At 40.3% G+C, this 57,671-nt stretch carries 63 protein-coding genes, 2 tRNA genes and 1 riboswitch (1 of these 66 only partly in view); of the genes, 57 read left to right on the top strand and 8 right to left on the bottom strand.

Annotated elements, in window-relative coordinates; all coding sequences use genetic code 11:
- Positions 1-177 precede the first annotated feature (177 nt).
- From A33I_RS10780 to A33I_RS10750, 7 genes are all read left to right on the top strand, one after another.
- Positions 178-1,116, top strand: a complete 939-nt coding sequence (locus tag A33I_RS10780; RefSeq protein WP_022628427.1) for a YybS family protein — start codon at positions 178-180, stop codon at positions 1,114-1,116.
- Positions 1,117-1,127: 11 nt separating this feature from the next.
- Positions 1,128-3,092: a DHH family phosphoesterase gene (locus A33I_RS10775; protein WP_022628426.1), complete on the top strand. Its 1,965-nt coding sequence runs from the start codon at positions 1,128-1,130 to the stop codon at positions 3,090-3,092.
- Position 3,093: 1 nt separating this feature from the next.
- Positions 3,094-3,540, top strand: coding sequence for a 50S ribosomal protein L9 (gene rplI, locus A33I_RS10770; RefSeq protein ID WP_022628425.1), 447 nt, complete (start codon positions 3,094-3,096; stop codon positions 3,538-3,540).
- Positions 3,541-3,686: 146 nt separating this feature from the next.
- Positions 3,687-5,051, top strand: a complete 1,365-nt coding sequence (dnaB, locus tag A33I_RS10765; protein WP_012960897.1) for a replicative DNA helicase — start codon at positions 3,687-3,689, stop codon at positions 5,049-5,051.
- 764 nt (positions 5,052-5,815) lie between these two features.
- Entirely contained in the window at positions 5,816-7,102 is a 1,287-nt protein-coding gene (locus tag A33I_RS10760) for an adenylosuccinate synthase (RefSeq protein WP_022628424.1), read from the top strand.
- A gap of 271 nt (positions 7,103-7,373) precedes the next feature.
- A tRNA-Lys gene (locus tag A33I_RS10755) sits at positions 7,374-7,449 on the top strand.
- A gap of 9 nt (positions 7,450-7,458) precedes the next feature.
- A tRNA-Leu gene (locus A33I_RS10750) sits at positions 7,459-7,540 on the top strand.
- Between the two features lie 180 nt (positions 7,541-7,720).
- Here A33I_RS10750 and yidD read toward each other — a convergent pair.
- The gene (gene yidD, locus A33I_RS10745; protein ID WP_022628423.1) at positions 7,721-7,963 is read right to left on the bottom strand and encodes a membrane protein insertion efficiency factor YidD; all 243 of its coding nucleotides are present in this window, start codon (positions 7,961-7,963) and stop codon (positions 7,721-7,723) included.
- Between the two features lie 173 nt (positions 7,964-8,136).
- On the opposite strand from yidD, the gene comGC reads away from it, so the two are divergent.
- From comGC to A33I_RS10705, 8 genes are all read left to right on the top strand, one after another.
- On the top strand, positions 8,137-8,442 hold the full coding sequence (gene comGC, locus A33I_RS10740) for a competence type IV pilus major pilin ComGC (RefSeq protein WP_022628422.1): 306 nt from the start codon (positions 8,137-8,139) through the stop codon (positions 8,440-8,442).
- Complete coding sequence (comGD, locus tag A33I_RS10735; RefSeq protein ID WP_022628421.1) at positions 8,429-8,881, top strand: competence type IV pilus minor pilin ComGD; 453 nt, start codon at positions 8,429-8,431, stop codon at positions 8,879-8,881. The genes comGC and comGD overlap by 14 nt, the downstream gene beginning before the upstream one ends.
- Positions 8,865-9,182 (top strand): type II secretion system protein, encoded by a 318-nt coding sequence (locus A33I_RS10730; protein ID WP_420796757.1) that lies wholly within the window; start codon positions 8,865-8,867, stop codon positions 9,180-9,182. The genes comGD and A33I_RS10730 overlap by 17 nt, the downstream gene beginning before the upstream one ends.
- Positions 9,121-9,600, top strand: coding sequence for a competence type IV pilus minor pilin ComGF (gene comGF, locus A33I_RS10725; RefSeq protein WP_161808681.1), 480 nt, complete (start codon positions 9,121-9,123; stop codon positions 9,598-9,600). The genes A33I_RS10730 and comGF overlap by 62 nt, the downstream gene beginning before the upstream one ends.
- An 11-nt stretch (positions 9,601-9,611) precedes the next feature.
- The gene (gene comGG, locus A33I_RS10720) at positions 9,612-10,001 is read left to right on the top strand and encodes a competence type IV pilus minor pilin ComGG (protein ID WP_022628418.1); all 390 of its coding nucleotides are present in this window, start codon (positions 9,612-9,614) and stop codon (positions 9,999-10,001) included.
- Positions 9,994-10,494 (top strand): shikimate kinase, encoded by a 501-nt coding sequence (locus tag A33I_RS10715; RefSeq protein ID WP_022628417.1) that lies wholly within the window; start codon positions 9,994-9,996, stop codon positions 10,492-10,494. The genes comGG and A33I_RS10715 overlap by 8 nt, the downstream gene beginning before the upstream one ends.
- Before the next feature lie 47 nt (positions 10,495-10,541).
- The gene (locus A33I_RS10710; RefSeq protein ID WP_012959687.1) at positions 10,542-10,733 is read left to right on the top strand and encodes a YqzE family protein; all 192 of its coding nucleotides are present in this window, start codon (positions 10,542-10,544) and stop codon (positions 10,731-10,733) included.
- Positions 10,734-10,940: 207 nt separating this feature from the next.
- On the top strand, positions 10,941-11,186 hold the full coding sequence (locus A33I_RS10705; RefSeq protein ID WP_012959686.1) for a DUF2626 domain-containing protein: 246 nt from the start codon (positions 10,941-10,943) through the stop codon (positions 11,184-11,186).
- A gap of 91 nt (positions 11,187-11,277) precedes the next feature.
- Here the strand turns inward: A33I_RS10705 and A33I_RS10700 are convergent, their stop codons facing one another.
- On the bottom strand, positions 11,278-11,913 hold the full coding sequence (locus tag A33I_RS10700; RefSeq protein ID WP_022628416.1) for an MBL fold metallo-hydrolase: 636 nt from the start codon (positions 11,911-11,913) through the stop codon (positions 11,278-11,280).
- Between the two features lie 369 nt (positions 11,914-12,282).
- On the opposite strand from A33I_RS10700, the gene A33I_RS10695 reads away from it, so the two are divergent.
- A complete protein-coding gene (locus A33I_RS10695; RefSeq protein ID WP_012959684.1) occupies positions 12,283-12,462 on the top strand; it encodes a DUF2759 domain-containing protein in 180 nt (59 codons plus the stop codon).
- Between the two features lie 57 nt (positions 12,463-12,519).
- Here A33I_RS10695 and A33I_RS10690 read toward each other — a convergent pair whose 3' ends face one another.
- Together A33I_RS10690 and A33I_RS10685 are read right to left on the bottom strand one after the other, a co-directional pair.
- Entirely contained in the window at positions 12,520-13,317 is a 798-nt protein-coding gene (locus A33I_RS10690) for a YqhG family protein (protein WP_022628415.1), read from the bottom strand.
- Positions 13,295-14,977: a DEAD/DEAH box helicase gene (locus A33I_RS10685; protein ID WP_022628414.1), complete on the bottom strand. Its 1,683-nt coding sequence runs from the start codon at positions 14,975-14,977 to the stop codon at positions 13,295-13,297. Before A33I_RS10685 ends, A33I_RS10690 begins: the two co-directional genes overlap by 23 nt.
- 218 nt (positions 14,978-15,195) lie before the next feature.
- Positions 15,196-15,291, top strand: a riboswitch (glycine riboswitch).
- Positions 15,292-15,477: 186 nt separating this feature from the next.
- Here A33I_RS10685 and gcvT point away from each other — a divergent pair.
- The 3 genes from gcvT to gcvPB are packed head-to-tail and all read left to right on the top strand — an operon-like array spanning position 15,478 to position 19,433.
- Positions 15,478-16,575 (top strand): glycine cleavage system aminomethyltransferase GcvT, encoded by a 1,098-nt coding sequence (gcvT, locus tag A33I_RS10675; protein WP_022628412.1) that lies wholly within the window; start codon positions 15,478-15,480, stop codon positions 16,573-16,575.
- A gap of 57 nt (positions 16,576-16,632) precedes the next feature.
- Positions 16,633-17,976, top strand: a complete 1,344-nt coding sequence (gene gcvPA, locus A33I_RS10670) for an aminomethyl-transferring glycine dehydrogenase subunit GcvPA (protein WP_022628411.1) — start codon at positions 16,633-16,635, stop codon at positions 17,974-17,976.
- Positions 17,973-19,433 (top strand): aminomethyl-transferring glycine dehydrogenase subunit GcvPB, encoded by a 1,461-nt coding sequence (gene gcvPB / locus A33I_RS10665; RefSeq protein WP_022628410.1) that lies wholly within the window; start codon positions 17,973-17,975, stop codon positions 19,431-19,433. Before gcvPA ends, gcvPB begins: the two co-directional genes overlap by 4 nt.
- Before the next feature lie 37 nt (positions 19,434-19,470).
- On the opposite strand, the gene A33I_RS10660 is transcribed toward gcvPB, so the two are convergent.
- The gene (locus A33I_RS10660; protein ID WP_022628409.1) at positions 19,471-19,848 is read right to left on the bottom strand and encodes a rhodanese-like domain-containing protein; all 378 of its coding nucleotides are present in this window, start codon (positions 19,846-19,848) and stop codon (positions 19,471-19,473) included.
- Between the two features lie 198 nt (positions 19,849-20,046).
- On the opposite strand from A33I_RS10660, the gene A33I_RS10655 reads away from it, so the two are divergent.
- Positions 20,047-20,880, top strand: a complete 834-nt coding sequence (locus A33I_RS10655; protein WP_022628408.1) for a lipoate--protein ligase family protein — start codon at positions 20,047-20,049, stop codon at positions 20,878-20,880.
- A gap of 44 nt (positions 20,881-20,924) precedes the next feature.
- Here A33I_RS10655 and dat read toward each other — a convergent pair whose 3' ends face one another.
- A complete protein-coding gene (dat, locus tag A33I_RS10650) occupies positions 20,925-21,758 on the bottom strand; it encodes a D-amino-acid transaminase (RefSeq protein ID WP_022628407.1) in 834 nt (277 codons plus the stop codon).
- Positions 21,759-22,224: 466 nt separating this feature from the next.
- On the opposite strand from dat, the gene A33I_RS10645 reads away from it, so the two are divergent.
- From A33I_RS10645 to A33I_RS10630, 4 genes are all read left to right on the top strand, one after another.
- Positions 22,225-24,798 (top strand): vitamin B12-dependent ribonucleotide reductase, encoded by a 2,574-nt coding sequence (locus A33I_RS10645; protein WP_022628406.1) that lies wholly within the window; start codon positions 22,225-22,227, stop codon positions 24,796-24,798.
- A 107-nt stretch (positions 24,799-24,905) separates the two neighbouring features.
- On the top strand, positions 24,906-25,931 hold the full coding sequence (gene splB, locus A33I_RS10640) for a spore photoproduct lyase (RefSeq protein WP_022628404.1): 1,026 nt from the start codon (positions 24,906-24,908) through the stop codon (positions 25,929-25,931).
- 140 nt (positions 25,932-26,071) lie between these two features.
- Positions 26,072-26,494, top strand: a complete 423-nt coding sequence (mntR, locus tag A33I_RS10635) for a transcriptional regulator MntR (RefSeq protein ID WP_022628403.1) — start codon at positions 26,072-26,074, stop codon at positions 26,492-26,494.
- Positions 26,495-26,625: 131 nt separating this feature from the next.
- Positions 26,626-27,522: a patatin-like phospholipase family protein gene (locus A33I_RS10630; RefSeq protein ID WP_012959671.1), complete on the top strand. Its 897-nt coding sequence runs from the start codon at positions 26,626-26,628 to the stop codon at positions 27,520-27,522.
- A gap of 14 nt (positions 27,523-27,536) precedes the next feature.
- Here A33I_RS10630 and A33I_RS10625 read toward each other — a convergent pair whose 3' ends face one another.
- Complete coding sequence (locus tag A33I_RS10625; RefSeq protein ID WP_012959670.1) at positions 27,537-27,953, bottom strand: SA1362 family protein; 417 nt, start codon at positions 27,951-27,953, stop codon at positions 27,537-27,539.
- A gap of 415 nt (positions 27,954-28,368) precedes the next feature.
- Here A33I_RS10625 and A33I_RS10620 point away from each other — a divergent pair, with 415 nt between their 5' ends.
- From A33I_RS10620 to A33I_RS10465, 32 genes are all read left to right on the top strand, one after another.
- Positions 28,369-28,893 (top strand): YqhR family membrane protein, encoded by a 525-nt coding sequence (locus A33I_RS10620; protein ID WP_012959669.1) that lies wholly within the window; start codon positions 28,369-28,371, stop codon positions 28,891-28,893.
- Between the two features lie 114 nt (positions 28,894-29,007).
- A complete protein-coding gene (gene aroQ / locus A33I_RS10615) occupies positions 29,008-29,442 on the top strand; it encodes a type II 3-dehydroquinate dehydratase (RefSeq protein ID WP_022628402.1) in 435 nt (144 codons plus the stop codon).
- Between the two features lie 2 nt (positions 29,443-29,444).
- Entirely contained in the window at positions 29,445-30,518 is a 1,074-nt protein-coding gene (locus A33I_RS10610) for a M24 family metallopeptidase (RefSeq protein ID WP_022628401.1), read from the top strand.
- An 89-nt stretch (positions 30,519-30,607) separates the two neighbouring features.
- A complete protein-coding gene (efp, locus tag A33I_RS10605; RefSeq protein WP_012959666.1) occupies positions 30,608-31,165 on the top strand; it encodes an elongation factor P in 558 nt (185 codons plus the stop codon).
- A gap of 113 nt (positions 31,166-31,278) precedes the next feature.
- Positions 31,279-31,560 carry a YqhV family protein gene (locus A33I_RS10600; RefSeq protein WP_012959665.1) on the top strand — a complete coding sequence of 94 codons (282 nt, stop codon included), beginning with the start codon at positions 31,279-31,281 and terminating at the stop codon, positions 31,558-31,560.
- An 11-nt stretch (positions 31,561-31,571) separates the two neighbouring features.
- Positions 31,572-32,531, top strand: coding sequence for a stage III sporulation protein AA (spoIIIAA, locus tag A33I_RS10595; RefSeq protein ID WP_022628399.1), 960 nt, complete (start codon positions 31,572-31,574; stop codon positions 32,529-32,531).
- On the top strand, positions 32,528-33,040 hold the full coding sequence (gene spoIIIAB / locus A33I_RS10590; protein ID WP_012959663.1) for a stage III sporulation protein SpoIIIAB: 513 nt from the start codon (positions 32,528-32,530) through the stop codon (positions 33,038-33,040). Before spoIIIAA ends, spoIIIAB begins: the two co-directional genes overlap by 4 nt.
- A 26-nt stretch (positions 33,041-33,066) precedes the next feature.
- On the top strand, positions 33,067-33,273 hold the full coding sequence (gene spoIIIAC / locus A33I_RS10585) for a stage III sporulation protein AC (protein WP_031311554.1): 207 nt from the start codon (positions 33,067-33,069) through the stop codon (positions 33,271-33,273).
- Positions 33,274-33,288: 15 nt separating this feature from the next.
- The gene (gene spoIIIAD, locus A33I_RS10580) at positions 33,289-33,681 is read left to right on the top strand and encodes a stage III sporulation protein AD (RefSeq protein WP_083477631.1); all 393 of its coding nucleotides are present in this window, start codon (positions 33,289-33,291) and stop codon (positions 33,679-33,681) included.
- A 42-nt stretch (positions 33,682-33,723) separates the two neighbouring features.
- Entirely contained in the window at positions 33,724-34,908 is a 1,185-nt protein-coding gene (spoIIIAE, locus tag A33I_RS10575; RefSeq protein ID WP_022628397.1) for a stage III sporulation protein AE, read from the top strand.
- Positions 34,909-34,923: 15 nt separating this feature from the next.
- Positions 34,924-35,559 carry a stage III sporulation protein AF gene (gene spoIIIAF, locus A33I_RS10570; RefSeq protein WP_022628396.1) on the top strand — a complete coding sequence of 212 codons (636 nt, stop codon included), beginning with the start codon at positions 34,924-34,926 and terminating at the stop codon, positions 35,557-35,559.
- Between the two features lie 5 nt (positions 35,560-35,564).
- Positions 35,565-36,233, top strand: coding sequence for a stage III sporulation protein AG (gene spoIIIAG, locus A33I_RS10565; RefSeq protein WP_022628395.1), 669 nt, complete (start codon positions 35,565-35,567; stop codon positions 36,231-36,233).
- Between the two features lie 2 nt (positions 36,234-36,235).
- Positions 36,236-36,832, top strand: a complete 597-nt coding sequence (locus A33I_RS10560) for a SpoIIIAH-like family protein (protein WP_022628394.1) — start codon at positions 36,236-36,238, stop codon at positions 36,830-36,832.
- Between the two features lie 170 nt (positions 36,833-37,002).
- On the top strand, positions 37,003-37,368 hold the full coding sequence (locus A33I_RS10555) for a hypothetical protein (protein ID WP_012959656.1): 366 nt from the start codon (positions 37,003-37,005) through the stop codon (positions 37,366-37,368).
- Positions 37,369-37,579: 211 nt separating this feature from the next.
- Positions 37,580-38,083: an acetyl-CoA carboxylase biotin carboxyl carrier protein gene (gene accB, locus A33I_RS10550; protein WP_012959655.1), complete on the top strand. Its 504-nt coding sequence runs from the start codon at positions 37,580-37,582 to the stop codon at positions 38,081-38,083.
- Between the two features lie 20 nt (positions 38,084-38,103).
- Positions 38,104-39,471 (top strand): acetyl-CoA carboxylase biotin carboxylase subunit, encoded by a 1,368-nt coding sequence (gene accC / locus A33I_RS10545; protein ID WP_022628393.1) that lies wholly within the window; start codon positions 38,104-38,106, stop codon positions 39,469-39,471.
- 20 nt (positions 39,472-39,491) lie between these two features.
- A complete protein-coding gene (locus tag A33I_RS10540; protein ID WP_022628392.1) occupies positions 39,492-39,896 on the top strand; it encodes an Asp23/Gls24 family envelope stress response protein in 405 nt (134 codons plus the stop codon).
- A gap of 214 nt (positions 39,897-40,110) precedes the next feature.
- Positions 40,111-40,518, top strand: coding sequence for a transcription antitermination factor NusB (gene nusB / locus A33I_RS10535; RefSeq protein ID WP_022628391.1), 408 nt, complete (start codon positions 40,111-40,113; stop codon positions 40,516-40,518).
- 30 nt (positions 40,519-40,548) lie between these two features.
- Entirely contained in the window at positions 40,549-41,394 is an 846-nt protein-coding gene (gene folD / locus A33I_RS10530) for a bifunctional methylenetetrahydrofolate dehydrogenase/methenyltetrahydrofolate cyclohydrolase FolD (protein WP_022628390.1), read from the top strand.
- A gap of 10 nt (positions 41,395-41,404) precedes the next feature.
- A complete protein-coding gene (gene xseA / locus A33I_RS10525) occupies positions 41,405-42,757 on the top strand; it encodes an exodeoxyribonuclease VII large subunit (protein ID WP_022628389.1) in 1,353 nt (450 codons plus the stop codon).
- A gap of 27 nt (positions 42,758-42,784) precedes the next feature.
- Positions 42,785-43,042, top strand: a complete 258-nt coding sequence (xseB, locus tag A33I_RS10520) for an exodeoxyribonuclease VII small subunit (RefSeq protein ID WP_022628388.1) — start codon at positions 42,785-42,787, stop codon at positions 43,040-43,042.
- Entirely contained in the window at positions 43,039-43,929 is an 891-nt protein-coding gene (locus A33I_RS10515; protein ID WP_022628387.1) for a polyprenyl synthetase family protein, read from the top strand. The genes xseB and A33I_RS10515 overlap by 4 nt, the downstream gene beginning before the upstream one ends.
- A gap of 730 nt (positions 43,930-44,659) precedes the next feature.
- The gene (locus tag A33I_RS10510; RefSeq protein WP_012959646.1) at positions 44,660-45,256 is read left to right on the top strand and encodes a hypothetical protein; all 597 of its coding nucleotides are present in this window, start codon (positions 44,660-44,662) and stop codon (positions 45,254-45,256) included.
- A gap of 37 nt (positions 45,257-45,293) precedes the next feature.
- The gene (gene dxs / locus A33I_RS10505) at positions 45,294-47,183 is read left to right on the top strand and encodes a 1-deoxy-D-xylulose-5-phosphate synthase (protein WP_022628386.1); all 1,890 of its coding nucleotides are present in this window, start codon (positions 45,294-45,296) and stop codon (positions 47,181-47,183) included.
- 3 nt (positions 47,184-47,186) lie between these two features.
- Positions 47,187-47,999, top strand: a complete 813-nt coding sequence (locus A33I_RS10500; protein ID WP_022628385.1) for a TlyA family RNA methyltransferase — start codon at positions 47,187-47,189, stop codon at positions 47,997-47,999.
- A gap of 136 nt (positions 48,000-48,135) precedes the next feature.
- The gene (gene ahrC, locus A33I_RS10495; RefSeq protein ID WP_012959643.1) at positions 48,136-48,585 is read left to right on the top strand and encodes a transcriptional regulator AhrC/ArgR; all 450 of its coding nucleotides are present in this window, start codon (positions 48,136-48,138) and stop codon (positions 48,583-48,585) included.
- Positions 48,586-48,598: 13 nt separating this feature from the next.
- On the top strand, positions 48,599-50,323 hold the full coding sequence (recN, locus tag A33I_RS10490) for a DNA repair protein RecN (protein WP_022628384.1): 1,725 nt from the start codon (positions 48,599-48,601) through the stop codon (positions 50,321-50,323).
- A 135-nt stretch (positions 50,324-50,458) separates the two neighbouring features.
- Positions 50,459-51,784, top strand: coding sequence for a SpoIVB peptidase (gene spoIVB / locus A33I_RS10485; protein WP_022628383.1), 1,326 nt, complete (start codon positions 50,459-50,461; stop codon positions 51,782-51,784).
- Positions 51,785-52,058: 274 nt separating this feature from the next.
- Positions 52,059-52,859 (top strand): sporulation transcription factor Spo0A, encoded by an 801-nt coding sequence (gene spo0A, locus A33I_RS10480; protein ID WP_012959640.1) that lies wholly within the window; start codon positions 52,059-52,061, stop codon positions 52,857-52,859.
- A gap of 136 nt (positions 52,860-52,995) precedes the next feature.
- Positions 52,996-54,120 carry a putative cytokinetic ring protein SteA gene (gene steA, locus A33I_RS10475; RefSeq protein WP_161808680.1) on the top strand — a complete coding sequence of 375 codons (1,125 nt, stop codon included), beginning with the start codon at positions 52,996-52,998 and terminating at the stop codon, positions 54,118-54,120.
- The gene (locus A33I_RS10470) at positions 54,113-54,808 is read left to right on the top strand and encodes a glycosyltransferase family 2 protein (RefSeq protein ID WP_022628381.1); all 696 of its coding nucleotides are present in this window, start codon (positions 54,113-54,115) and stop codon (positions 54,806-54,808) included. The genes steA and A33I_RS10470 overlap by 8 nt, the downstream gene beginning before the upstream one ends.
- Positions 54,805-55,611: a hypothetical protein gene (locus A33I_RS10465; protein WP_022628380.1), complete on the top strand. Its 807-nt coding sequence runs from the start codon at positions 54,805-54,807 to the stop codon at positions 55,609-55,611. The genes A33I_RS10470 and A33I_RS10465 overlap by 4 nt, the downstream gene beginning before the upstream one ends.
- Positions 55,612-55,666: 55 nt before the next feature.
- Here the strand turns inward: A33I_RS10465 and A33I_RS10460 are convergent, their stop codons facing one another.
- Positions 55,667-55,906, bottom strand: coding sequence for a DUF2627 domain-containing protein (locus A33I_RS10460; RefSeq protein WP_022628379.1), 240 nt, complete (start codon positions 55,904-55,906; stop codon positions 55,667-55,669).
- Between the two features lie 235 nt (positions 55,907-56,141).
- Between A33I_RS10460 and A33I_RS10455 the strand changes: the two genes are divergently transcribed.
- Positions 56,142-57,671, top strand: the 5' portion of a protein-coding gene (locus tag A33I_RS10455) for a sigma-54 interaction domain-containing protein (RefSeq protein WP_022628378.1). It continues 519 nt past the right edge of the window; 1,530 of the gene's 2,049 nt are visible here — the first part of the coding sequence; its start codon is at positions 56,142-56,144; the stop codon falls past the right edge of the window.

Below are 57,671 nucleotides of genomic sequence, written 5' to 3'. Positions count from 1 at the left end.
CATAATTTTCTTTTGTTCGATTAAGATGATGAATAAGAGATTAGAGGATGGTGTTTGGCTGGGTGCTTTAATTTTCCTCGTAATTACGCTAAAATAGACAAGGATATGAGAAACTGTCAAAAACTATTGCTTCTAAGCAAGTTGATGGTTGGTTGGAAAGATAAATGAGGTGAATGTGTGAAACAAACGAGAACACTAACAGAAGGAGCGATACTCGGAGCTCTTTTTGTCAGTTTATTAGCCATTACGCTGTATGTTCCATTCGCTGCTTATCTTACGATGTGGGCCCTGCCGCTTCCTTTTATCTTATTTGTAGTAAGAAGAGGGTTGAAGCCAGGATTCATGCTTGTTGCTGTAGCGATTTTGCTTTCTTTTATGATCGCAGGTGTTATTGGAGTACCTGGGGCATTATTCTTTGGGAGCGCGGGACTTGTGATAGGTGAGTTATACCGCCGCAAGTTAGCACCTTTTAATGTGTTAATTGGCGGAAGCTTAATATATATGTTAAATATGCTGCTTGTCTATGTGGGTCTGTCATTAGTTATGGATGAGAATCCAATCAGCTTTATGTCAGATCTCTTGCGCGAGCAGATTCGTCTTGCGGAATCTACATTGATTACAATTGGACAAGACCCTGCCGATTCACTAGCACCTATGTATGAAATGGCAGATATGATTGTCCATTTAGTTCCTATTATGATTATTATGAGCGGGATTGCTTTAGCTGTCTTAACAGTACTGCTTGCCACACTTATTTTGCGCAGACTTGGTACAAAGGTTGAAAAATTTCCGCCGTTTCGTGACTGGCAGTTCCCTAAGTCATTCTTATGGTATTACTTAATTGTCATGATTTTATTGTTAGTAGGACAAGAAGAAGGTTCAACGATGTACATTATTGTATGGAACCTCCTGCCGCTGCTTGAGATTGTGATGATGATCCAAGGTTTTGCGTTTATATTTTATTATTGTTACCATAAAAAAGTTAACAAAGCACTTCCAATTATTATTGTTATTGTTACATTGATTATAAACCCTTTGACACAGCTTATTCGTATTCTAGGGATTATTGATTTAGGCTTTGATCTACGTAAACGTATTAAAAGCGAGAAAAAATAGGAGCTGACACTATGCCGAAGTTCTTAATGAAGCGGTGGCATGGCTACCACGTAATTGCCCTATTTGCCGTAGCGGTGATTTTCAGCAGTGTGCTGATGATCTATCACTGGCAGGTTGGCGTCATTGGTTTATTCATATTAGGTGTGCTAGCCATCTACACGTCACAAGCGCGTTTTGCGTTTGAACGTGATTTAGAAGCGTATATCCAAACGCTTTCCTACCGTGTAAATAAGGCGGGGGAAGAGGCAGTCATGAAGATGCCTGTAGGAATTCTCCTTTATAATGATGATAAGATCATCCAGTGGGTTAATCCCTTTATAAGCCAACATATTGCTGATGACTTAATTGATAAAAGCTTGGACGATTTACATGATGAGCTAGTTCCGATGATTGAAGACAATGTTGAAGGTGATGTGATCACTTTAGGGTCAAAGTCTTATCATGTTACGTTTGAACCGACAGAGAGGTTAATTTATTTTCAAGATATAACAGAAAAGGAAGAGACAATCGAATTATATGAGGACACAAAAACGGTTGTCGCTCTTATTTATTTAGATAATTATGATGAAGTAACGCAAGGAATGGAAGATCAAGTGAGGAGTCGGCTCATGAGCCAGGTCACTTCTGCTTTAAATAAATGGGCAAATGATAATGATATCTTGCTCAGACGAACAGCTTCTGACCGATTTGTTGCAATTATGAACTATAAATCACTCAGGCAGATTGAAGAAGTTCGCTTTGATCTGCTCGATGAAATTAGAACGCTGACAGGAAAAGAAAAAGTTCCTATTACTCTTAGTATCGGGGTGGGTACTGGTGAGACCTCATTACGTGAGCTAGGAAAGCTTGCTCAGTCAAGTTTAGACTTAGCTTTAGGACGCGGCGGAGACCAGGTAGCCATCAAGCAAAAGAACGGAAAAGTCCGCTTTTATGGTGGAAAGTCAAATGCAATGGAAAAACGGACACGTGTTAGAGCAAGAGTCATTTCACACGCGCTGCGTGATTTTGTCCTTGAAAGTGACCGTGTCATCATAATGGGCCACAAAAATCCGGATATGGATTCAATTGGTGCTGCGATTGGTGTTTTGAAAATTGCTGAAGTAAATGGGAAGGAAGGCTTTGTCGTCCTTGATCCAAGTGATATTAACCACGATGTTCAAAAGTTAATGGAAGAAGTTGAAAGTCATGAGGATCTTTGGTCGCAATTTGTTACACCAGATGAGGTTCTAGATTATGTGACAGATGACACACTTCTTGTCGTTGTAGATACGCATAAACCGTCTCTTGTGATGGAACCTAAGCTGCTTCCTAAAGTGGACCGGATCATTGTCCTTGATCACCATAGACGCGGTGAAGAGTTTATTGAGGATCCTGTTCTTGTGTATATGGAACCTTATGCTTCATCGACAGCAGAACTGGTTACAGAACTGCTGGAATATCAGCCGAAGCAGCTTAAGATGGACAGGCTTGAAGCAACATCGCTCCTTGCTGGAATTATTGTAGATACAAAGAGTTTTGCCGTGCGCACGGGTGCAAGAACCTTCGATGCGGCATCATTCCTCCGCTCAAACGGGGCAGATACAACATTGGTTCAAAAGCTGCTTAAAGAAGACATGGACCAATATGTAAAGCGTGCTAAGCTGATTGAGAAAGCAGAGGTATATCGCGAGGGAATGGCTATTGCTGTAGCTGATGAAGAGGAGAGCTTAAGCCAGATTGTCATTGCTCAAGCAGCTGATACTCTGCTTACAATGAAAGACGTAGCTGCATCCTTTGTGATTTCAAAGAGAAAAGATGATATGGTAAGCATAAGCGCCCGTTCGCTGGGTGATGTGAACGTCCAAGTCATTATGGAACGTTTAGAAGGTGGAGGACACCTTTCCAATGCTGCTACACAATTACAAGGTGTTACTCTCCAAGAGGCGAGAGAGAAACTAGAGAAGGCCATAGATGAAAGTTTAGAAGGGGGACAATAAGATGAAAGTTATTTTCTTAGAAGATGTTAAAGGTAAAGGAAAAAAAGGTGAATTAAAGAATGTATCTGAAGGATATGCGCGTAATTACCTGCTTCCTAATAACTTAGCGGTTGAAGCAACAAAAGGAAATGTCGCTAATCTTAAAGCCCAAAAAAACAGCGAGCAGAAGAAAGCCGCAGAAGAGCTTGAGGCTGCGAATAAATACAAAGAAGAGCTTGAAGCCTTAACGGTAGAAATTAAAGCCAAATCAGGAGAAGGCGGCCGTTTATTCGGTGCCGTATCAACAAAACAAATAGCGGAAACACTTTCCGGTATGAAAATGAAGGTAGATAAGCGTAAAATAATGCTTAACGACCCTATTCGCTCACTAGGGTATACGAATGTTCCTATTAAAATTCACCCAGAAGTGATAGCAACAGTGAAAGTTCACGTAGTAGAAAGCGAATAAATAAAGAAATACGCTTTTCTTTAGACGGTCTGATCTCTCTAGGTGCCAAGAATATCTTGCAATCCCTAGCAAGGTCAGACCGTTTTCATTTTTGTATGTTCGTTCTTATTTTTATATTTATTTTTTTATAGAAAGGAAGTAGTGTCATGAGTGATTTATTTGCTGATCGGACCCCGCCGCAAAATATAGAAGCCGAACAAGCGGTACTCGGTGCGATCTTTTTAGCTGATGTAGCACTCGTCACCGCATCTGAACGCTTACTGCCTGAAGATTTTTACCGGGCCGCGCACCAGCGCGTGTATCAGGTGATGCTTGAGTTGGCAGAAAAAGGCGAACCGGTTGACCTAGTAACCGTAACTTCAGAACTGCAAGACCGTAAATGGCTTGATGATATTGGTGGAGTAGCTTATTTAAGTGACTTAGCAAACGCTGTACCGACGGCAGCTAATGTGGAATATTACAGTAAAATTGTTGAAGAAAAATCAGTGCTGCGCCGTCTAATTAAGGTAGCGACGAATATTGCAGCAGACGGGTATACGAGCGAGGATGAAGTTGATGCGATACTCGATGATGCGGAAAAGACAATCTTAGATGTTGCACAGCGCAAAAACACGAGTGCTTTTATTTCCATTAAAGACGTTCTCGTTGAAACGTATGATCAAATTGAATTGCTTCAAAACCAAAAAGGAGACATTACAGGGATCCCGACTGGGTTTGTGGAGCTTGATAATATGACAGCAGGGTTTCAGCGGAATGATTTAATTATTGTGGCCGCTCGTCCTTCTGTTGGTAAGACCGCTTTTGCTTTAAATATCGCTCAAAATGTAGCCACTAAAACAGACGAGAATGTCGCGATCTTTAGTCTAGAGATGGGAGCGAGCCAGCTTGTTCAGCGTATGCTTTGTGCGGAAGGTAATATTGATGCTCAGAGAATGCGTACAGGAGCTTTAACAGCAGAAGACTGGCAGAAGCTGACGATGGCAATGGGCAGCCTTGCTAAAGCTGGTATATATATAGATGATACTCCAGGCGTGAAGGTTAATGACATTCGTGCTAAGTGCAGGCGTCTAAAGCAGGAGCAAGGGCTTGGGATGATCATGATTGACTATTTACAGCTGATCCAAGGAAACGGTCGAAGCGGCGAGAACCGTCAACAGGAAGTTTCAGAAATCTCTCGTACCCTAAAAGCGATTGCTCGTGAACTAGAGGTCCCTGTAATCGCCCTGTCACAGCTTTCTCGTGGTGTAGAGTCGAGACAAGATAAACGACCAATGATGTCTGATATTCGTGAATCGGGAAGTATTGAGCAGGATGCTGATATCGTTGCGTTCTTATATCGTGATGATTACTATGATAAAGAATCAGAGAATCAAAATATTATCGAAATCATTATAGCCAAGCAGCGTAACGGTCCTGTCGGCACCGTTGAGCTAGCTTTTGTGAAGGAATACAATAAGTTCGTTAACCTAGAACGAAGGCATGATGAAAGAAGCATGCCGCCAGGAGCCTAGTTACAATTAAAAATAGGCTTCGACATCAAAGTGTTTAACTGAATGGGATATGAAAACATAACAGTCGACCCCGCTTCTACTGAATAAGTACCACCTGCAGTAGTTGTTGATTTCCGCTGCAGGCACACGCTTTCCGCGGGCGGCCCGGGAGCTTCCTCGTCGCTACAATCAACGGAGCGAGAAGGTTGTATGGTGCTCCCTCATCGAACTTGTTCGTTGCTCAGTGATTTAGTAAACGAAGGGCGGTTTATAATGTGAACTGAGCTTAACAAAATCGCTCTACATCCTAATTACTAAAAGCAATAACCTAGCGGATGAAATATGCGTAGACTCCTGCGGTGCCTAGAGCAGGGCTGAGATCCCACAGGGCCAAAGCCCGAGGAAGCTCAGCAGCTCACCGCGGAAAGCGAAGCATAGTTTAGAAGCGGAGAATCCGCTATTACCTTTGTTTGATGCATTTTATGAAATGACCAGACGACTTTTTTCATTTATTGATGGAAAGTCGTCTTTTTTTTGCAATGGTGTCAACGCACTATCCATCTTTACTGTACGTAGTTTAAAAACACTTCTGTCCGGGCCTCTTTTTGTGTATAGTTTGCATCTTTTAGAAACAATCTAATCATAAATGTATTTCCCACACGAACGAATTTGTGTACATTGTATTAAATGTTCGGGTTTTATTGACGATTAACCCGTATGTTGATATACTTGTCAATGGATTTTGAAATTTCTCGGTTAGAACGTCCGAGACGGAGGTGCAACATATGTCATCAGTAGTGGTTGTAGGTACACAATGGGGCGATGAAGGAAAAGGAAAAATTACAGATTATCTTTCTGAAAAAGCGGAAGTAGTCGCTCGTTACCAAGGTGGAAACAATGCAGGGCATACAATTGTTTTCGGCGGAGAGAAGTACAAGCTTCACTTAATTCCGTCTGGGATTTTTTATAAAGATAAAGCGTGTGTAATTGGAAACGGTATGGTTATTGACCCTAAAGCATTAGTAGAAGAGCTAAAGTATCTACATGATCGTAATGTTGATACAAGCAACTTACGCATCTCTAATCGTGCTCATGTCATTCTTCCGTATCACTTAAAGCTTGATATTGTAGAAGAAGAGCGTAAAGGTGCAAATAAAATCGGAACGACGAAAAAAGGTATCGGTCCAGCTTACATGGATAAAGCAGCGCGTATTGGTATCCGTATAGCTGATCTTCTTGATCGTGAAGTATTTGAAGAGAAGCTTGAGCGTAATCTAGAAGAGAAAAACCGTATGTTTGAGAAATATTATGAAGTAGAAGGATTTACTAAAGAAGAAATTCTTGATGAATATTATGAATACGGACAGCAAGTAGCTCAATACGTATGTGACACATCTGTGGTGTTAAATGATGCTCTTGATGATGGACGTCGTGTTTTATTTGAAGGTGCTCAAGGGGTAATGCTTGATCTTGATCAAGGAACATATCCTTTCGTTACTTCTTCTAACCCAATTGCTGGAGGAGTAACAATCGGATCAGGTGTCGGACCTTCTAAAATTCATCATGTAGTAGGGGTTTCTAAAGCGTACACGACACGTGTAGGTGATGGTCCATTCCCAACTGAGCTTCATGATGAGATCGGTGATAACATTCGTGAAGTGGGTAATGAATATGGTACAACAACAGGCCGCCCTCGTCGTGTTGGCTGGTTTGATAGTGTGGTTGTGCGTCACGCACGCCGTGTCAGCGGAATTACAGATCTTTCTTTAAACTCAATTGATGTATTAACTGGAATTGAGACACTGAAGATTTGTACGGCTTACAAGTATCGTGGTGAAGTTATTGAAGAATTCCCAGCTAGCTTGAAAGTTCTTGCTGAGTGCGAACCAGTTTATGAAGAGCTTCCAGGATGGACTGAGGATATCACTGGAGTAAAATCTTTAGATGAGCTGCCAGTAAATGCTCGCCATTATATTGAGCGCGTATCACAGCTTACAGGTATTCCTTTAACAGTCTTCTCTGTTGGGCCTGATAGAAATCAAACAAACCTTGTACGTGGTGTGTTTGCATAATTGATTGAAACCGCCTAGATACGGTCTAGGTGGTTTTTTTATAAATTTGATCAGATGTTAGACATCTTATAAAAAGCTCTTGCGCTATTCGCTAAAGTTCGCTATTCTTAATGAGTGCTGAAGGCCCGCTAACGTTACGAAAAGTTTTTTTAAAAAGTTTATAAAAAGCCTTGCACAGTTTAGAAATGCATGATATTATTATTCTTGTCGCTGAGAGTTACAGCGAACGATGACAAGCTTTACTGATTAAAGTGAGCGTCATTATCACTAAGAGCCATTAGCTCAGTTGGTAGAGCATCTGACTTTTAATCAGAGGGTCGAAGGTTCGAGTCCTTCATGGCTCACCATTTTAATATGCGGGTGTGGCGGAATTGGCAGACGCGCTAGACTTAGGATCTAGTGTCTTATGACGTGGGGGTTCGACTCCCTTCACCCGCACTACATAGAAGAAGCTGTCCATTATTGGGCAGCTTCTTTTTTAGATGTTCGAGAGGTGCATCCTTTAAATATACCATTTATGCTATAGGTCAGATGGGTGCTTAACAGCAAGTGAAGAGTAAATAGATAAGCCAACATGAAATGAAAATAAAACAGCTAGCTATTCCCTGATGGGTCTAGCTAGCTGTTTCTCGTATCTTTTTCGTTTTCTTTTTCAGGCACTAAATCAATTCCGCCAGGGTGAAAAGGATGACATTTACTTAGGCGTTTAATTGTTAACCAACTTCCCTTAAAGGCCCCAAAGCGTTTTATGGATTCAATACCATAATGAGAGCAGGTAGGGTAGAAGCGGCAAGTTGGAGGCTTTAAAGGGGAAATGAATTTTTGATAACCTCGAATAAAGAGGACTAAAATTTTTTGCATAATAACCTCACTTTAATTGGTTCGATATCTCAGAAAGTTTTTTTATCTTTTAGAAGGATTTTGGATGATCTATGTCTAATAATAGCAAATAATGACTCATGAAAGGAGGCAAGTGTTTAAAATCCCCCCTGTACAGCTCCTCGTATTATATCCTATCCTTGAGGTGATGAAAAATGAAAAAGCTTCTATCCAACGAACGGGGTTTTACCCTTGTTGAAATGCTCGTCGTGTTAATGATCATCTCGATCCTCCTCTTAATTGCTATCCCGAATATGGTGAAAAATAACGAAGTTGCAGGCTCAAAAGGCTGTGATGCAACGATTAAACTCCTGCAGACACAGGTACACGCCTATGAAATTGAAACAAAAGAAAAGCCAGCAAGCCTCGATGTGCTTGAAACGGCCGAATATATTGAGACTACGGTATGTCCAAACGGTGCTCCGCTAAAGATAGAAAACGGTAAAGTTGTTGAAGGATAAGGCAGCATACTCTCAAGCTGGGTACACCTTAACCGAGCTCTTAATTACTCTCTCTATTTTCTCCATGTTAGTTCTTCTTCCCATGATTTATCTTCCCACTTCCATGAACACCTATAAAACAAAAGAAATTGCTGATCAATTTAAAGAAGATATTCTCTTAGCCCAGCATTTAGCAATGTCACACGGTGAGATCGTCACGATTAAATTTTTTGGCCCTCAAAAAGAGTACCGAATTTTTGGAAGTAAGGTTTATTTAGTTAGGCCTTTCGCCGATGAAAACATGGTCTTTTCTTCACATAGTCTTCCTGGTATACAAATCCAATTTTTGGAGAATGGAAACCCGCGCTATTCTGGTACAATGCATTTGGATATCCAAAAAGAGAAATATGCTTATACAATCCTTCTAGGAAAAGGGAGGGTGCATTATCGAAAACTCTAGTGGTTTTACTTTGATGGAAGTTATTCTCGCTCTCTCACTTCTCTCTGTTTGTACCTTAGCAATTCTGCCCGCCTATCTTGTTATTTATAATGAGCGATTAACCTTACAACAGGAGAACTTGGCAGGTGAACAACTTAGAGAGTCTATACAAAATTATTTAACAGGTGAAGAGCAGCCGCCAGCACCTTTATGGCTGAATGTAGTGGAAACGAGATCAGCTTCAGGAGAGTATGAAGTATGTGCAGACTATACGGGTGCAAATAAAAGGAAGTATCATATGTGTCTATATGCTAGGAAATGAACAAGGTTTTACGTTACTCGAGATTTTGCTTGTCTTAAGCATTTTAGGTGTTCTTGTGTTTGTCTTTCCTACCATCATGGGAGTCATCCAACATACAAAAAATCACGATACTCATGAAAAGCTAGAAATGATGGTGTTTTTTAATCAATTAACGGATGAAGTGAAGGAGTCCAGAACAATCCGAATCGAGGGGAGAGAGGTGGTTTTAATTAAAGGGGATGACACGGAAGTAAGTTATAGACAACTTGACACCGGCCAAATTAGACGATTCTCAAATAACAGCGGATATGTACCAATGTTGTATAATGTTCAATCTTTTTATTGTGAGCGGGAGCAGAAGAAATATCGATGTACGGTGACTCTTATAAATGGAGAGGTCATGAGCAGATCGATGATGCCGATGTATGGTGTGTATTAAGGAGTTTATAAATGAGGAATGATAGAGGCTTTGTTTACCCTATTGTATTAATTATATGCACATTCCTGTTGTTTGGTTTGATGGTACAAACGAATGTATATCTCCAGGAGAAGAGGTTTGCTGTTGAGCAGCAATTCATATTAAAGGGTGATACATTGATTCAAAGAGGACTCGTAGACTTTATCGTTCACGCACCAAGTACAGAAAACTCAACTTTATTCTTTTCATACGAGGATGGTACCGTTACACTTATTACAATGAGTAAAAGTGAGACGGAATGGCAGGTCGCTGCAACTGCAGAATTATTGGGTTCAACCCATGTACGTAGAGCGCAGTTTTATTACGACCCTTACCATCACCGCATAATAGAATATTGGGAGGTTTCCAAACGTGATGAATGATCGAATTTATCTTACCGGTTTTATGGGCTCTGGTAAAACGACGGTAGGGCAAGCTTTAGGCAAAACGTTGGGATTTCAGGTTATTGATACGGATCAATGGATCGAAGAAGATCAACAAAAGAAAATAAAAGAGATTTTTAATGAAGGGGGAGAAAAGCTTTTTAGGAGTCTAGAAACGGAAGCTCTAAGAGAGTTGTCTCAAAAAAAAGCTGTGATTACAACCGGTGGCGGCATCATTCTCAAAGAGGAAAATCGAAAAATTATGAAAGAGTCTGGCACAGTCATATTTCTAGACTGTGCCATCGAAGAAGTCATTCGCCGGACGTCTAATGATGATTCTAGGCCGTTGCTTAAAGAGAAGTCTAAAGGTGATATTCAATCCATGTACGAAGACCGCTTGCCGTTATATAAAGAAGCAGATATCCACTTAGATACTACAGGGAGGTCCATTCTTGAAATCGTTGCTGAGTTGAAGTCAGCTATGCTTAAATAAGGTGAAAATAGGCTATACTAAAACGAATAATCGTTGAGGTGATGGCCATGTCATTAAATGAGTACATTAAATTTATCACACAGCAGCTTGTGTTAAGGCTTGATCAACCAAAGGAAGTGAGAAAACAGGAGCGTGAAGCAAGAAAAGCAGAACGCCCGCCGTTTGCGTATCGCACTTTCGGGATTATTCCTTTTGCAATCAGTCTGTTATTTAAAAGGAAATCGAAAAAGCAGCTGTAAAGTTTAGGGGAAATGTTCCTGATTTTAGAGGCATTATAGCTGGTAGTTGTCGAAATAAATAGAGGTGACACAGATTTGCCACCGATCAAGCATTTACAATCAAAGTTTATCTCGTATATAATAAGTTTGTACTCTATAATTTGATAACTAGCACTATGACTTCCTATTGACGGATAGTGATTGCAAAAAGAAGGAGGGAGTAAGCAAATGGAGCGCATGTTTCGTGTTTTAGCTTTCTGGACAGGGATCTTCTCAGTCTTGTTCTTCGTTGGTGATATGCTTAACATGGCTTTGCTATTCTTTGCCCAAACAGGTGCATTGTTAGCACTAAGCTATTTAAACTTATCAGAACGTGTGTATATTTACATTTTCGGTGCGTACTTAACGATTTTCTTCGTTGGTTTCACGTACTATTCCACTTTCTTATTAGTACCAAGTTTTGGAGGTCACTAAGACCAGGTACATATGCGCACAAAAAACGTTGCCCCTTTAGTGAGCAACGTTTTTTTTCTATTTCCTTTAAATTTATCATTTTAAGAATTTATTAAAACCCTGATAAGAAAGGATTTCCATCCATTTCTTCGCCAATTGTCGTTACAGGGCCATGGCCTGATGCTACAATGGTTTCCTCAGGAAGCTCTAACAGCTTCGAATGAATGCTTTCTAGCAAAAGGTTATGATCTCCTCCTGGAAGATCTGTGCGTCCAATGCTTTGCTTAAAGAGGGCATCTCCAGAGAATACTACCCCTCCGGTTGCTGAATAATAAGAAACACTTCCTGGTGAATGGCCTGGTGTATAGAGAATATCGAATGAAAAAGAGCCGAGCTGAATGGTTTTTTCCTCTTGAATGATCTCATCAGCTGCACGGGCTGTAATCGAAGCATTTCCTAAAAAACGGCCTGATCCATTTTTAGCTGCATCAGAGAGCCAATCCTTTTCAGCTTCATGAATATATACAGGGCAATTAAAAGCATCTCTTACTTCATCTACGGCACCAATATGATCAAAGTGGGCGTGAGTTAATAAAATAGCAAGCGGGCTAATCTGTTGATCGTTTAGCCATTTAATGAATTCCGGTCCATTGCCGCCGGGATCAAAAATCACAGCTTCTTTTTTTTCGTTCATTAATACATAGGCATTTGTCTGCAAAGGCCCTAACGGAATTTGAGTCCAGTTCATATGATCTCCTCCAGTATTTTCTACATAATATGTATTTGAAATGTAATACCATACTCATATCTTACCATCTTACACTTTTCTTACACCAATCTTACTACCTTACAGATTATCTTTCAAAGGAATGTATGTGCACATGGTTAGATAAAAAGTTCACAGCTATGTAACGTTTTGTTTATCATTTATACTTTTTCTTAAGTATACTTAAGGCAAATAAGTGAATTTTATAAGTAGGCTGGCTTGTTTAACGTATTTGTACAGGTTGATAAAATGAACAGGACCCAATATCCTCTTGTTTAGAGAGTTGGATTTGTTTATAATAAGATGTACAAACTGGGTACTGAGATACATACATAAGGAGGGTGAGACCTAATGTTTCTAGCAATTACATTTCTATTAGTAGCGATTTTATCTGCAGTTGGCATCGTTCGTGAAATGCGCAGAAAAAATTTCTTCGCAGTTGGGTTTGCGGCATTGTCGCTTGCTGTTTTTGGCTGGTTCTCAGTCATGACTATTATTTCAATCATCGCTGGCGGCGGTGCAACAGCTTAAGACGCCTAAATGTAAAACTCCCTTGCATAGCAAGGGAGTTTTTTGTTGAAGTATAGTTTAATGGAAAACCTGTTGCTGTAAATAAAAGATGCCGCCATTTATCACATCTACATGGATTTTAGGTTCATATTGTTCGGCAAGGGCTTGCTTTTCTAACTCATAACTCTCTGGCTTGTCTTCATATTCCTCATAAAATTGCTCTAGGAGAGCTAAGTCGTTTTCCCATCTTTCTATTGCTTCGCGAGCCCAGGTAGAATCTTCGTTCTCGGCATAGGTCTGCACCATTTTCTGTAGTCTCACGATGCCGCTTTTAGGCGTAATCAAAGGAGATAACGTGAAACAAAAATCGGGAATGGAAGATTTTAATATTTTGCCTTCGATTGAATCATAAAATCCTGGCACAATCTGACCATGAATTAAATTCAAACCAAGCGATAAGATGACGTCCTTTTTTCGATCGCATTGAAAAGACACTTTTACATTTAAACACAACCAAGGCTGCAGTGGAGTGGAAGCATGACCATTTGTGGCAACTTGTTCATATAATCTAATAAATCCGCCAAGCGTCCTTGTTGACTTAAATAGCTGATGCAGGCGCGGGGAGCCATAATGGATGGGCTCTCCTCGCAAGTCATCCGGTGCATTAGCTTTATCTGTAATAAAGGTGATTTTCATTGGGTTAGGCGTACCACCAGTCTTCTCAAGGTAGTGCCAGTAAAAGGGTCTGTTCATTAATAGTTTATCAAGCTCAATCGACAATTGAACCGTTAGATAGGTAGGTGTATTCTCAAGAACAGGACTATCATTTGCTTCAAAATAACGCTCTAAGAAATTATGAATTTGTTGCTGTTGCACCTAATTCACCTTCCTCTTCGTTTGTTCTCATAGATTGTGCTTCATTCATAATGGCTGCAAGATGGTCGAGTTTAATTTTCACTTCACCATCTGATTCTGATTGGACAATAATGTCTTTAACATGTTCCTCTATTGAAGTGAGGTCTATTTTGGTTAAGATTTCATCAAGTTCACCAATAACTGATTCAAATAAATGAATCTTTTCATAGAGTAACTTTAGAATATGCTGCTCTACCGTATCTTCCACCGCAAAATTATAAATATGAACGTCATTTTTTTGCCCTAAGCGATGAATACGTCCGATTCGTTGTTCAATGCGCATTGGATTCCATGGGAGGTCGAAGTTAATAATATGGCTGCAAAACTGCAGGTTAATTCCTTCTCCTCCTGCTTCTGTGGCAATAAGAACTTGAGCATGGGACTCAAACAGCTGCCTCATCCAATCCTTCTTCCCGCGCTTAAATCCGCCTCGAAAAGGGACAGATGAGATGCCGTTTTGTTTTAAATACCATTGCAGATAGAGCTGCGTTGCTCTGTATTCAGTAAATATAATCACTTTATCATTGATTTTCTTTACAAGCTCTAATGCGTTTTCTGCTTTGGCGTGACCATCAATACCGCCGATCATGTGAAGCAGTTTTTCAGCTTGTGGGAGGGTGCGTCCGTCTTTTTGTGCTTTTTCAATCATATTTTTTAACGTCATAAAAGCTGCTTCACGGCTTGAACAGATTTCACGCTGCAAAGTAATGAGAGAGAAATGACTTGAATCCCCTTTAAGCGTTTGAAGAGCATCATAGAATTCTCGCTCTTTTGGACTGAAAGTGATCGGCACCGTTTCAACCACCCGCTTTGTCCATTGAATGCCTGTTTCTTCTCTTCTATTTCTGACCATAACCTTACCGACAAGCTCTCTTAACTTTTCATCATTTTTTGGTGACCGTTTATTTGATCTGAATTCTTTTTCAAAACTTGATATGTCTCCTAGATGGCCTGGTTTTAATAGTGAGACTAAGTTAAAGATTTCTTCTAGTTTGTTTTGAACAGGAGTAGCCGTTAACAATAAACAAAACTTCTTTTTAAGGTTTCGGATGAACTCGTAATTTTTCGTTTTTGGATTTTTTAACTTATGTGCTTCATCAATAATAATTAAATCATAGGATTGATTCATGACAATGTCACGATGCGGCTGTCTTTTTGCTGTATCAATCGATGCGACAATAACGTCACATTGTTCCCACACATAGGTTTTACGCTGCGGAGTTGCAGGGATATGAAATTTAGTATTTAATTCGATCGCCCACTGTGACACAAGAGAGGCAGGGACGAGAATTAATGCTTTTTTTACAAGTCCGCGAATCATGTATTCTTTCAATATGAGTCCTGCTTCAATGGTTTTGCCAAGCCCCACCTCGTCAGCTAAAATAGCTTTGCCGTTCATCTGCTCTATTACGGTATTCGCCACTTCAATTTGATGAGGAAATGGATCAAGCTGTGGAAGGTGATTTGGAGCAATTAAGCCTTTAAATGCAGGAATCGATTGATGCTCTTCAGCCTCATAAGCAAGACGTGCTAATTCATAACTTGCAAAAGGACCGTCTTGTTCCAAGCGCTCAAGGAATTGATCCTGCCAACTTTGATCAAAATGTATGTTTATTTTCATGGTTATCTTTCCTTTCCTAAAAGAAACTATTGCGCCATTTGAATCGTCTTGGTAGGATATGAGTAGAAGGAAACAGACAATTCGTCAAATTCTGTAAAAGTAGATTTAAATATAGAGTATATTGATGGATAGTAGAATAAATTGGTTTTTCTTTTCTAGTATGTACCAATTCAAGTGAAAACATGAAAAATGATCCTATAAAAGTGAAGCTTTTGCGGATGAAAGTAGGGGGAGAGACTGCGTATAGTTGCGCAGCGCCGAAGGAGCAAGCAAAATTTGTGAATCTCTCAGGCAAAGAAGACTCTTACAGGACGCAGCTCTGGAGAGTGCTCAAATGTTGAGCCACCTACGAAGACAGTTCTTAATAGAACGAAACTTTCTGGTTAAAGGACAGGGTTATACATCGTATGTGTATAGCCCTGTCCTTTTTTTGTTTACCCAGCCTATCTTCATAATCAAATTTCTGAATAGTGTTTGTTTTAACACAAAGGAGGACAATGATGACAACGTTAAAGCGCACCCCTTTATTTGAAGAATATCAAAAAGCAGGAGCTAAAACGATTGATTTCGGCGGATGGGATCTGCCTGTTCAATTTTCAAGCATTAAAGAAGAACATGAAGCGGTTAGAACAAAAGCAGGATTATTTGACGTGTCTCATATGGGAGAAGTCGAGGTTAAAGGAGAAAATGCGTTAGCCTACTTACAAAAAATGATGACAAATGATGTTAGCAAACTGGTGGATAATCAAGCACAGTACACCGCTATGTGCTATCCGGACGGAGGAACAGTTGATGATCTTTTGATCTATAGAAAAGCGGCTGATGACTACTTGCTCGTCATTAATGCGTCTAATATTGATAAGGATATGGATTGGCTCAATCAACATAAAATCGCTGGTGTTAAAGTAAATAATATTTCAGACGATATTGCTCAATTAGCGATACAGGGACCACTTGCAGAAGAGATCTTGCAGACACTTACAGATCAAGACTTAAGTGACATACGCTTTTTCCGCTTTCAAGATAATGTCGATCTATCTGGTATAAAGGCGCTAGTGTCAAGAACAGGCTATACGGGCGAGGATGGGTTTGAAATTTATTTGCAGGCCGAGCAGGCAGCTGAATTATGGAGCACACTGCTTGAGACAGGCAGCAGTAAAGGGTTAGTGCCATGCGGGTTAGGTGCGCGTGATACGTTGAGATTTGAAGCGAAGCTGCCTCTATATGGCCAAGAATTAACAAGTGACATCTCCCCTCTTGAAGCTGGGATAGGGTTTGCAGTTAAAGTAGGCAAGGAAGAAGACTTTATTGGCAAGGACGCATTGAAAAAGCAAAAAGAAGAAGGGCTTAAAAGAAAGCTCGTTGGTCTTGAAATGGTTGATAAGGGAATCCCGCGGACAGGGTATGAAGTATTAGCAAATGATAGTCAGATTGGCTTTGTCACAACAGGAACACAGTCCCCTACACTTAAAAAAAATGTAGGACTAGCTGTTATTGACAGTGAGTATACGGAAGCAGGGACAGAAGTATTCGTGCAAGTACGTAAAAAAACGCTAAAGGCAATGGTTGTAAATACACCTTTTTATAAACGTTCATAATTAAGTAAGAGAATGGCGTACTAGAAGTGTCTATAAGGATGAGGAGGAGCTTGCAACATGACGAATCGATATTTACCTATGACCGAACAAGATGAAAAAGATATGCTTCATACTATTGGGGTCGACAGCATTGAGGAATTATTTTCAGATATTCCAGAAGGCATTCGTTTTAAGGGAGAATTAGCGATCCCTAAAGCATTAAAAGAGCCTGAACTTGTGAAGTATTTTCAAGGCTTGGCAGCAAAAAATGTTTCGCTTAAACAAAAAACGTCTTTCTTGGGTGCTGGGGTGTATGAGCACTATATTCCTTCTATTGTTGACCATGTTATATCACGCTCTGAATTTTACACTGCGTATACTCCTTATCAACCGGAAATTTCCCAAGGGGAACTTCAGGCTATTTTTGAATTTCAGACGATGATTAGTGAACTAACAGGAATGGACCTCGCGAACTCATCTATGTATGATGGCCCAACTGCACTAGCGGAAGCAGCAATGATGAGTGCTGGTCAAACAAAAAAGAAAACCATTCTTGTTTCAAAAGCTGTTCATCCAGAAGCGAGAGAAGTAATCAAGACGAATGCTTACGGGCAGAGGTTAAATGTTGTAGAAGTTGATGTGGCTGATGGTCTGACTGATCTTGATGCACTGAAAAAAGCATACAGTGAAGATACTGCGTGTGTGATTGTACAGTACCCAAATTTCTTCGGAAACTTAGAATCACTTGATAAGATTGAGGAAATTACACACTCTGATAAAGCAATGTTTGTCGTATCAAGCAACCCAATGGCGCTAGGTCTCCTAAAATCACCAGGTGAATACGGGGCAGATATTGTTGTTGGGGACGCTCAGCCATTTGGTATTGCACCTCAATATGGCGGACCTCATTGCGGATACTTTGCTACGACGAAAAAGTTAATGAGAAAAGTGCCTGGCCGTCTTGTCGGACAGACGACTGATGAGAAGGGGCAGCGTGGATTTGTATTAACATTGCAAGCACGCGAGCAGCATATCCGCCGCGAAAAGGCGACGTCTAATATTTGTTCCAATCAGGCACTTAATGCTCTGGCTGCTTCTGTTGCTATGACAGCTCTTGGAAAGGCTGGAATGAAGGAAGTTGCCTATCAAAATCTGCAAAAGGCCGCCTATGCAAAAAAACAGTTGAAAGAAAACGGTGTAGAGGTTCTCGAAGGAGCTCCATCGTACAATGAATTTATCATTAAGCTCGGGAAGCCGATTGAAGAAATAAATAAGGCTCTATTAGATAAAGGCTTTATTGGTGGGTATGATTTAGGGTTCTACTATCCTGAATATCAAGATCACATGCTTGTATGTGTTACTGAAGTGCGTACGAAAGTAGAAATCGATCAATTTGCAAAAGAATTGGGGGCGTTAGTATGAACAACCAAGACCAGCCGCTCATTTTTGAACTAAGTAAAGAAGGCAGAGTCGGGCATAGCTTGCCTGACCTCGATATTCCTTGTGAGTCAATGGAGGCGTTATTGCCTGAGGAATTTATTCGAGAGCAGGCAGCTGAACTGCCAGAGGTGTCAGAGCTTCAGATTATGCGTCATTATACTGCCCTGTCTACTCGTAATCATGGTGTAGATTCAGGTTTTTATCCATTAGGGTCATGTACGATGAAGTACAATCCTAAAATTAATGAAAATGTCGCTCGTTATGAGGGGCTAGCTTATGTTCACCCATATCAGCCGGAAGAGCAGGTTCAAGGGTCCCTTGAATTACTTTATGACCTGCAAACATCTTTAGCAGAGATTACAGGAATGGATGAAGTGACGCTTCAGCCAGCTGCTGGGGCTCATGGTGAATGGACTGGATTAATGATGATTCGTGCCCTTCATGAAGCGAATGGCGACAACGAGCGTACAAAAGTCATTGTTCCCGACTCAGCGCATGGGACAAATCCAGCTTCAGCGACTGTGGCAGGTTTTGAGTCGATTACGGTTCGTACGAATGGAGAGGGACTCGTAGATCTTGATCACTTAAGAGAAGTTGTAGGGCCTGATACTGCGGCATTAATGCTGACAAACCCTAACACATTAGGTCTTTTTGAAACTTATATCGAAGAAATGGCTGCCATTATTCATGACGCCGGCGGTAAACTTTATTACGACGGAGCCAATTCAAACGCGATTCTAGGAATAGCAAGACCTGGAGATATGGGCTTTGATGTAGTCCATTTAAACCTGCATAAGACGTTCACTGGTCCTCACGGAGGGGGCGGCCCTGGATCTGGTCCTGTCGGGGTGAAAAAAGAATTGATTCCATTTCTACCTAAACCTGTTTTAGTGAAAGAACAGGGTACGTACCGCTTTGAATATGATCGTCCAAAGTCGATTGGACGAGTGAAGCCGTATTATGGAAATTACGGGATCAATGTACGTGCGTATACGTATATCCGTACAATGGGACCAGAAGGATTGAGAAAAGTCTCTGAATATGCCGTGTTAAATGCTAATTACATGATGCGCAGACTAGAGCCTCATTTTGATCTGCCGTATACACAGCATTGTAAACATGAATTTGTCATTTCGGGACGTAGACAAAAGAAGCTCGGTGTAAGAACGCTCGATATGGCTAAACGACTTCTAGATTTTGGATATCATCCTCCGACCATCTACTTCCCGCTCAATGTAGAGGAGTGCATGATGTTTGAGCCGACTGAAACAGAGTCAAAAGAAACGCTTGATGAATTTGTTGATGCGATGATTCAAATCGCAAAAGAAGCAGAAGAAAGTCCAGAAGTAGTCCAAGAAGCTCCTCATCATACGGTTATCAGCCGCTTAGATGAGACGACTGCTGCGAGAAAGCCAATCCTTCGGTATCAAAAAGCATAAATAAAAGAGGCTGACATATCAGCCTCTTTCTTTATGCTTATTTTTTCTTGATTTTGCCTGTCCATTTTTTGAAGCCGCCCTGCAAATGATAGATATCTTCTACACCGCGTTTCTTTTTAAGGAATTGAGCAGCTTGTCTGCTTCTAGCTCCAGATTGGCAATAAAGGTATACAGGCTGGTCGGTACGGACTTCATTGGCGCGCTGACGCAGCTGGGACATAGGAATGTTTCTTGAGCCTAGAATATGCCCGCCCTCATATTCACGTGGTTCTCGTACATCGATTAATTGCGCCTTTCGATATCCTTTAATGAAATCTTCCTGTGTTAATGTAGTTAAGTATTTAGGCGTATAGAAACGTTTAAATACTGCATACACCACTAGTGCTAAAAGAATCAGCCATAAGTAAATCATCATAAATCTACGTACACTCCTTCTACAAATACATCATTTCTCATTAAATTATATCTATCTGGACAGGAATTAGCAATTGCTATATGTGAATCGATGTTAATTAGTCACAGAATATCAAAGCAACCTACTTGGCTCTCTTTGGTGATTTTGTTACACTAGGTTGGAACTTTAGATGATAGCATACAGAAAGAAGCGATGAATATGAATGAAACATGGCGTTTTATTGATTCTGGTAATTGTTCACCTGCTTATAATATGGCCTTAGATGAAGCGTTGCTAGACTGGCATAGTAAAGGGAAAATACCACCGACCATCAGATTTTACGGTTGGAATCCTGCAACTCTCTCCATTGGCTATTTTCAAAAAGTAGAAAAAGAAGTCAATATGAAGGCAGTTAAGGATTACGGGTTAGGATTTGTCAGAAGGCCTACCGGAGGACGCGGAGTACTGCATGATCAAGAGCTTACATATAGTGTGATTGTTTCAGAAGACCATCCTGAGATGCCGGCGACCGTTACTGAGGCGTATCGTGTAATTTCAGAAGGTATTCTTGAAGGGTTTAAAAAAGTAGGACTTGATGCTTATTTTGCGGTCCCTCGTACAGATGAAGAAAAAAACGCGTTAAAAAACCCGCGCTCGGCTGTTTGTTTTGATGCACCTTCTTGGTATGAACTTGTTGTAGAAGGAAGAAAAGTGGCAGGGAGTGCTCAAACGAGGCAAAAAGGAGTTATTTTGCAGCACGGCTCAATTATCTTAGATATAGATGAAGATAAGCTATTCGACCTGTTTAATTATCCAAGTGAACGTGTACGTGAAAGAATGCAGAAAAACTTTAAAAATAAAGCAGTAGCAATAAATGCTCTTCGCGAAACCTCTCTTACAATGGAGGAGGCAAAAGAGGCCTTTCATTATGGTTTTGAAAAAGGGTTAGGCATTACACTTGAACCTTATTCATTAACTATGGATGAGGAAGCAGAAGTATGGAAAATTGCTCATGAAAGGTATGAACAAGATAGCTGGAACTACCGTAAATAATAGAAAAGGCCTGGAACCTGCCAGGGCCTTTTCTATTTATTTTGTTATGGCAGCAGCTGCTTGAAGGCTTCTTGCAGCTGTCTTGTGATAGGACCAATCTCAAGCGTTGCTGAGACATCACCTGTAATCGACCGAACAGGGGTTACTTCCATCGTTGTGCTGGTAATAAAAGCTTCGTCTGCAATCGCTAGTACATCGGTAGGAAAGGCTTCTTCTACTACATGAAGTCCAGCTTCTTTAGCAAGCTTGATTACAACTTGTCTAGTGATGCCGTTTAAGATGAAGTTTGTGGCAGGATGAGTATAGAGAGTAGAATCTTTTATTAGGAACAGGTTTGATGACGAGCCCTCAGTCACCGTACCATCTCTGTGCATGATGGCTTCATGGCAATTGTGATCAGCTGCTTCTCGCTTTGCCATTATGTTACCAAGTAAGTTTATCGTTTTAATGTCACAGCGCAGCCAACGGATATCTTTTGTGAGCCATAAGTCGACTCCGTTAGCTAATAGCTCGTCTTTACGCTCTAAATTTTCAGCAAAACCGGTTAGAACGGGTGAGATTTCACGTTGGTATAAATGGTTCCTTGGCTGTAAGCCGCGTGTTAATTGAATATAGACAATTCCTGTTTCAATGGTATTTTTTATAATCAATTCATTTATAAGCTCAGTAAACGTCTCTCTCGTTGTTGAGAGAGGAATATCAAGTTTTTTAGCGCTCTCATAAAGACGATCTAGATGTTGATTTATCGTAAATGGTTTGCCGTTATATATACGAATAACTTCATAAATTCCGTCACCAAAATGATAGCCGCGATCATCAAAGTCTATGCCGGCTTTTTCTTTAGGTACAATATCTTGGTCAATGAGAACATATTTCATAAGTAAAACCTCCAGCTCTAGTAATTCAGATTTTCAGATAGTTATCTTCATTATCTGAACATCCCAAAAAAATTTTGTCAATCATTTTTTCTCGCTTTGTCGAATTGAGATCAGATAAGGGTTTGACTTTTGTCCTATCTTTGGCAAGAGAGAAATTGGTTCAAATTAACGGGAAAATCAAATTAAATATCTGTTAAACTCATATATGCTTGTCTTTTTTAGCTGTTTCAAGTTTGACAAAATAGGATCAAATTTAATTTAACACAATATATAGTGTTTATTTCTGAAAAAGGAGTACTATATATTGAATCAGGGTATAGACCTGTGGTAGACTTACCCAAGAATAAAAACTTAGACATGGACATGCACCTGGCAATTCCATTATTGTTGAGTTTATTTTGATTGAGTTATTTAAATTTAGTTTTTAATAAATGTTTTAGTGGTTTAATTAAAGGAGGAGACGTGAATGGCGATGACGATGGCGAACGTGATGCGTGTCAATGTGGAGAAATTAAATAAAGACATTGCACAATTTTCACAAGTTCATCCAATAACGGAAGACATGCACATAACGAAAAAGGGTGTGTCTAGACTTGTTATGCTTGACCGTTATACGTTTAAGGATACGGAGAAGAAAACATTAGCTGTAGGAGATTTTGTTGTATTAACTGTTAAAGCAGACCCTAAGTTCCCTGCTAGAGGATTTGGTTTTGTGGTTGAATTAAACCGCGAAGATAACAAAGCGAAAGTTCTTGTGGATGAAGAGTTCCGCGGGGTATTAGAAGGGGAAGAGGCAGAAAGCGGCCTCGTAACACGTTCACTAGATACAATTGAAAAGCCGTTAGAGTTGTTCTATGAACAAATTGCTAAGCGTAATGCAACCGGTTTGGCATCAGTCGAAGAAGATGCAGCGCGTCGCCAAGAGTCTTTTGAACAGTTTTACAGTGAGTTAGTCAATATGAACTTCATCCCTGCAGGACGAGTTCTTTATGGAGCAGGTGCTAAAACAGACGTTACGTATTTCAATTGTTATGTAATGCCTTTTGTGAAAGATTCACGTGAAGGGATTTCTGAGCATCGTAAACAAGTAATGGAGATCATGAGCCGAGGCGGCGGAGTCGGAACAAATGGCTCAACTCTTAGACCGCGCAATACGCTGGCAAGGGGCGTGAATGGGAAATCTTCTGGTTCAGTTTCTTGGCTTGATGATATCGCCAAGCTTACTCATTTAGTTGAGCAGGGTGGGTCAAGACGCGGAGCGCAGATGATTATGTTGGCTGATTGGCATCCTGATATTTTAGAATTCATCATATCTAAAATGCAGAATCCGCGTATTTTGCGTTTCTTATTAGAACAGACAGATGATGAACAAATTCGTCGCCTAGTTAAAGAAAAACTAAGTTTCACCCCGCTTACTCCAGTTGAAGAGGCAATGTATCAAGGGATCGTGAACTTCAGGAATGTTGAAGGACAGGGAGGATTTGATACAAAAGTCATTCAAGAAGCGGAAGATAAATTAATGACAGGCGGAACATACAAGGTCAATAATTCAGAGTTTTTAACAGGCGCGAATATCTCCATTACGTTAACGAAAGAGTTTATGGAGGCTGTTGAAAACGATGAGGAGTACGCACTTCGCTTCCCTGATGTAGAAAATTATACGGCGGAGGAAATGGAGTCTTACAATGAAACATGGCATGAAATCGGAGATGTGCGTGAATGGCGCGAGATGGGATACGGTGTTCGAACCTATCGCCTAATCCGAGCGAAAGAACTATGGAACCTGATTAATATTTGCGCTACGTATAGTGCAGAACCAGGTATTTTCTTTATCGATAATGCTAATGACATGACGAACGCTAAGGCATACGGACAAAAAGTAGTCGCGACTAACCCTTGTGGAGAGCAGCCGCTTGCTCCGTATTCTGTTTGTAATCTGGCTGCAATTAACTTAGCAGAGATGGCTGATAAGGAAACAAAAACAGTTAACTTTGATAAATTAAAACGGACGGTTGAAGTCGGCGTACGTATGCAAGATAATGTCATTGATGCTACCCCGTATTTCTTAGAGGATAATACGAAGCAAGCAAAAGGAGAGCGTCGTGTCGGACTCGGAGTCATGGGTTTACATGATCTGCTTATTTATACAGAGACGGTCTATGGATCAGAGAAAGGCAATCAATTAGTTGATGAAGTATTTGAAACGATTGCAACGACAGCTTATCGTACAAGCATTGAGTTAGCAAAAGAGAAAGGCAGTTTCCCATACTTAATTGGTCAAAATGAAGAAGAGACGAGAGCATTACGAGAAGCATTCATTAATACAGGCTACATGAAAAAAATGCCTGAGGATATCCGTGAAGGTGTGCTGGCGTATGGAATTCGCAATTCTCATTTATTAACGGTTGCCCCAACAGGAAGTACAGGAACGATGGTAGGGGTATCTACAGGTCTTGAGCCATACTTCTCATTCTCTTATTTCCGAAGCGGACGTCTTGGTAAATTTATCGAAGTGAAAGCAGGAATTGTGGAAGAGTACTTAAACAGCCACCCTGAGGCTTCTGCGGACGAATTACCAGAGTGGTTCATTTCTACAATGGAATTATCACCAGAAGCTCATGCGGATGTTCAGTGTATTATCCAGCGTTGGGTTGACAGTTCATTATCTAAAACCGTTAATGCTCCTAAAGGCTACACAGTAGAGCAGGTTCAAGCGGTTTATGAGCGTCTATATCGCGGCGGTGCTAAAGGCGGAACCGTTTATGTCGATGGCAGCCGGGATGCTCAAGTGCTTTCACTCAAAGCCGAAGAAAATAATTTCGAACAAAAAGAACTTTTCGAGCAAACAAATGAGGAAGCTGAGGGCGAAAAGAAAAAGGTCGTTCTCGTTAATACAATTACAGAAGTTCGATCAACAAATGTGACATTTGGTTCAGAAGTAGGGAATACTTGTCCCGTTTGCCGAGAGGGTACAGTTGAAGATATTGGCGGCTGTAATACATGTACAAGCTGCGGTGCACAGTTGAAATGTGGATTATAATGAAGATGAAGATGAGCTAATTTGGCTCATCTTCTTTTTTTGTTCTAAATACTGGCATGATGAATGCTATTTTTTTTGCACATTCTAAAAGAAAAGGAGGAGAGAACATGAAACCATTCTCACCACAGCTCGTCTATTTTGAACCGGGAGCTCTTGAATATCCGCTCGGCAAAGCATTAAAAGAAAAGTTTGAGAAAATGGATGTTGAAATTAGAGAAACGACATCACATAACCAAGTACGCAACATTCCAGGAGACAATGATTTGCAAAAATATCGAAATGCTAAATCAACCTTGGTTGTAGGTGTACGAAAAACGCTGAAGTTTGATACGTCAAAACCTTCTGCAGAATATGCTATTCCTCTTGCCACAGGGTGTATGGGGCATTGTCATTACTGTTACCTGCAAACCACTCTTGGTGATAAGCCATACATTAGAACGTATGTTAATTTAGATGAGATTTTTGAAAGTGCGGATAAGTATATAAAAGAAAGAGGAGATGAAATAACCCGTTTTGAAGCGGCCTGTACATCAGATATTGTTGGAATTGATCATCTCACTCATTCATTAAAGAAAACGATTGAACATATTGGCAAGACAGAAAATGGCCGCCTTCGATTTGTAACGAAGTACAATCATGTCGATCATTTACTTGATGCAAAACATAATGGAAATACGAGGTTTCGTTTTAGTGTCAACTCAGACCATGTCATAAAGAGCTTTGAACCAGGAACTTCCTCCTTTCTTGAGCGTATTGAGGCAGCAGGCAAGGTGGCTAATGCTGATTATCCGTTAGGTTTTATTGTAGCCCCTTTAATTTTGCATGAAGATTGGGAGGCGGGCTACCTTGATTTATTTGAACGTCTTGAAGCGACTTTGCCGCACTATGCCAAAAAGGATCTAACGTTTGAAATGATTCAGCACCGTTTTACGAAGACAGCTAAAAGAGTTATTCAAAAACGTTACCCTAAGTCGAAATTAGAAATGAATGAAGAGGAACGAAAATATAAGTGGGGTAAATACGGAAGAGGTAAATATGTATATAAGGATGATGAAGCTACTACCTTGAGAGAAACGATTCAATCCTATATTGAACGCTTCTTTCCGGAAGCAAAAATCGAGTATTTTACGTGATGAATATCCATACTTAAATAGGAATTAACATTGTCTCTGGTTCCCCTTCTGTAGTAATATAGAAATGATGACTGCATGGATCGATTAATGGTGGGCAAACGCGTCTCTTGCGTGTTTGTTGAATAAATGGAGGGGACCCTATGCCGACACCTAGTATGGAAGATTATTTAGAACGAATTTATATCTTAATTGAAGACAAAGGGTACGCTCGCGTTTCAGATATTGCTGAGGCACTCGAGGTACACCCTTCTTCTGTGACTAAAATGGTTCAAAAACTTGATAAAAGCGAGTATCTTATTTATGAAAGGTACAGAGGGTTGGTTTTAACTGCTAAAGGAAAAAAAGTAGGAAAGCGGCTTGTCTATCGCCACGAACTGCTTGAAGATTTCATGAGATTAATCGGTGTGGAGGAACAACATATTTATCAAGATGTTGAAGGAATTGAACATCATCTGAGCTGGGATGCAATTGATCGTATTGGGGATTTAGTGCAATTTTTCCAAGAAGATAAAACACGGATTGAAGCATTGAAACATGTCCAAAAAAAGAATGAAGAAGACTAGTGAATATGATTAATGAAAAAGAACGATAACCATAGAGCCTCTATGGTTATTTTGTTTTCTAATTAGAATTATACTTTTTAGGCAACATCCAAGCTCATCTCTACATATGGTAACGTAGTGGGGGGATGTGAATGAAAGTAGATGGCGTGTTTGCAGGCGGCGGTGTTAAAGCTTATGCATTTGTTGGGGCGCTAGAAGTGATGGAGGAGCGAGGATACGAATTTACCCGCATTGCAGGAACAAGCGCAGGGTCTATTGTAGCAGCCTTGATTAAAGCAGGCTACACGAGTAAGGAATTATTATCATTATTAAATGAATTAGATATTGAGGCCTTTAAGGATGAGAGGATGTCATGGCTGCCCTTTCAAGCAGCAAAATGGGTGCACCTTTATTTTAAGTTAGGGATCTATAAAGGAGATGCTCTTGAGGAGTGGCTTAGCTGTGTGTTGAAGAAAAAAGGCATTCGAACATTTGCAGACCTTCCAAAAGATTCTCTGAGAATTATCGCGTCAGATCTCTCACAAAACAGACTGATGGTCCTACCGGATGACCTGCCTCTCTACGGGCAGCTTCCTGAGAAGTTTTCCGTAGCCCGGGCAGTTAGAATGAGCTGCAGTATACCTTTTTTCTTTGAACCGGTTAAAATCTACGACCGGACTAAAAATGGGGCAAGGTCGTATGTAGTAGATGGGGGCATCTTAAGTAATTTTCCTATGTGGCTGTTCATGGACGGTAGAACTAAGAAATGGAAACGGCCTGTCATCGGATTTCAATTATCACCTTCAACTGAGCAAATGCCGCCAAATGATATTAAGAATGCCATCTCTCTATATAGAGCCCTCTTTAACACAATGACAAAAGCACATGACTCAAAATATATTGCTGCAGATCATGCAAAAAATATTGTATTTATACCTGTGGTTGATGTGAGTGCGACTGATTTTGAAATGTCGGACCAAGAAAAAGATAAACTTGTAGCCCTAGGAAAAGGACAGACGGAGATGTTCTTAAAAGGGTGGCGCTACTAAAAAGAACCGTGCTTTTAAAATAAAGCGCGGTTCTTCTTTTTATTCTTTTTACCCTCAATGACTGTGAAATTATGGTCTGCACGTTTTTTTATAGCGGATTTTGGATAAGGAGCTTTCTTTTTGACAGCCGATGTTCCATTTGTCGCTTTGAAGAAATTTGGACCTCTTGAAGGTGTGGCTTTTGTGACAGTACTCGTACGTTTTGCTTTTTTAAGTTGTGAGCGGCTAGGTCCTTGTCGCTTTGGCATAATGGGGGTGCCGAATCGCTTGGCAAGATAGAGACGATACAAGAAAAATATGACCGCCACAAAACCTGCGATAAATAGTACTCGCGTCAATAACCCTATTGGATTATAAATCATTTGATAGCCAAGTCCGATAACAGCTAAGGCAACGACTGCTAAAACAACCATTTGCATAGTACGCTGCATACGAGCTCACCTCCGTGATAAGTATATATTGTTTGCTATAAGAGAATAAGTTGTGTGCCTTATACTTTAAAGAATGTATTATTTACTGTGTCAATGATCATGTAGAGTTCACTGTATTTCTATTCTTTTCCCTAATTAAAGTGAAATCAAACAATTAAGCTCAACCAATTAAGACCAAACATTCATTATAATTATTATTCTACACCAATTCTTTTAAATCCTCTATCTAATTCAAATCCTTCTTATTCATATCCCTCTACATTCTACACAAAAGCAGCCCAACCCATTCAATGATTTAACAGGTTTTTATGAAATTACAAAAAAGAATATAGATAAAATCATGAATGGAATTATTCTAACATTTTTGCATGAACCATTTAAAAGGCTGGACATACTAGGAGTGGAGGTGGTTAAGTTGGAACAGAACGAACAGTTAGAACAAAATGAAAAAGAACAGCAAATGTCTTTTCCGGTTAAAGTTGTAATAATTGGCTTTTTCGGGGGGCTTATTTGGTCATTAGTAGGGTACTTTGCCTTTTATTTTAATTTTATAAGAGTAGGACCTGCTCTAGTTTTAATGCCATGGGCTCTTGGTGACTGGAAAAATACCTATATTGGACAATGGACTGGAGTAGTTGTTATAGCTGTAATTTCGATAGGGGTTGCTTTTTTATATAAAGTTATTTTGCAAAAGGTCCTTAGCGTGTGGGCTGGTGTAGGATTTGGAGCTATTTTATGGGGCCTTGTATTTTATGTTTTTAACCCTTTTTTCCCAGGCTTAAAAACGGTACAAAACTTAGACTCAAACACAATAGTCACCTCTCTTTGTTTATATATTCTATATGGAGTGTTTATCGGATATTCGGTTTCCTATGAATATGCTGAGCAACATCATGAATTATCAAACAATCAAAACGAAGAAAATGGTGAAAAAGACTAAATATTTTGTAACAAACGTTGCTAACTTCTTCCTATATGATATCGCTAAATGTTACACTTATGATGAAATAAGTAGAACGCGGTCAGATCGTATCATTGAAGCGGGGGGGTAACGATGAAACAATTTATGGTGATTAACGGTCCTAACTTAAATCGGTTAGGAAAAAGAGAACCAGCAGTATACGGGCACAAAACACTAGAAGATCTAGAGGGGCAGCTGCTAGAGACGGCTAGAGAGTTAGGTGTAGGAATCACCTGTGTTCAATCAAATCATGAAGGCCGATTGATTGATGCCATCCACGAAGCCGCTGATCAATATAGTGGGATCATTATTAATCCAGGAGCCTTTACCCACTATAGCTATGCTATTCGTGATGCGATCGCTAGTGTTGATTTGCCAGTCATAGAAGTACATATCTCAAACGTCCATACACGTGAGGAATTTAGACACCACTCTGTTATAGCTCCTGTAACAAAAGGGCAGATTGTAGGACTAGGTTTGTATGGCTATGTTATGGCATTAACTGCGCTCGTAAAAGGAGAGGATTAATCATGAAACAACGAATTGAAGCGTTAAGAGAACAACTTAGGTCAGCTGATGTAGAGGGATTATTAGTAACAAGTGGTCATAACCGTCAATATATGACAACGTTTACCGGCTCCTCAGGTGTTGCTTTAATTACATTAGACAAGGCTTTGTTTATTACTGACTTCAGGTATATGGAGCAAGCTAAGGAGCAGGCTGCCGGATATGAGATCGTTCAGCACACTGGACCTATTTTTGAAGAGGTAGCAAAGCAAGTAGAGGCATTATCTATTAAAACATTAGGGTTTGAGCAATCCCATCTTACATATGAAGCACACCAATTGTACACGAAGTTTGTTGAATCAGCTAAACTTGTTCCGGTGTCTGGTTTGATTGAGAAACTGCGGATGTTTAAAGATTCAGATGAAATTAAGTTAATTAATGATGCAGCAGAAATTGCCGATGCAGCATTCAGCCACATTACTGGTTTTATTAGACCGGGGATCAGTGAGTTAGACGTATCGAATGAGCTTGAATTTTTTATGAGGAAACAAGGAGCTGCTAGTTCATCATTTGATATTATCGTCGCTTCAGGTTTCCGCTCTGCACTTCCGCATGGTGTAGCGAGTGAGAAGATGATTGAAAAAGGCGAACTAGTGACGCTTGATTTTGGGGCTTACTACAAAGGGTACTGCTCAGATATCACAAGAACGGTAGCTGTAGGTGAAGTCAGTGATGAGCTAAAGGCGATCTATCATACCGTTTTGGAGGCCCAGTTACGCGGGATGGAAGGGATTAAGCCTGGTATAACGGGAAAACAAGCGGATGCACTGACACGAGACTACATCACTGAAAAAGGGTATGGTGAATATTTTGGCCACTCTACCGGTCACGGTTTAGGGTTAGAAGTTCATGAAGGACCTTCGCTGTCTGTAAAATCGGAAACCGTTCTAGAACCAGGTATGATTGTGACAGTTGAACCTGGAATTTATGTAGCGGGTGTCGGCGGGACAAGAATAGAAGACGATACGTTAATTACAGAAGATGGAAACAAGTCATTTACTAAATCTACGAAAGATCTCTTGATTGTTGGCGAGTAAAAATTCTCGGGAAACTTTACACAGCCTATGGTATAGTAAATATTGTGATTGACCACCAGCCAAAAGGTGGAAAGATGGAGGAAGATAAAATGATTTCAGTAAACGATTTTAAAACAGGATTAACGATTGAAGTTGATAATGGGATCTGGCAAGTAATGGATTTCCAACATGTAAAGCCGGGTAAGGGTGCAGCTTTTGTACGTTCTAAATTGCGTAATTTACGTACTGGCGCTGTTCAGGAAAAAACATTCCGTGCCGGTGAAAAAGTATCAAAAGCTCATATTGAAAATCGTCGCATGCAATATTTATATGCAAGTGGAGATATGCATAATTTCATGGATAATCAATCGTTTGAGCAGATTGAGCTGCCTACAAACCAAATTGAGCATGAATTACAATTCTTAAAAGAAAATATGGAAGTTCAAATTATGACGTACCAAGGCGAAACACTTGGTGTGGAAGTACCAAATACTGTTGAGCTTGAAGTAACGGAAACAGAACCAGGTATTAAAGGAGATACAGCTTCTGGCGGTACAAAGCCAGCTACGCTTGAAACAGGCTTAACTGTTCAGGTTCCTTTCTTTATTAACCAAGGTGATGTGCTGCTTATTGATACACGTAACTCAGCTTACGTTTCAAGAGCCTAAATCAAACCCTTTAGACGAGTACACTTTTATAAGTGTGCTCGTCTTTTTTTTGTTCTTAATCAAGAAAAAATGACATAGGTTGTACAAAGTGTGAAAGTCAAGAGGTGAAGGTGTTGAAGACATGGTTCTTATCGATAGAAGCAGCCCTGCTTGCAATGGCAGGCTTGCGATTGCTTTCTGGATTAATTGAAATAAGTGCTGCTGGTCTCATGTTGAAGCTGAATAGTGTAGAAAAAGCGGTCGCAGTCAATGCAATGTTAGCCATTGTCGGTCCAACTATTTTTATTACATCCATTTTAATCGGCTTAACAGGGTTGTCAGATCGATTGTCACTAAGTAAGTTTCTATTCATCGGGGCAGGTGTTGTCCTTATTTTAATCGGGATAAAAAGGTAGGAGGGATTGCTGTGTTAGATGACATTTTAGCTGTAGTACCTGAGTCGATAAGAGTAGTGCTTCGGCAAATACCTGCAGCCATAATAAATGATGTCGAAGAGATTCGCATCCGGATTGCCCGCCCTCTTGAAGTGGTCGCCCGCGGAAAACCTTTTTATCCCACAAATGATGATGGTTCTATGTATATTGTCCAGCCAAAAGAAGGACAGCTCTTATTAAGTCAATTAAGCCAGCACTCCCTTTATGCATTTGAAGAAGAATTGAAAAAAGGATTTATAACGATTCATGGCGGACATCGTGTTGGGCTTGCAGGAAAAGTCATCTTAGAGAGGGGAGAAGTGAAAACGATTCGGGATGTAAGCTCCTTTAACATCCGAATAGCCAGGCAGTCCATTGGAATGGCCGATCGGCTCATACATTATTTATTTGAAAACAGATGGCTGAACACCCTTTTCATCGGCCCTCCGCAAACCGGTAAAACGACAATATTGCGAGATGTAGCCAGGCTGATTAGTGAGGGGGATGAAAAGAGAGGAATTGCTCCGTTGAAAGTCGGGATCATCGATGAACGTTCTGAAATTTGTGCTAGTATGCGAGGCGTTCCACAGCATCAACTAGGACCACGCATCGATGTACTAGATGGATGTCCGAAAGCAGAGGGGATGATGATGATGATCCGCTCTATGAGCCCTGATGTGTTGATTGTTGATGAAATTGGACGAGTGGAAGATGTGCTCGCTGTTCAAGAGGCTGTCCATGCAGGTGTTGGGGTGATAACGACAGCTCATGGTCACACAATCGATGATGTACTAAAGAGGCCGGCATTAAAAGAATTAATGCAATTTGGTGCCTTTGATTTAGCTATTGAACTTACGAGAACGACAAGACCGGGTGTGGTTAAAAAAATCCATACATTTAATAAAAGAGCAAAATTATCGTCATCTAAAGCGACTGTGGTGAGAAAGCAATGAAACTATTTGGAGCGCTGCTTATCATCCTTGTGACAACAGCGGTTGGGTTTGAGCTTGCTAGAAGATTAAATGAGCGGCCAAGACAGCTCAGGACGTTAAAGGTAGCTATTCAAGCATTAGAAGCAGAAATTTTATTCGGTTTAACACCGCTTGCAGAAGCTTCACACAATTTAGCTAAACAAACACCAAAGCCCATCTCTTATTTATTTGAGTATTTTTCATACAAGCTGCGTCATACAGAGCTGCCTGCTTATGCTGCTTGGGATGAGAGTATAGCTGAAATGTGGTCTCTTACCTCACTTTTAGAAAGCGAGAAGGAGATATTGAAACAATTTGGTCAAACGCTAGGCCAGCATGACCGCAGCCAGCAGGAGAAACAAATAAAAATGACACTCGCCCACCTAGAAAGAGAGGAAGGCGAAGCAAGAGATCGTCAACATCGTTATGAAAGGATGGTGAAAAGCTTAGGATTTTTAACTGGATTATTAATCGTTATTTTACTGATGTAGAAGTAGCGTTATAGGAGGAGGAGAACATCGTGTATGATGTGAACACGATTTTTCAAATCGCTGGCATAGGTATTGTGGTCGCCATGATTCATACGGTATTAAAACAAATGGGAAAGGAGGACTGGGCTCACTGGGTTACATTAATAGGGTTTGTCGTCGTTTTATATATGGTAGCGACAATTGTAGATGATTTATTTCAAAAAATCAGGACTGTTTTTTTGTTTCAAGGTTAAGGGGGGTGCGTTGCGATTGACATTATACAAATAGTGGGTCTAGGACTGATCGCAACCTTCCTTGCCCTTGTAGTGAAAGAACAAAAACCGATGTTTGCCTTCTTATTAACGGTATTTGTAGGCGTTATTATATTTATCTTTTTAGTTGATGAGATTACAAAAATTATTGAAATGCTAGAGTCCATAGCACAAAACGCAAATATTAATATGGTGTATTTGCAGACCATTTTAAAAATTATCGGCATTGCTTATATCGCTGAATTTGGAGCACAAATTGCTAAGGATGCCGGACAAGCTGCAATTGCTACAAAGATTGAACTTGCTGGAAAGATTTTAATATTAGTGATGGCGATTCCTATTTTAACTGCTGTTATAGAAATGGTGCTTGCTTTACTGCCAACCTCATAAAATCAGGATAACAAATGAAAAAAATGAAGGGAGGGGTGAGGATTGAAGCAAGTCATAGTCACTTTCCTTTTTCTCACCCTGCTATATGGACTGGCTAGCCCGGTTAGTGCAGAAGCTCAAGTCACTGAACCGAGTCAAGAGGAATCTTTTGTAGAAAGACAGCTAGAGAACTTACAGCTCGATGAGATTCATTCCTATTGGGAAGAGATTTCAACTGAGTACGGAGGTTTTTTACCAGAAAGTCAAAAGGGTAGTTTTCTAGAGTTTATTAAAGGAGACAAGCAGTTCTCTTTTAAAGAGTGGGGTATCGGGTTTGTCAGGTATTTGATGCATGAATTGATTGTAAATGGAAAGCTGTTAGGCACACTGATTCTGCTTACGGTATTTTGTATGATCTTGCAGTCTCTTCAGAATGCATTTGAACAGCATACGATTTCAAAAGTTGCCTATGCCATTACTTATATGGTGCTGATGATCATTGCACTAAATAGTTTCCATGTGGCGATCTCTTATGCACAAGATGCAATCAACAACATGATTCACTTTATGATTGCCCTGCTTCCATTACTCCTGGCCATTATGGCGGCTGTCGGTTCGATTACATCAGCTGCTTTATTTCACCCGCTGATTATCTTTCTCGTCCATACCAGCGGACTTTTAATTCAATATATTGTACTGCCCTTATTGTTTTTATCAGCCGTCCTGGCTATCGTCAGTACGCTCACTGATCATTATAAAGTAACAAAGCTTGCAAATTTCTTGCGAACCATTGCAGTCGGGGCACTTGGAATTTTTTTAACAGTCTTTCTCGGCGTCATATCGGTACAGGGAGCTTCAACGGCTGTAGCTGATGGAATTACGGTACGAACAGCTAAGTTTATTGCCGGTAATTTTGTGCCGGTTATCGGAAGGATGTTTACAGATGCAGCAGATACAGTGATGAGTGCTTCACTCCTATTAAAAAACACAGTAGGGATCGCGGGGCTTGTTATATTACTGATGCTGTGTGCCTTTCCAGCAATTAAAATCCTTTCTATCGCCATCATTTTTAATCTTTCAGCTGCGATATTACAGCCATTAGGCGGGGGACCGATTATTGAATGTTTATCGATTATTGGAAAAGCAGTCATTTATGTTTTTGCCGCACTAGCGATTGTTTGTTTAATGTTTTTTCTCGCTATTACAATCATGGTAGCTGCTGGGAACTTATCATTTATGGTCAGGTAGTAAGGGGGAGATAAAGTGGGTTTTCTAACAGATTGGATCACAAATATCATCCTCCTCATTTTATTAGCTACCATTCTTGAGTTGATGATTCCAAATTCTGTCCTGCAAAAATATGTGAAGATGGTAGTCGGCCTTCTTTTACTTGTGATGATCCTGCAGCCGATCCTTTCATTAATTACAAAAGATGTTGATCAGTGGCTGGTATCGATCACTCAACAATCTAATCAGCTGGAAAGTTCCATAGAACAAGAAATAAATTTACAAAAAAGTGATATAGAGCTCGGCCTTCGTGCATATATTTCAGAACAGATGGCTGTCCAATTAGAAGAAGAAGTCAAAGATGAGTTGAGAGATCAGTATGAAGTGGTCATTTCACAAGTGGAAGTGAAAATAAGAGAGTCGGTCAATCAGACACCAACTGCTGAGGATATTGAGGCCGTCATTGTTTATCTTAAAGATACTCATGAAGGCCTGACAGAGAGTGATGCTGCAGTAGCTCCGGTTAGTGTTGTAAAGATTGATACGTCAAAACAAGTTCCACAAGAGATGAAACAAGAGACAAGGGATCTCACAAGTGTACGGAGACTTCTTTCTACTAATTGGGAAGTTCCAGAAGAAATGATTTCGCTAGCGTGGGAAGGAGGGGAATAAATAGAATGAGTCAAGACGAACAGAAGGGACGCCAATGGTTAAGTCATTTATTGAAAAAGCCAGACGGCAGTCAGAAAAAACGAAAACTCCCGCTGCACTATATTGCGTTAATAGGATGCTTAGGGATTGCGCTGATGATTGCTGGAAACCTTCTGACTAACCAACCAATGAATGAAGAACAATCCTTGCCTGTCTTCAATGATAAGGAAAGTGAGGAGGATGCGGAAGTATTTGGACGAAATGCATCGCCAGAACCTTATTCGATGGAAGATTACGAGATGCGTTATGAGAATCAATTACGTGACACGCTAGAGCAAATTGTTGGGTTAAGTGATGTTTCTGTCATGATTAATCTCGCTGAATCTGAGAGGAACGTTTACGAAAAAAACATCAATGCAAGAGAGCAGCATACGGATGAAACGGATCGTGAGGGAGGAACTAGAAAAGTAGATGATACGACTAGAGATGAACAGCTCGTTATTGTCAGAAGCGGGGATAGAGAAGAGCCGGTTCTAGTTTCAAAAGAAAAACCTAGCATTCGCGGGGTACTGGTCGTTGCTGAGGGGGTTGAAAATGCTCAAGTGAAATTATGGGTGATTGAAGCTGTCAGCAGAGTTCTAGATGTCCCGTCACATCGTATTTCAGTAATGCCTAAGAAAATGGAGGAGGAATAAAAATGGTCCTTAAAAAACAAACAGTTTGGTTATTAACAATGCTTAGCTTGATAGTGGTGTTATCTGCTTATTACTTAATGACTCCAGGTCCTGCATCAGAAGATATTGCTTTTGTTGACAATCAAGAAATGGAAGCAGCAGAAGAGGGTATGGAAGATTCAGAGGACATGGTCGTTAATGTAGAAGAGGAATTTGAAGCTGTTGATGCGGAGACTGGTGAAGAAGTAGCGAATACAGAAGTGAATGCTATGAGTGGAAGTGAGCTTTTTGCTACAATGCGAGTAGAACTGCAAGAAAACCGTGATCGAATGGCAGAAGAGTACACGAAAATTCAAGCAGCAGGTGACGTGGCAGCAGAGAAAGTTGTAGAAGCACATGAAAAAAGCATGGAGCTTCTGGCACTATCACAGCAAGAATCAATGCTTGAAACGTTAATTAAAACGAAAGGATTTAACGATGTCCTTGTCATGACAGAAGGTCAAGAAGTAAAAGTCATTGTTCAAGCTGAAGAGTTAACAGGGGCACAAACAGTTGAGATTATGGATATGGTTGCTGATCAATTAGGCAACGGAAAAAGTGTAGTAGTAAGTCACGAATAAAAAAGTCAGGCGTTTGTCCATATAGGACAGATGCCTTTTTTTATATGAAAGCCAGTGATCCGAAAGGGAAGCCATGATAAAAAAGAACCGAGTTAGACAAAGAGGTGCATTAGAGGGAGCGACATGGTATAATACGACAATGTAACTTGAATACGAGGAGCGATTTATCCATGGAATGGACAGACCTAACTGAAGGTGCCAAGGCGGTACTTGAACAAACACGTAACCTTAAAAACGATCATATCCAGATTGTTGAATTTGAAATTGGCTTTGAGCAGCATGTTGAGAATGAAGATGGTCATTCCTATACAGTTTCAATTCAAGAAGAAGATTATCAGAATTTAAAAAAATACACTCAAGAGAATGAGTACGGCGATAAATTTCACATGGCGAGAAATAAAGATATTGTGAAAATTATTCTGCTTGAAGACGGGAAGATTCCTGAGAATTTATCAGAGTTCCCTGTATTTCGTCAATACAAAAAAGAAGCATTAGTAAATGAAGAAACACAAGCGCAAGAGGATGCAGCTGAGTAAGTTGAAAAGCTCTTTTATTCTGTTATGAATAAAGGAGTTTTTTTTGGTTATCTAGAATCATAGTATTCAGACAAATCTCAATCGTAATTCATTCTTTAAGTCGAATTTCACAGAGAGTTGCTTCAAAGTTATGATATAATACATTTTATATTAGTAAGATCATGCTTCACCCCCTAGAGGAGGGTGTAAGTAAGAAAAGGAGAGTACATATATGTTAAAGGTACAAGAAATTAAAGAATTAATTCGTGCAATGGACCAATCAAGTCTTGATGAAATGAAGTTCGAGCAAGAAGGAACAAAAATCATTCTGAAGAAACAAACAGCAGAGGCAGTAGCAGTACAAGCAGCTCCGGCACCAGTTGCAGCTGCAGCTCCACAACAAGAGGCACAGGCTCCCAAACCTGTAGAACAAGCTGAAACTGTAAAAGCTGAAAGTCCATCAAAAGGTGAAAAATCAGAAGCGGCAGATGCAAATTTACATACGATTACTTCACCAATGGTAGGAACATTTTATTCATCTCCATCACCTGACTCTGACCCTTATGTGAAATCAGGCGACACGGTAGAAGAAGAATCTGTTGTATGTATTGTTGAAGCGATGAAGTTAATGAATGAAATTGAAGCTGAAGTAAAAGGAAAGATTGTTGAAGTTCTTGCCCAAAACGGTGAACTTGTTGAATATGGTCAACCATTATTTGTCGTAGAACCTAGCTAAATTATAGGAGTGGGGATAACATGATAAAAAAACTGTTAATTGCAAACCGAGGAGAAATTGCAGTTCGAATTATTCGAGCTGCCCGTGAAATGGGTATTGAAACCGTTGCCATTTATTCTGAGGCTGATAAGGACGCGCTTCATGTTCGTTTAGCAGATGAAGCGTATTGCATTGGACCGACACCTTCTAACAAAAGTTATTTAAACTTCACAAACATCATGAGTATTGCAACCTTAACAGAAACGGATGCTATCCATCCTGGTTACGGATTCTTAGCAGAGAATGCAGACTTCGCTGAAATTTGTGCTGCTTGTAAAGTGACATTTGTTGGACCAAGTCCGCAAGCGATCAACAAAATGGGAACAAAAGATGTGGCGCGTGATACGATGGCGCAAGCAGGAGTGCCGATTGTTCCTGGTTCTGATGGTATTGTGGAAGATGCAGAAGCTGGTATGAAAGTAGCTGAGGAAATTGGTTTCCCTGTTATTATTAAAGCAACTGCTGGCGGTGGCGGGAAAGGTATTCGTGTAGCTCGCACCCCTGAGGAACTGAAAAAAGGGATGAACATTACTCAGCAAGAAGCTGCAACAGCATTTGGTAACCCAGGAGTATATATTGAAAAATACATTGAAGATTTCCGTCATGTAGAAATTCAAGTTCTTGCTGATAATCATGGAAACGTCGTTCACTTAGGTGAGCGTGATTGCAGTATTCAACGCCGTCTTCAAAAGCTGTTAGAAGAAACGCCTTCACCAGCTATTACTCCTGAAAAGCGTGCTGAGATGGGAGCTGCAGCGGTAGCAGCTGCAAAAGCAGTAAACTATTCAGGTGCGGGAACTGTAGAGTTTATCTTTGATCATAATACGGGCGAATTTTATTTCATGGAAATGAATACACGTATCCAAGTTGAGCATCCTGTGACTGAGATGGTAACAGGGGTTGACTTAATTAAAGAACAAATTAAAGTAGCGAGCGGAGAAAAATTATCTTTCACTCAAGAAGAAGTGACATTTAACGGCTGGTCAATTGAGTGCCGTATTAATGCTGAGAACCCGTCTAAAAACTTTATGCCTTCACCAGGGAAAATTACAAACTACCTGGCTCCAGGCGGTTTAGGTGTGCGTATCGATTCTGCTGTATATCCTGGTTATGTTATTTCACCGTTTTATGATTCAATGGTAGCTAAAGTAATTACTTATGGTGCGACACGTCAGGAAGCAATTGACCGAATGAAGCGCGCATTAGCAGAGTTTGAAATTGAAGGAGTCGATACAACGATTCCTTTCCATTTGAAGCTTCTGAATCATGAAACCTTCGTATCGGGCGACTTTAATACGAAATTCCTAGAAGAACATGATGTTATGGGAGTTAGAGCAGTAACAAAATAAAGGATTTGGAGGAATGTATGATGAATGAAAATCACATTCTAGAATTAGAAGATCAAAAATCTGAGCTTGGTACAGTAGAGATCTCGCCAGAAGTGATTGAGGTTATCGCGGGTATTGCTGCATCTGAGGTAGAAGGTGTTGCAACAATGCGTGGTAATTTTGCTGCTGGAGTAGCCGAAAAGCTTGGCCGCAAAAATCACGGTAAAGGTGTAAAGGTCGAGCTTGATGAAGAAGGAATCACTGTGGATGTCTCTGTTGTGATTTCATACGGCGTTCAAGTACCTGAAGTAGCGAAGCTTATCCAGCACAATATTAAACAAGCGCTGCAAACAATGACTGCGATTGATCTGCAAGCGGTCAACGTCCACGTAGTAGGCGTTCAATTTGAAACAACAGAAGTGATTGATACAGAAGCATTATCGTAAGAAAGATAGAGCGGCCAAGAGTCAAATCTTGGCCGCTCTTGCTCATTTCTTAATGATCTAGTGGATTTAGAGGTGAAATAATGGAAAGAATATTGTGAAAACGAAGGATAGAGAGGAAGAAATTCAATATTGTTCTGTTTTCACAAAAAGTGTTATGCTATTATCAACATATTAACGACTTATTTTATTAATAAGGTAAAGGGGTAAGAACTGAATGAATCGAAGACTGGCACGACTACGAGCAGCCCAAGCATTATATCAAATGGACTTAACCGGTTCAGAGATGAAAAGTGCAATTGAAAGTGTATTGGAAGATAATGAGAAACAGAGTGAGTTTTTCATACAATTAGTTCAGGGAACAACTGAAATAAAAGCAAAGATAGATGAAACCATTTCAGCTAATTTAGAAGGCTGGACGATTTCAAGAATGGGGCATGTTGATCGCGCCATTATTCGTATGGCTATGTATGAAATGTTGGAAGTAGAAGATATTCCGGTCAATGTTACGTTTAATGAAGCAATTGAGTTAGCAAAAGCTTTTGGTGGGGATGAAGCAGGTCGTTTTGTTAATGGAGTCCTTTCAAAGTCTATCGAAACGCTTAATCTTGATCGAAAAAAATAATTAAATGAATGAGTAAGGGGAGTGGGAAACATGAGTGCTGCGTTACTAAATGGGAAAGAGCTTGCTGCTAAAAAAAGAGAAACAATGAAAAAAGAGGTTTCAAAACTTATAGAGGCTGGTATTAAGCCAGGTCTTGCGGTGATTTTAGTGGGTGACAATCAAGCATCGAAAACATACGTACGATCTAAGCAAAAGGCGTGTGAACAAATTGGTATTCATTCTGTCCTTACGACGATGCCTGAAGATACGACAGAAGAAGTATTATTAGCTGAGATTGATCGTCTTAATGAAGACCCTGATATTGACGGAATTCTCGTCCAGCTGCCCTTGCCTTCACAAATCAGTGAGAGAGCAGTGATTGAACGTATTGCGCCAGAAAAAGATGTGGATGGTTTTCACCCCGTTAACATTGGAAGAATGATGACAAAAGACAAGACATTCTTACCATGCACGCCATTTGGAATTGTAGAAATGTTAAAAGAGGCTGACATTCAAATGGCAGGAAAGCACGTTGTGGTCGTAGGCCGAAGCAATATCGTAGGTAAGCCTGTTGGACAACTCTTGCTAAATGAAGATGCAACCGTTACATACTGTCACTCTCGTACAGATGACATTGCAAACTTTACGAAGCAAGCGGATATTCTTATTGTAGCAGTAGGACGTGCAAAAATGATTAAAGCCTCAGATGTCAAAGAAGGTGCGGTAGTTGTTGATGTTGGTATGAACCGAGAAGATGGTAAATTATGCGGAGATGTTGATTTTGATGAAGTGCGTGAAGTGGCTTCTCATATCACGCCTGTACCTGGCGGTGTTGGCCCGATGACAATTACGATGCTTCTTGAAAATACGATTCAATCAGCAAAAGAACGAGCATAAGGAGAGCTTTATGAGCGTAGGAGACATTGTATCCGTTTCACAATTGACCAGATATATAAAAGGTTTAATGGAACATGACCACATTTTGACCGATGTATGGATTCGTGGTGAAATCTCTAATTTTAAATTACATAGCCGTGGTCATATGTACTTTACGATTAAAGATCAAAACTCACGTATACAGGCGGTGATGTTTGCTGGACATAATCGTTATTTAGCCTTTAAACCAGAAAATGGGATGAAGGTTTTAATTCGTGGCGAAGTAAACGTATATGAACCATATGGTCAATATCAGCTCTATGCAAAAGAGATGCAGCCTGATGGAGTAGGGAGTTTGTTCTTAGCTTATGAAAAGCTTAAAGAAACCTTACAAGAGGAAGGGCTTTTTGACGAGTCAAGAAAAAGGCCGATCCCTCGTTTCCCAAAAAAGATTGCAATCGTCACGTCGCCTACTGGTGCTGCTATTAAAGACATGCTTGCTACCTTAAAGCGCCGGTACCCGCTTGCTCAAATTACATTGCTGCCTGTTCTCGTTCAAGGTCAGGAGGCACCTGCATCTATTGTGCGGGCTGTTAATCAGGCGAATGCAGCGAATCAATTTGACACTTTAATCGTGGGGCGTGGCGGCGGATCGATTGAAGAATTATGGGCATTTAATGATGAGGGAGTTGCTCGCTGTTTAGCTGCTTCTACAGTGCCCGTGATTTCGGCAGTAGGACATGAAACGGATTTTACAATTAGTGATTTTGTAGCGGATCTTAGAGCACCTACCCCAACAGGTGCAGCGGAGCTTGCAGTACCTGATGTAGCCGATTTGCTTCATTCGAGACAAGTTCTCCACAACCGGCTTAAAAGACAGATGAAGCTTAAAGTAGAAGAACATCAAGAGCAGTTAAAGCGTCTTAAGCGTTCTTATGCCTTCAGATATCCTCTGCAGCTCATCAGGCAAAAGGAACAAGAGCTAGACACGCAGCTTGAAAGATTGCAAAGGGCATCTAAGCGTCATATGTCTGATAAGCAACAGCTATTTCAACTTGTGGAAAAAGCTTTGCAGCGGCTTCATCCTAAAGCCCAGATTAAAGACGCGCAATCTGGCTTGAAAGATAAAAAACTCCGTCTCGAAAAGTCAATGACTCAGCACCTTTCTAAACATGAGCAACGGTTTAACCATGTAGTAAGTGAGTTGAACCTGCTTAGTCCATTAAGGATCATGGAGCGAGGCTATAGCTTGGCCTATACTGAAGACAAAGAAGAGTTGGTGAAATCAATCCAGCAAGTTGATACAGGACAGAAGGTCGAAGTAAGAGTAACTGACGGAGTAATTTATTGCCAAGTAGAAGATAAACAGTCAAAACATTCATAAAGCCAAAAGTGAAATGGAGGGGTTAAGATGACTAAAGCGGCAGAGACAACGGCAAAAGCGAACGAAATAAGCTTTGAAGATGCCATGGAACAATTAGAAACGATTGTAGAAAAGCTTGAGCAAGGCGACGTACCTCTTGAAGAGGCTATCTCAATGTTTCAAGAAGGAATGCAGCTCTCCAAAGAATGTCACTCGAAATTAACGAGTGTAGAAAAGAAGATGGATCAAATACTCCATGCAGACGGTGAACTTGAAACGACGGATTTTCAGGAGGAGGAAGAGTGAACGAGCAATTAAAGGGTTTCTTTAATGAATATAGGAAATTAATCGATGCTAGACTCCCTTCATATATCGAAGACCTCAGCACTCCAGACACGTTAAAACAAGCAATGACCTACTCCTTGAAAGCTGGAGGGAAAAGAGTTCGCCCCCTCCTTTTGCTTGCTACATTAGACGGATTTAATCGACCAATAGAAGACGGTCTTGATCTGGCTTGTGCGATAGAAATGATTCATACGTATTCACTTATTCATGATGACTTGCCTGCCATGGATGATGATGATACAAGAAGAGGCCAGCCCACAAACCATAAAGTATATGGAGAGGCTATGGCAATACTTGCAGGAGATGCTCTTCTTACATATAGTTTTGAATTAATTACAAGTATGCCTGCTGTCCGTGAGGAGCCTGCAAAAGCTTTAACATTAGTACGTGAATTAGCCAAAGCAAGCGGGCCTTGTGGGATGGTCGGGGGGCAAGTGGCTGATATTGAGGGTGAGAATCGATCACTGACTGTTCAGGAGTTAGCAGACATTCATCACCATAAAACAGGAGATCTTTTAGCTTATTCAATTATCGCAGGGGCTGTTTTAGCTGATGCAAGTGAGGAAGACTTAGAACATTTGCGAATGTTTGCTATTGAGCTCGGGCTGCTTTTTCAAATTAAAGATGACATCCTTGATGTTGAAGGAGACTCAGATAAACTAGGCAAGCCGGTTGGAAGTGATGATGGAAATAATAAGAGCACATATCCTAGTCTTCTTGGGCTGGATGGAGCAAAGAAAATGCTTGATGTGCATACAATGAAAGCAAAAGAACATCTTGAGGCAGTGAAGATGGATCGAACGTTGCTTTTAGCTTTAACAGATTATGTAGCAGGCCGCGACCATTAATTGGAGTCGTACGGACTTCTTTTCCATTGAGCTTCTTGTATAGAACATGTTATACTTATGTATACGAAGAGTGGTGCAGTATTCTAGTCAGTCCTCCGTTTTTGAAGGCGGGGCTAAAAATCCGCCAAAGGGCACATCGATGAAGCTCCTTGTCTTGGCTTGAGGCGCCCAGCCTTGGGTCTTGACTGGGAGAAAAGGTAGTAGGGCGATCCACAAAGGCATGTGGGCGATGACCCTACTACTGTGGAGGCCTTTTGCAGAAACGGTATGTATTAGATGCCGTTTTATGCAAAAGGTATGAACCTGCATAGGCAAACTAGGGAGTTTGTCTGCAGCGTAGCCTGCCTTGAGTGGAGTTAGAGGGGATTATGGATATGTGTTCGCCTCATTGTCGGCCAACAATGAGACGTTCTTACCATATGAAATCTGCTCTGCAAAAGAGGATAAAAAAATGGCTCGGGACTGTTGAGGAAATCTCCTAGACTGTTCAATTGAGTTGCAGTTGACATCTATTGAGGATTACAGTGTAGACTAAGTGGTAATCCAGTCTGACGTTTGGTGACAGCGTCAAATTCGGTATAATGGGAAACCACCATTGCGGCGACGCGTGGGACTGAATTGGGAAACCCTACTGGACCTAAGCTACAGAGTTTACTCTTTAGATGACCACTCCATTAATTTTATTTATGTATGTTACATAACTAAGTATAAAGGTGATACAGATACGAATATGAAACCTCTATTGAAATCGATACATTGGAGTTTGGGAATTGCCGTTATCACACTAGTGTTAGCGGCTATTTTTTCAGTTATTTCCACATTTGTATTAAGTGGAGTAACATGGGCTGTTGGCATGATCATCGTTTTTATTATTGTCTTTTTTGGTGTGTTTTTTGATACAATCGGTGTAGCGGCTACAGCTGCACACGAAAAACCCTTTCATGCAATGGCATCTGAGAGGTTAAATGGTGCAAAACATGCGGTGTTAATTACCCGCAATGCGGACAAGTTTGCCAATTTTTGTAATGATGTAATTGGGGATATATCAGGTATTATCAGTGGTACAGCATCAGCTTATGTTGTACTTCAACTTTCCATTCAGCTAGGATACGGTGAAACCTCGATTCAGCAATTTTGGATTTCAGTCCTGTTTACGAGTGTTGTGGCCGCATTGACTGTTGGCGGAAAAGCGATTGGCAAAACCTTGGCGATCCATTATGCGACCCCGATCATTTACCAAGTTGGTAGATTATTGTACCTTTTAGAGGTAAGATTAAAAATAAAAGTATTTCAAAACAACGTAAAAACGAAGAAAAAGTTAAAATGATACTAAGACAAATTGACATGAAAGTGAGGGTTTCTACATGAAGCTAGAAGAGTTTAAAAACCCGAGCGTACTAAAAAATTATTCAAAAGATGAGATGGCTGAATTAGCAGATGACATTAGGAGCTTTCTTATTGAGAAGCTTTCAGTAACAGGCGGTCACCTAGGACCCAATCTTGGAGTAGTTGAATTAACGCTTGCTCTTCATCAGTTATTTGACAGCCCGAAGGATAAATTTATTTGGGATGTGGGACATCAAGCTTATGTACACAAAATCTTAACAGGAAGAGCTGGCCAATTTGATCAGCTTAGACAGTATAAAGGGTTATGCGGGTTCCCAAAACGTAATGAAAGTGAACATGATGTGTGGGAAACAGGTCATAGTTCTACGTCTCTTTCTGCAGCTATGGGTATGGCTGTTGCGCGTGACCTGAAGGGGACAGATGAAAACGTTGTTGCGATTATTGGAGATGGTGCCCTTACTGGTGGAATGGCTCTTGAAGCCTTGAATCATATTGGACATGAGCAAAAAGATCTCATTGTTGTTCTTAATGATAATGAAATGTCAATTGCTCCAAATGTAGGTGCGCTTCACAGTGTTCTCGGTAGATTAAGAACAGCTGGAAAATACCAAAAAGCTAAAGAAGAGTTAGAGCAGTTAATTAAGAAAATACCAGCATTCGGCGGAAAGCTTGCCACTACGGCAGAACGTGTGAAAGACAGCTTAAAATACCTGCTCGTATCAGGGATCTTCTTTGAAGAAATGGGCTTTACTTATCTTGGTCCTGTTGATGGGCATGACTTTGATGACTTGAAGGAGAATTTGTCTTATGCAAAGAAGACAAAAGGACCAGTTCTTATTCATGTTCTAACAAAGAAAGGTAAAGGGTATGAACCAGCTGAAAAAGATGAAAAAGGTACTTGGCATGGATTAGGACCATACAAAATTGAATCCGGTGAAGTTGTTAAAAAGCCAGGGCCTCCGAGCTACAGCGGTGTGTTTGCTGAGACTTTGAAAAAAGTGGCTAAAGAGGATAAAAGAATTGTGGCAATTACAGCTGCAATGCCTGGTGGAACAAAGCTCGATGTGTTCGCGAAGGAATTTCCAGATCGGATGATTGATGTAGGTATTGCTGAACAGCATGCGACAACAATGGCAGGAGGGCTCGCTACACAAGGAATGAAGCCTGTATTTGCCGTCTACTCCACATTCCTGCAACGCGGATACGATCAAATTGTCCACGATGTATGCCGTCAAAATTTAAATGTTGTATTTGCGATCGATCGTGCTGGCCTAGTCGGAGCTGATGGGGAGACTCATCAAGGAGTCTTTGATATTGCCTATTTACGTCATTTGCCGAACATGACGATTTTAATGCCTAAAGATGAAAACGAATTGCAGCACATGATTTATACAGCTACCCAGTATGATGACGGCCCTATTGCGGTTCGTTACCCTCGTGGGAATGGCTACGGTATTAAAATGGATGAAACTCTAAAAACGCTTCCGATCGGCAAGTGGGAAACGTTGAGCGATGGCAATGACGCCTGTATTCTGTCTTTCGGTACGATGCTTCCTGTAGCAGAAGAAGCGGTAGAACAGCTCGCAAAAGAAGGTATTTCTGTGAAGCTTGTTAATGCCAATTCAGTAAAGCCTTTAGATGAGAAGCTGCTTCATGATTTGGCTAAAGCAAACATGCCTGTATTAACCTTAGAAGAGGCATGTGTACAAGGCGGATTTGGTAGTGCAGTGTTGGAATTTTTCCATGATCACCATTATCACAACGTAGAAGTGAATCGAATGGGTATACCAGATGAATTTATTGAGCATGGAAGTGTAGGTCAGCTGCTTGAAGAAGTTGGCTTAACGAGTGCAGGAGTCGTTGAACAACTGTCAACCATGCTTCCTAGAAAGCAACAAAGGGCGTAAGAAATGGCTAAAAAAGAACGTGTAGATGTATTGCTTGTAGAACGAGGCTTGCTAGAAACAAGAGAGAAAGCAAAGCGCTCAATTATGGCAGGTCTTGTTTTTACCGGCACAGAACGAATAGATAAAGCAGGTCTGAAAATTGATGCGGATGCTCCCCTTGAAGTGAAGGGTGTGTTAATTCCTTACGTAAGCCGCGGAGGATTAAAGCTTGAGAAAGCTATTAACGTATTTCAGTTAGAACTTACAGATAAAGTAGTGCTTGATATCGGAGCCTCCACAGGGGGGTTTACAGACTGTTCGCTGCAAAACGGTGCGAGAAAGGTTTATGCACTTGATGTGGGTTACAATCAGCTTGCATGGAAGATCCGTCAAGACGCACGAGTGGTTGTCATGGAGCGTACGAATTTCAGGTATGTCAAACCAGAAGACCTGACAGAGGGTCTTCCTCATTTTGCGACCATCGATGTTTCCTTTATTTCCTTAAAAATCATTCTGCCTGTATTAAAAACGATGCTTATGCGGGGTGGTGAGGTTGTTGCGCTCGTTAAGCCTCAATTTGAAGCAGGCAGGGAGCAGGTAGGAAAAAAAGGAATTATCAGAGATCCTTCTGTACATAAGGAAGTATTAGAAAAGATGGCAGCCTTTGTACAAGCTGAAGGGTATACACTTGAGGGATTGGACTATTCTCCGATAAAAGGCGGAGAAGGGAATATTGAATTTCTCATGCACTTAAGCCTTGATAAAGAGGAATCACATCCAATAGAGGATCTAGCCTCGCGGATTGATGAGGTTGTCACTCAGGCTCATGAACAATAGAGATGAAAAAGAAGGAGATATTCCTTCTTTTTCTTTTGAATAAATACAGAGTTTAGATAAGTAAATTGACTATTAGTTGTATAATCATCCAAAGTTGTGGATAATGAAGAAAATGGAATAGAAATAGGTGATAAATATGAACAAAGGACAACGTCATATTAAGATCCGCGAAATCATTGCAAATCATGAGATTGAAACTCAAGATGATTTAGTTGAACAATTACGCGCGGAAGGATATTCTATCACGCAAGCTACGGTATCAAGAGATATTAAAGAGCTGCACTTAGTAAAAGTGCCAATGCTTGACGGCCGATATAAATACAGCTTGCCGGCAGACCAGCGATTTAATCCGCTGCAAAAGTTAAAGCGAGCTTTAATGGACAGCTTTGTCAGTATTGATCGATCAGATCATATGATCGTTATGAAAACATTGCCCGGCAATGCAAATGCCATTGGGGCACTCATTGATAATCTAGATTGGACGGAAATTATGGGGACCATTTGTGGTGATGATACGATCCTTATCATTTGTAAACATAAAGAAGATGCACCTCAAGTAACCGAGCGCTTTTTAGAGATGTTGTAGGAGTGAGTAGAAAATGTTAGTTGAATTATCAATCAAACATTTTGCGATCATTGATGAATTAACGATACCTTTTGAAAAAGGTCTAACTGTGCTTACAGGTGAAACGGGTGCAGGAAAGTCCATTATTATTGATGCGATCGGCCTTTTACTAGGAGGACGCGGATCGGCAGAATTTGTTCGTCATGGAGAAAAACGGGCTGAAATTGAAGGGCTTTTCAGCATCGAGAACCATCATCCAGTCATTAGAAAAGCACAAGAATTAGGAATAGATGTCCAAGATGATATGTTTGTTTTACGTCGGGATATTACGGCTCAAGGAAAAAGTATTTGCCGAATAAATGGAAAACTGGTAACACTAGGGATTTTGCGCGAGATTGGTGGAGGGTTGGTTGATATTCATGGACAACATGAGCACCAAGCTCTTCTTCAAGCGGAGCATCACTTAGGAATGCTCGATAGTTATGCAAAGTCAGACTTAGCGCAAGCAAAAGCAGAGTATAAAAGTATATTTGAGAGGGCTTCTGCACTTGAAAAGCAAGTGAAGCATTTAAGTCATAATGAACAAGAAATGGCTCAACGCATTGATTTATTAACGTATCAATTAAAAGAAATCAATGAGGCAAAGCTTGAGCCAGAAGAAGATCGTTTATTAACAGAAGAGCGGTTTAAGCTAGCTAACAGCGAAAAGTTATTTCAATCGCTAAATGACAGCTACGGAAATTTATATGGTGATGGAAAAGGCTTGGATTATTTAATGAATGCCATGATGCATCTTGAAGAAGCTGCTTCTGTTGATAAAGAGCTGGCACCTCTTCATGAATCAATCAGTAATTGTTATTATTTAATTGAGGAGTCTACATTTGCGATAAGAGATCAGGTTGATGGAGTGGAATTTGACCCTAATCGATTGGACTTTATTGAAAGCAGACTAAATGATATTCAACGATTAAAGCGAAAATATGGGGAGAATGTAGAAGACATTTTAGAATACGCCTCAAAGATAGAAGAGGAACTTGACACTATTTTGCACAAAGATGATCGAGTCTTACAGCTGCAGCATGAGCTTGACACTGCCTGGCATGATTTATACGTAGAAGGCAAAGCAATTACAGACATAAGGAAAAAAGCTGCCAAGCATTTAACTAAAGCCATTCACAAACAGTTAAAAGCCCTATACATGGAAAAGACGGTAATGGATATTCGCATTGAGCCAAAGCCCTTAACTAAAACAAGTCCAACGATTGATGGTAAACAAGCTGCATTTGGGCCCGAGGGGATGGATCAAGTGGAATTTTACCTTTCTACAAACCCAGGAGAGCCGATGAAGCCACTTTCTAAAACCGCATCTGGCGGAGAGATCTCTCGAATAATGTTAGCGCTCAAATCGATCTTCCAAACACACCAGCAGATCACCTCTGTTATTTTTGATGAAGTCGATACAGGTGTCAGCGGACGAGTTGCACAAGCAATTGCTGAGAGGATTCATGCGATTGCAATGGGGTCGCAAGTGCTTTGTATTACACACCTTCCACAAGTTGCAGCTATGGCAGACACGCATTTATATATCGCAAAACATGAAAAAGAAGATCGTGTTCATACATCTGTAACACCGCTTGAATTAGATGAAAAAGTGGATGAAATAGCCAGAATGATCTCTGGGGTGGAAGTGACAGGCCTAACTAAACAGCATGCCAGAGAGTTATTAGATCTCGCAGACCAGCTAAAAGAACCACATTAAAATAATAAGAAGAAAAGCTAGCCAATTAAGGGTAGCTTTTTTCTTTTGCTTACGGTTATAAATGACTCCAATCAAGGCAACATTAGTAGTACAGCCATCATGGAGGTGTGGGCTAGAGCTAGGAGAGTGAAGTGAGTGAGAGGCGATGTAGTTAGAAAATGTATAGGAATAGGATGTCTTCTTTTTCTTCTTAGCTTAGGATTTCAAACAGCTCTAAAGGAGTGGATTGCAATTCCAACATCCATTACTGTCTTTGAAGGAGAAGAAACAACCCTTTATCAAACAAGTCGTGAAAATGAAGGCTTAATGGAAGCTTCGATCCCTGTGATGAGTGATCAGCCGCATATTGCATTTTCTTTAAAAGAAAATAGTGCTGGTACTGAGGCAACGATCACCGCTTCAAAGGCAGGGGAAACAGAGCTAAGTATGGAAGTATCAGGTTTTCCAGTCAAACATGTTGATGTTAATGTGCTACCAAATATTAAAGTTATACCAGGAGGGCAATCCATAGGTGTGAAACTGAATACTGAGGGAGTCCTTGTCGTTGGCCATCACCTAGTTCAAACTAAGGATGGCGATCAATCACCAGGGGAAGACGCTGAAATATTAGTCGGTGATATGATAACGAGTATTGACGGTCATCCCATTCAGCGTATGAGCCAGGTTGCCGAATATGTTCAGGCAGCAGGTGAAGAAGGAAGGCCGTTAAGCATTACTATAAAAAGAGATCAACAGGATTTAACAAAAGAATTGACCCCACTTAAGTCTAACGGGGAACATTCATATCGTATGGGATTATATATAAGGGATTCTGCTGCAGGGGTCGGAACAATGACCTTCTATGATCCAGTCTCAAAAAAATACGGAGCTCTTGGTCATGTGATTTCAGATGTAGATACAAAAAAGCCAATCGTTGTACATGACGGCCAGATTATCCGTTCATCAGTTACGGCGATTGAAAAAGGAAGCAACGGTGATCCAGGCGAAAAACTTGCTAATTTTTCACAGCAGCGAGATATTCTTGGTTCGATTGAGAAAAACAGTCCTTTTGGAATCTTTGGGACACTTGCAAAGGAATCACTTAAAAATAATATTCACGATGAACAGATGCCTGTAACCCTATCGTCACATGTAAAAGAGGGACCAGCCAAGATCTTAACAGTAGTAAACGGAGAAGATGTAGAGGAATTTGATATTGAAATTGTCAGTTCAGTCCCTCAAAAGCAGCCAGCTACAAAAGGGATGGTTATTAAAGTAACCGATCCTAGACTCCTTGAAGAAACAGGCGGTATTGTTCAAGGAATGAGCGGGAGCCCAATCATTCAGGACGGGAAACTAATTGGTGCAGTAACCCATGTATTTGTTAATGATCCAACGAGCGGATACGGTTGTCATATCGGGTGGATGTTAGAAGAGGCAGGAGTTATCGATCATAATCAAGAAAAAGCCAAAGCGAGTTAACAACCGTTTTGGCTTTTTTTCTCCTTTTTTCTAGGAAATAAGGGGGACTTTATACATAAGGTGTGGTAAGCTGATAAAGACAACAAAGATTATTCGACAAATCCAAGTATTTCCTCCTTTAATTATCGAAAATGGTCGAAAACAGGAGGAAACAATAGAAATTATAAGTAAATCAGAAAAAAGCTATTATTTTTCAAAAAATAAAAAGGAATATCATGGTGATTGTCGAAATCGTATCCTATGACAAATTAACAGGAATCGAGGAGGTTGTATTGTGCAAAAAATAAAAGTGAGTATTGCTGATGATAATAGGGAATTAGTAAACCTACTAAATGAATACATTTCTTCACAAGATGACATGGAAGTTGTAGGCGTAGCTTTTAATGGGCAGGAATGTTTAAACACGGTTGAAGAGCAACAGCCGGATGTGTTGGTATTAGATATTATTATGCCTCACTTAGATGGATTGGCTGTTCTAGAGCGTATGCATCAAATGGGTTTGCGTAAGAAACCTAATATTATTATGCTGACAGCTTTTGGCCAAGAAGATGTGACCAAAAAAGCAGTAGACCTAGGTGCATCTTATTATGTGTTGAAACCTTTTGACATGGAAGTGTTGATCTCAAATATCCGGGAAATTGGCGGTACAAAGCGTTCATTTGTACAAAAATCTTCGTCTACGCTTTCTTTTGCACAATCAAATCACTCCAATGATCGCGGTTTTAATTTAGATGCAAGCATCACCAATATCATTCATGAGATTGGAGTACCCGCACATATTAAAGGATACATGTATCTACGTGAAGCAATTACAATGGTATACAATGATATTGAATTATTAGGTTCTATTACGAAGGTTCTATATCCAGATATTGCCAAGAAATTCAATACGACATCAAGCCGTGTAGAACGTGCGATCAGGCATGCTATAGAAGTGGCGTGGAGCAGAGGAAATATCGATTCCATTTCAAGTTTATTCGGTTATACAGTTAGTCATACAAAAGCAAAACCAACAAACTCAGAATTTATCGCAATGGTTGCGGATAAACTTCGAATCGAACATAAGGTCTCTTGAAAAGGTAAGAATCAAGAGCCAAATTAAAAAGACCGGTTGCCTGTCATAATGCAGGCAGCCGGTCTTTTTATTCTCATTTATAGTATTTTCTTTGTATCTGTTCATACTAAAGGCAAACAGGATGAGAGAGGGTTCGATGATGAGTCAAGTGATTTTGGGGCCGATCTATGAGAATAAGCAAACGAAAAAGTTAATTCATCATATTCCAAAAGGGTCAATCGCATTCCTATGGCATGAAGATATTGATTCTGTCTCCGCAAGCGGTCTGATTGAGCAGGGAGTAAAGGCTATTGTAAATGCTTCAACTTCGATGACAGGGAGATATGAGCATTCAAATATCGAGATGTTACTATCGGCTGGAATACATGTGTTTGATGTAGTCTGCATGATGGACAAACAGAAAATATTTGAAGGAGAAGAAGCGCTAATTATTCAAGATAAGCTTTATGTGAAATCCTTTGATGGATATGAAGAAATTGCGGCCGTTGCTTCCTATGATTCACAAGTGGTTAATCAATTAAAAGGTCTGGCGAAAGCGTCGTATAGTTATCGATTTGATGATTTCATTACGAATACGCTTGATTATGCACAGAAAGAAAAAGCAACCTTTACGTTAAAGAAACATCTACCGGAAGTGTTTGACCGTTTAGAAAAACAAAAAGTACTGATCGTAGCTAGAGGCGGGGGGTATGAAAAAGATTTAGCCTATGCTAAAAAGCTGTTAAATCAAGCGGATTTAATCGTGATTGCCGTTGACGGAGCTGCAGACGGACTTAGGAAATTAGGCTACCAACCTGACTTTATTATTGGGGATATGGATTCAGTCAGTGAAGAATCCCTGCAGTCAGGGGCGGCACTTGTTTGTCATTCATATGAAGATGGATATTCTCCTGGCAGCACGCGGTTATCGAGTTTAGGATTGTCTTATCAAACCCTTTCTTTAGTCGGAACAAGTGAAGACATGGCTATTCAAGCTTCTTATTGGTCTAATGCTGATCATATTTATTTAGTTGGCTGCAGGTTTGGGATGAGGGATTATCTTGAAAAGGGCAGGCCAGGAATGGCTTCAAGTGTATTAGCTAGAATTCAAGCCGGTGATTGCTTAACAGACCTTAAAGGGATTCATAAGCTTGAGAAAAATCACTTAGGTACGATTGTTAATCGGATGAAACAGTTAGAAGATGTTTTGAGTGAATGGATAAAAAAAGCAGCTGATAAGAAGGATTGGATTCGAAAAAAAGGGGCATTTCATCATGAATAATGTCTCAGTGATTATTCCTGCCTATAACGAAGAAGTATTTATTAAAGATACGATTGACGCTCTGCGCATTATACCTGGATTGCTTGAAATTATTATTATTAATGATGGCAGTACGGACCAAACGAGTACAATCGCTCATCAATACGCTGATCATGTTATTGACCTTTCTCAAAATAAAGGCAAGGGCCATGCATTGAAAATTGGCTGGCAAGCTGCAAGGGGGGAATTCATTGCATGTGTAGATGCGGATCTTGGAAGGTCTGCAGTTGAACTAAAAAATCTCATAGTCCCCATACAAGATAATCTGGCGGATTTAGTAATCTCTAAGGTGAAAGCTGGTGATAGAGCAGGTTTTGGCTTCGTGAAGAGAAGAGCGCAATCAATTATTTTAAAGTATACAGGAGTAATGATAGAAGCCCCTTTATCCGGCCAGCGAATCTTTCATCGCAAATGGCTCGATCTGGTACTTAACGAAGAATATAATGGGTTTGGTGTGGAGACAAAGATGACGATTGACTTCCTCTTAGCTGGAGCAGGGGTAAAGGAAGTGGAGACTAGCATGACCCATAGAGAAATGGGGAAGTCTCCTGCTGGTTTTATGCATCGATTAAAACAGTGGATTGATATTGAACGTCAACTAAGAGTTATTAGAATGCGATCCGTTCGAATGAGAGTGGTGGAGAAATGATCGCATTACTTATCACTGTTCCGATCATTGCATATATCAGTATGATTGCTTTTCGCTCACTTGGTTGGACTGTGGTCAATTATGAAGGGAAGTCCGTTCCATACAGCTTAGGGGTAATCATTTTGTATGGTTATGCTACTTATTGCATGATTGTGCCTGAAGAAACGTATGCCATTGCATTTTCTTACCAAGCTCTTGCTTATGTTGTAGGGATTTGGTTTTTAGGTTTTATAGATGATCGTTACGGAACAAAGGAACCAAAGGGACTGCGCGGGCATTTATATTTTGTTTGGACTAAGAAAATCCCGACAACAGGACTAACTAAGTTGATAGGTACCTTTATTTTATCGATGCTTTTTGTGTATCACTTGCACACAACGTCTATCTATGAAGCAATACGCTATTTTTTATTGTTAAGCTGGTTTCCTCATCTAGCAAATTTGTTTGATACCAGGCCGCTTAGAGTATGTAAATTCACCACAATTATTTTGATTCCAATCCTCCTTAGCTATCCTGCTCCTGCCTTTTTTCTTTTAATATACGGACTGGCTATCTTTTATTTGTGGTTTGTACTTGAGGGCCATAGGCAGGCTTTACTTGGCGATAATGGATCAACGACTGCAGGAGCAGTATTAGCGATCATCATAATTCAATTTACCCCCCCGCACATCCAATGGCTGATCGTTTTTGGGGTAGGATTTTTAATTTTCCTTGCTGAGCGTATCTCTTTTTCAAAAGTGATTAATGCTTCAGGAATCTTAAAATGGCTTGATGGGATTGGCGTTCCATTCCAACAAAAATAGACGAGAAACTCATTGGAATATCAGGGTTTCTCGTCTTTTTTGTTGGTTTTGTCTATTATTTTCGTCTTTTAAAGCGCGGGGCAATCTTTCCATTCTTTTTATCACGATGAAAGATAAATCCTCCAATGAAGCCTAATCCTGCTAAGAATAATATAAAGCCTGCAATGAATTGAACAGATAAATTTGGATAAGGAGTGTTAAGCAACGTAAAAATAGTATCTCTCATCAGTTTTATTCCATAGCCCGCAATAACGGCTGGTATCACAAGAATCATTAGTGCAATAAATCGTCCCATAATCAATCCTCTTTCGTATCTACAATGATCATCTCTACAATTATCATAGCCTGCATATCAAACGTTAACGAGTGATCTTGTTCGCTCATATTCATCTTAATAGTAACGGAAAATCGGAACCTTGTACATGATGAAGGTTGCATGTTCACTAAATTTACGTAATAGTGGATAGTAGAGAAAGCGTTTTATTTGAAGGGGAATAGGGGGAGAACCCTTTTGAGACTGGAGGGATTTTATGAAAAATGTACTTCTTATAGGGGCAGGTATAGGGGGGACAGCTCTTTTGCAAATGCTCTTAGACATGGAACATATAGAAGTTCAAGCAGTCATAGATGTAGATCTTAAGGCAAAAGGAATAGAACTCGCCAAAAGACATCACATTAAAACAAGCTCTAATTGGAAAAAGTATTATACAGAAGATATAGACATTGTGTTCGAAGCGACAGGACGCAAGGATGTGTTAGAGTCGCTTCAAGCTCATATAAAAGAAGGGACTACAATTGTTCCTTCTCGGATTGCTCGATTATTTTTTACGTTAATTGAAGAAAAGGACTTTCTTATTCAGAAGCTTAATCAGCATTCTTCTATTCAAGAAACGATTCTTAATTCTACCCATGACGGGATGATTGCCGTAAATGCTGAATCACAAGTATTGTTTTTTAATAAAGCGGCATCAAAAATGTCAGGAATTAAATCAGAGGATGCAATAGGGGTCCATATTCAAGAAGTGCTTCCAAACAGCGGACTCCCTAGAGTGATACAAACGAAAAAGGAAGAACATAATAAAAAGCAGCATTTTGAGAATGGGACCACAATTTTAACCACACGTGTGCCAATGTTTGAAGAGGATAAATGCATTGGCGGATTAGCTATCTTTAAAGATGTTACAGAAATTGTTGAAATGGCTGAACAAGTAACAAATTTAAAGAGCATACAAACGATGCTTGAAGCGATTATCCATTCTTCTGATGATGCGATCTCTGTGGTTGATGAGCATGGGAACGGGATTATGATTAATCCAGCCTATTCAAGGCTGACCGGTCTCAAAAAAGAAGAAGTCATTAATCAGCCCGCAACAGCAGATATTTCAGAGGGCGAGAGTATGCATTTAAGAGTATTGGAAACACGCAAAGCAGTGCGCGGTGTACCTCTAAAAGTAGGTCCGAGTAAGCGTGATGTTATTGTTAATGTCGCTCCGGTAATCGTCGATGGACAGATCAAAGGGAGTGTAGGAGTGCTCCATGACGTATCAGAAATCAAGTCGCTAAATAAGGAATTAAAACAAGCAAAGCGGCTGTTAGAATCATTAAAAGCGAAATATTCGTTTGAAGAAATTGTCGGCTCCTCCCAAGAAATGCAAGTGGCGATTGAGCAAGCGAAAATTGCGGCTTCTACACCCGTTACCATTCTCCTCAGAGGGGAATCGGGTACTGGTAAAGAATTATTTGCACATGCGATACATAATGAAAGTAATCGGAGGCATTATCCGTTTATACGAGTAAATTGTGCGGCACTCTCTGAAACGTTGCTTGAAAGTGAATTGTTTGGCTATGAAGAAGGAGCATTTTCAGGCGCACGCAGAGGCGGAAAAAAAGGATTGTTTGAAGAGGCTGAGCAGGGAAGTATTTTCTTAGATGAAATTGGAGAATTATCAAGCAATATGCAAGCGAAACTTCTTCGTGTACTGCAGGAAAAAGAGATTGTCAGGGTGGGCGGTACCAAAGCCACCTCTATTGATGTCAGGGTAATTGCAGCTACAAACGTA

Source organism: Alkalihalophilus marmarensis DSM 21297, from assembly GCF_000474275.2.
Lineage (GTDB): Bacteria > Bacillota > Bacilli > Bacillales > Bacillaceae_D > Alkalihalophilus > Alkalihalophilus marmarensis.
Note: the sequence above shows the minus strand (reverse complement) of the source record. Positions and strands in the feature narration are given on the sequence as shown.

Bases quoted from the DNA above. Each gene is read 5' to 3' on its own strand.
- A33I_RS10775 (WP_022628426.1), top strand. From the start codon at position 1,128: ATGCCGAAGTTCTTAATGAAGCGGTGGCATGGCTACCACGTAATTGCC.
- rplI (WP_022628425.1), top strand. From the start codon at position 3,094: ATGAAAGTTATTTTCTTAGAAGATGTTAAAGGTAAAGGAAAAAAAGGT.
- dnaB (WP_012960897.1), top strand. From the start codon at position 3,687: ATGAGTGATTTATTTGCTGATCGGACCCCGCCGCAAAATATAGAAGCC.
- A33I_RS10760 (WP_022628424.1), top strand. From the start codon at position 5,816: ATGTCATCAGTAGTGGTTGTAGGTACACAATGGGGCGATGAAGGAAAA.
- yidD (WP_022628423.1), bottom strand. From the start codon at position 7,963: ATGCAAAAAATTTTAGTCCTCTTTATTCGAGGTTATCAAAAATTCATT.
- comGC (WP_022628422.1), top strand. From the start codon at position 8,137: ATGAAAAAGCTTCTATCCAACGAACGGGGTTTTACCCTTGTTGAAATG.
- comGG (WP_022628418.1), top strand. From the start codon at position 9,612: ATGAGGAATGATAGAGGCTTTGTTTACCCTATTGTATTAATTATATGC.
- A33I_RS10715 (WP_022628417.1), top strand. From the start codon at position 9,994: ATGAATGATCGAATTTATCTTACCGGTTTTATGGGCTCTGGTAAAACG.
- A33I_RS10710 (WP_012959687.1), top strand. From the start codon at position 10,542: ATGTCATTAAATGAGTACATTAAATTTATCACACAGCAGCTTGTGTTA.
- A33I_RS10705 (WP_012959686.1), top strand. From the start codon at position 10,941: ATGGAGCGCATGTTTCGTGTTTTAGCTTTCTGGACAGGGATCTTCTCA.
- A33I_RS10700 (WP_022628416.1), bottom strand. From the start codon at position 11,913: ATGAACTGGACTCAAATTCCGTTAGGGCCTTTGCAGACAAATGCCTAT.
- A33I_RS10695 (WP_012959684.1), top strand. From the start codon at position 12,283: ATGTTTCTAGCAATTACATTTCTATTAGTAGCGATTTTATCTGCAGTT.
- A33I_RS10685 (WP_022628414.1), bottom strand. From the start codon at position 14,977: ATGAAAATAAACATACATTTTGATCAAAGTTGGCAGGATCAATTCCTT.
- gcvT (WP_022628412.1), top strand. From the start codon at position 15,478: ATGACAACGTTAAAGCGCACCCCTTTATTTGAAGAATATCAAAAAGCA.
- gcvPA (WP_022628411.1), top strand. From the start codon at position 16,633: ATGACGAATCGATATTTACCTATGACCGAACAAGATGAAAAAGATATG.
- gcvPB (WP_022628410.1), top strand. From the start codon at position 17,973: ATGAACAACCAAGACCAGCCGCTCATTTTTGAACTAAGTAAAGAAGGC.
- A33I_RS10660 (WP_022628409.1), bottom strand. From the start codon at position 19,848: ATGATGATTTACTTATGGCTGATTCTTTTAGCACTAGTGGTGTATGCA.
- A33I_RS10655 (WP_022628408.1), top strand. From the start codon at position 20,047: ATGAATGAAACATGGCGTTTTATTGATTCTGGTAATTGTTCACCTGCT.
- dat (WP_022628407.1), bottom strand. From the start codon at position 21,758: ATGAAATATGTTCTCATTGACCAAGATATTGTACCTAAAGAAAAAGCC.
- A33I_RS10645 (WP_022628406.1), top strand. From the start codon at position 22,225: ATGGCGATGACGATGGCGAACGTGATGCGTGTCAATGTGGAGAAATTA.
- splB (WP_022628404.1), top strand. From the start codon at position 24,906: ATGAAACCATTCTCACCACAGCTCGTCTATTTTGAACCGGGAGCTCTT.
- mntR (WP_022628403.1), top strand. From the start codon at position 26,072: ATGCCGACACCTAGTATGGAAGATTATTTAGAACGAATTTATATCTTA.
- A33I_RS10630 (WP_012959671.1), top strand. From the start codon at position 26,626: ATGAAAGTAGATGGCGTGTTTGCAGGCGGCGGTGTTAAAGCTTATGCA.
- A33I_RS10625 (WP_012959670.1), bottom strand. From the start codon at position 27,953: ATGCAGCGTACTATGCAAATGGTTGTTTTAGCAGTCGTTGCCTTAGCT.
- aroQ (WP_022628402.1), top strand. From the start codon at position 29,008: ATGAAACAATTTATGGTGATTAACGGTCCTAACTTAAATCGGTTAGGA.
- A33I_RS10610 (WP_022628401.1), top strand. From the start codon at position 29,445: ATGAAACAACGAATTGAAGCGTTAAGAGAACAACTTAGGTCAGCTGAT.
- efp (WP_012959666.1), top strand. From the start codon at position 30,608: ATGATTTCAGTAAACGATTTTAAAACAGGATTAACGATTGAAGTTGAT.
- spoIIIAB (WP_012959663.1), top strand. From the start codon at position 32,528: ATGAAACTATTTGGAGCGCTGCTTATCATCCTTGTGACAACAGCGGTT.
- spoIIIAG (WP_022628395.1), top strand. From the start codon at position 35,565: ATGAGTCAAGACGAACAGAAGGGACGCCAATGGTTAAGTCATTTATTG.
- A33I_RS10560 (WP_022628394.1), top strand. From the start codon at position 36,236: ATGGTCCTTAAAAAACAAACAGTTTGGTTATTAACAATGCTTAGCTTG.
- A33I_RS10555 (WP_012959656.1), top strand. From the start codon at position 37,003: ATGGAATGGACAGACCTAACTGAAGGTGCCAAGGCGGTACTTGAACAA.
- accB (WP_012959655.1), top strand. From the start codon at position 37,580: ATGTTAAAGGTACAAGAAATTAAAGAATTAATTCGTGCAATGGACCAA.
- accC (WP_022628393.1), top strand. From the start codon at position 38,104: ATGATAAAAAAACTGTTAATTGCAAACCGAGGAGAAATTGCAGTTCGA.
- A33I_RS10540 (WP_022628392.1), top strand. From the start codon at position 39,492: ATGAATGAAAATCACATTCTAGAATTAGAAGATCAAAAATCTGAGCTT.
- nusB (WP_022628391.1), top strand. From the start codon at position 40,111: ATGAATCGAAGACTGGCACGACTACGAGCAGCCCAAGCATTATATCAA.
- folD (WP_022628390.1), top strand. From the start codon at position 40,549: ATGAGTGCTGCGTTACTAAATGGGAAAGAGCTTGCTGCTAAAAAAAGA.
- xseA (WP_022628389.1), top strand. From the start codon at position 41,405: ATGAGCGTAGGAGACATTGTATCCGTTTCACAATTGACCAGATATATA.
- xseB (WP_022628388.1), top strand. From the start codon at position 42,785: ATGACTAAAGCGGCAGAGACAACGGCAAAAGCGAACGAAATAAGCTTT.
- A33I_RS10510 (WP_012959646.1), top strand. From the start codon at position 44,660: ATGAAACCTCTATTGAAATCGATACATTGGAGTTTGGGAATTGCCGTT.
- dxs (WP_022628386.1), top strand. From the start codon at position 45,294: ATGAAGCTAGAAGAGTTTAAAAACCCGAGCGTACTAAAAAATTATTCA.
- A33I_RS10500 (WP_022628385.1), top strand. From the start codon at position 47,187: ATGGCTAAAAAAGAACGTGTAGATGTATTGCTTGTAGAACGAGGCTTG.
- ahrC (WP_012959643.1), top strand. From the start codon at position 48,136: ATGAACAAAGGACAACGTCATATTAAGATCCGCGAAATCATTGCAAAT.
- recN (WP_022628384.1), top strand. From the start codon at position 48,599: ATGTTAGTTGAATTATCAATCAAACATTTTGCGATCATTGATGAATTA.
- steA (WP_161808680.1), top strand. From the start codon at position 52,996: ATGATGAGTCAAGTGATTTTGGGGCCGATCTATGAGAATAAGCAAACG.
- A33I_RS10470 (WP_022628381.1), top strand. From the start codon at position 54,113: ATGAATAATGTCTCAGTGATTATTCCTGCCTATAACGAAGAAGTATTT.
- A33I_RS10465 (WP_022628380.1), top strand. From the start codon at position 54,805: ATGATCGCATTACTTATCACTGTTCCGATCATTGCATATATCAGTATG.
- A33I_RS10460 (WP_022628379.1), bottom strand. From the start codon at position 55,906: ATGGGACGATTTATTGCACTAATGATTCTTGTGATACCAGCCGTTATT.